We start from the raw sequence: 57,671 nt of genomic DNA, 5'->3' as shown, positions 1-57,671 counted from the left end.
CGATTGGTGGTGTCGATATATTCCTGTTCCTCGGGATAGATCCAATGGGTCGCCGGTCCGAACAGAACGTGCGGGCCGGTGCTCTTGGCCGAGAAGCCATAGCTTTCGTTGATCGTCTCGCCCGTGCGATCGAGCGTCCCTTCCATCACGATGAAGGCATGCGGATAGCGTCCGCCGAAATAGGACCCGTTGAAGCTGTGGAACGACAGCAGCACCTCGGCCTGTGCGACCTGGGGCAGCACGGCGAACAGCGAGGCAAGAAGCGCGATAACGGCGCGGCGAGCGGTGGCAACCCGGTGTTTCATGGCCGCCATCCTAGCAGCCGCGTCGCGCAAGTCAGCCCGCTATTCGCCCAGCAGGTGGAGCACGATCTCGCGGGCATGCGGCGCGGCGCGATGCTCTGTCAGGAATACGCCCTGCCAGGTGCCGAGCACGGGCATGCCCGCCAGCACCGGGATCGACAGCGTCGTGCCGGTCAGCACTTGCTTGAGATGCGCGGGCATATCGTCGGGCCCCTCGCAATCGTGATCGTAATCGGGACCTTCGGGCGCGACCCGGTCGAGCCAGCGGAGCAGGTCGCTCTTCACCGCCCCGGCGGCGTTCTCGGTAATCAGCAGCGAAGCCGAGGTATGGCGGCAGAATACCGTCAGCAGCGCGCTTTCGATCCCGCTTCGCGCAATGAAGGCGCGCACATCGTCGGTCAGTTCGGTCAGCCCCCTGCCCGAGGTCCGGATCGATAGCGTATCGCTCGCCTGTCGCATGCTGCTGGTTCCTGTTGACGCTTGGCCCCTCACGCGGCAAAGCGCGCGGCCTGCGCTGTGCCGCAGATGCGGGTGTAGCTCAATGGTAGAGCAGCAGCTTCCCAAGCTGACGACGAGGGTTCGATTCCCTTCACCCGCTCCATCTCAAGACGTTCGATTGCACGGGTTCGGTTCCGTTGCCTGCGTCGCAGCCCTCTTCGCACTGCGTGCTTCGAGGCCAGCGGCTCTACCTCGCTACGTTCAATCGCACAGCGATCAATGCATGTAGTGGCCGCCGTTCACCGTGATCGTGGAGCCCGTGATCTGGCCGCTTTCCTCTGCGCACAGGAAGCTCACCACACGGGCGATCTCGTCGGGCCGCGAGAACCGCCCAGTGGGTACGCCCGCCAGGATCTGCTCGCGGATTTTCTCGGGCACGGCTTCGACCATTTCGGTTTCGGTATAGCCCGGCGCGACCAGATTGGCCGTAACCCCGCGCGAGGCGCCTTCGCGGGCCAGCGACTTCGTCAGTCCGATCAGGCCGGCCTTTGCCGCAGCATAGTTGATCTGACCGAACTGCCCGGCCTGGCCATTGATCGAGCCGATGCTGACCACGCGGCCCCAGCCCCGCTCGCGCATGCCGGGGAAAATGGCTTTCACGCAGTTGAAGACGCCGCCGAGATTGGTGTCGATGACGGCGTCCCACATCTCCCGGTCCATTTTCGCCACGCTCGCATCGCGGGTGATGCCGGCATTGTTGACCAGAACATCGATCTCGCCGACTTCGTCCGCGATCTTGCGGATACCGCGTTCGCATTCGGCGGCATCGGCGACATTCCAGCCGAAGGTGGCGATCCCGGTCTCTTCCTGGAAGCGGGTGGCGCTGGGTTCGTCCGTATTGAAGGTGGCTGCCACTTTCATCCCAGCCTCTTTGAGCGCAATCGAGATTGCCGCTCCAATCCCTCGCGTACCACCGGTTACAAGCGCTGTTCGCGTCACGTTTTCTCTCCCAAATCCCAGCGCGTCGAACTTTTGTTCAATCGCGTATCCGAACGTAATCAGGTATTTGGCTTGGACGCAATGGCTCTTCGATGAAAAAGGGCACCAGCGACGAATAGTAAATACGCTGCCCGTAATTGTTAGGGTGATGCATGTAATCACCCGTCAGATTATGATAACTTTCGAACTGCGGATCGGCGCGCTCGAAAATGTCATACATGTCGATGAATTCGAGACCGTATCGCTCCGCGGTATCCGCAATCACTTTGTTGTAGGCGACGCTGTCGGACGGTGATTCCAGCATCCAGTTCGGGTTCTGCTGGAAAAAGCCCACTAGGATGATCTCGGCGCCATCGCCCTGCGCGCGCTTGATCATGGTGACCAACCCATTGCGAAACGCGTCCAGCCCGTCCGGCCCCGCGACGTGATCGTTCATGCCGAAGGCGAGGATCAGCAGATCGGGCGGTGCTTCGGCGCTGGCCGTATCGTATCGCTCCACAGCGCTGGAGACGGTCGAGCCACCCTTGGAGAAATTGATGAATTCGCGGCCTTCGCCGAAGTTCTTTCGCAGCAGGCCGCACCAGCTGTCGGCGTCCTCCCGGCGATAGAAGCTGGCGATCGTATGCGCGCCCTCGGTGATGCTGTCGCCCATGCAGAAGACGCGTGAGGCCGGCTTCGACAGCGGCTTCGGGGCGATGGGCTCGTCGGGCGCCTTGGCGAGATAGTCGATGTAGACGACGTGGTTGAGGGTGAGCGGTGGATTGCGCGGCTCGGAACTGAATTCGAAGCTTTCCTTGCCGCGCTCGCCGGCCGCGCTGCCGTGACCGAGAACGCCCTTCACATACCGCCCGAGCCGCTGCCGGAAGGATTGGCCGGTGGGGACGTAAAAATAGTGATAGTCGCCAAAGTCGGGAATACGCGACCCGGCCGTGCGAGCGATGCCGCCTTCCACGGCCTGCCAATCCGTGCCCTCCGCATAGGATATCGTCTTGCCGTCGGGGCCGTAGCTATAGACGCCCTCTATTCTTTCGGGCTGCCAGTAGAGCCGCGCGGGCTCCTCACCTCTCAGCAGCCGGGCCTCACCCGAAATCCGGACCGATTGCCATGCCCCGGTGCGATCATCTGGCTGCTCGGATACGGCGCCCGACTTGCGTGCCGGGTCTATGGGATAGATCGCATCGCCCGCTTGAGAACATCCTGACAAACTTATCAAAAACGCCATCAAGCAACCCGATCGCCCCGCTCGGCCCGATAATTTCATGCCCGGGCAATAGCGGGTCGATTCTCGGTCGTAAAGCTTGTATGGGCTGGCCGCCATAGGGAGGATTTGATGCGATCTGTCGGAAAAATAATGGATGAAAACAACGGCATAGGGCCGGGGTTCGACATGCTTCGTGTCGTTCTCGCCTTTGCGGTTGTCTATCGCCATTGCTTCCCTCTGGTCTATGGGATGGAAGAGGCCACGCATCTCGGGATCTGGTGGACCGCCACCATGGCGATCGTGCCGATCTTCTTCATCCTTTCAGGTTTTCTCGTGACAGGCAGCGCCGTGCGCCTGACCCTCGGCAAGTTCGTTGCCAGCCGTGTGCTACGCATCATCCCCGCGCTTGCGGTCGACACCCTGGTCACGATCCTGGTCATCGGCGCCCTGTTCACGACCCTGTCGCATTACGACTACTTCACCAGCGAACAGACCCTGTCGTATTTCTGGAATATTTTCGGCTTCATCCACTATCTGCTCCCGGGCGTTTTCGAACAGAACCCGCATGCCGGGATTGTGAACGGTTCGTTGTGGACCATTCCGCCCGAACTGGGCTGCTACGTCATGATGAGCTTCATCATCATCCTGGGGTGGGTATCCGATTGGGTGAAGACGCTCGCGATCGCCGTCTTCAGTTCTGCGGCGATCGTCGCCGCGCCCTATCTTCCCGAACAAACGCCCGGTTTCATCATGAAAGCGCTGACCAATCCCGGTGCGATCCTGGTGCCCGAGTTCCTCTTCGGCTCTGTGCTCTACACCAAGCGTCACGCCGTTCCCTATTCGTGGACGCTGTTCGCGATCGCAATCGGGTGCGTCATTCTTTCGGGTGTGTTGCTGCCCGACGAAGTCTATTCGGTGATGCCCGTTTCCACCGTGGTCCTGATCCCGGCCTACGCCTATATCGCGGTGTTCATCGGTGTGACCAAGCTTCCCAAGCCGCCACTCTTTTCGCGCGGCGATTACAGCTACGGCGTGTATCTTTACGGTTTCCCGATCCAGCAGGCCATCGTCGCCTCGACCGGCGTTACCAGCCCCTACGCCCTGTTCGCCATGGCGGTGGTGCCGATCACGCTCCTCGCGATGTTCTCCTGGCACGTGGTCGAAAAGCCCACGCTCAAGCTGCGCAAGGGTTTCTCCTTCGCTGCCAAGATGGAGCGCCAGAGGCAGCAGGAACTCGACAAGTCATAATCTGGTCGGGTGTCGCAGCGGCCCCATCCATTCCCTTCCCCGCGATAAGGCTCTAGCGCTCATTCCATGGCCGCGCTGATGTTCGCCTTTCTTGCCGCTTTCGTCGTGACCATGGGCGCGCGCGACCAGGTGGTGGTGAGCGATCTGAGCGAGGCCGGGCATGGCGCGGCGCTGCCGCTGGGGGTGGTGACCGGATGGATCGCCTCGGCGCTGGCCGGATATGCGGCAATCGTCGTCCTGCCGCTGCTGGTGCCCGATGCGCGCGACATGCTGGGCGCGGTGGCGGCGCTGGTTTCGGGGATCGAGATCCTGATCCTGCGCCCCGGGCGCGCGCCCAAGGAACCGACCCGGTCGATCGGCGCTGCGGGCCTCGTCCTCATCGCACACCAGATCACCGATGCCGCGCGCTTCCTCGCCTTCGGAGTCGGTGCGGCCTATGCGGCGAGCGTGCCGGCGGCCCTCGGCTGCGCGGCGGGCGGATCGCTCGCGCTCGGCCTCGGCGCGCTTGGCGTGGTCGATCCGCGCGCGAGCTGGATTGCGCATGGCCGCCGGGTCGCGGGCGTCGTCCTGCTGGTGATCGGCATCGCGGTGGGATGGGCCGCACTACCACGGTGATCCCCGGCATCGGTGATCGGACAATCCGATTGCACGCAGTGAAACACTTGATGGAGCCGATGGGCTTTTGCTGCGTTGAGTGAACGGAACCCACAAAAAACAAAGAAGGACCCATCCATGGCCGATACTGGCGACAATTCCAAAAAGGGCGTCAACGAAGCGCTGAACAAGCTGCTCGCGGATCACTACGCCCTGTTTCTCAAGACCAAAAATTTCCACTGGCACATGCAGGGCCCGCGCTTTCGCGACCTGCACCTGCTGTTCGACGAGCAAGCGCAGGAAATCATCGCGCAGACCGATGGCATCGCCGAGCGCGTTCGCAAGAATGGCGGCACCACGCTGACCTCGATCGGCTCGATCGCCCAGCACACCCAGATCGACGATCAGGACAAGGTCGGGCTCGATGCCGATGCGATGGTGCGCGAATTGCGCGACGACAATCGCACGCTGGTCGACCAGATCCGCGCGGTGAAGGCCGAGGCCGAAAAGGCCGGCGACAACGCCACCGACGGTCTCAGCGACGACTGGACCGACATGGCCGAGGAACGCGCCTGGTTCCTCGATTCCATCATCGCCAAATAGAGCTTCCCCTGCCCGCGCGTCCCTCCGGTCGGAGCGGCGCGCGGGCTTCTCTACAACAGATCGAGTTGCGCGGCCCCGGTGCCGCGCTTTTTCGTCGTCGCACCTTCTAGGCCCGACAGCGTTACCCCCATCAGCCGGATCGGCAGCGCGAGCGGCAGTTCGGCCTCGAGCAGGCCGCGCGCGATGACGGCAAAATCCTCTTTCCCCTCAACCCAGCGCGGCAGCGTGCGCGCCCGGGTCTGGAGGCGGAAATCGTTGTATTTGAGCTTCAGCGTCACGGTCTTCCCGCGCGCGGAGTTGTTGACGATCCGCTCCCACACGATGTCGACGATCCGGTCGAGCGTTTCGCGCAGTTCGTCGGGTGCGTGGATATCCTCGTGAAAGGTCCGCTCCCCACCGATCGATTTGCGGATCCGGCTCGATCGCACCGGGCGCAGGTCGATCCCCCGCGCGGCACGGAACAGGTAATCGCCGAAACTGCCGAAATGGGCGTGCAGCCAGTCGCGGTCCTTGGCGGCAAGATCGGCGCCGGTCTCGATCCCCAGCCGCGCCATCTTCTCGCCGCCCTTCGGTCCCACGCCATGGAACCGCCGGATCGGCAGCGACTGGACGAAGGCCGCGCCCTGGCCCGGGCGGATCACGCAGATCCCGTCGGGCTTGTTCTGGTCGCTGGCGAGCTTGGCCAGAAACTTGTTGTAGCTGACCCCGGCGCTGGCGGTGAGCTGGGTCGTCTCGCGGATTTCGGCGCGGATCATTTCGGCGATGCGGGTGGCGCTGCCGATCCCGCGCATATCGGCGGTCACGTCGAGATAGGCCTCGTCGAGGCTCAGGGGTTCGACCAGCGGGGTGTGGCTCTTGAAGATCGCGCGGATCTGCCCCGACACCTCGCGATAGACGTCGAAGCGCGATTTGCAGAAGATCAGGTCGGGGCACAGTCGCTTGGCGGTGACCGAGGGCATGGCCGACCGCACGCCGAACTTGCGCGCCTCGTAACTCGCCGCTGCGACCACACCGCGCCCCGACGATCCGCCGACCGCGACCGGCTTACCGCGCAGATCGGGATTGTCGCGCTGTTCGACGCTGGCGAAGAAGGCATCCATATCGACATGGATGATCTTGCGCAGGCCGATCTCGGCCTCGTGGGCCTCTCCGCCCTCGCCCGCCTCCGCATCGGGACCTTCATCCTCCGCCCCGTCATCGATGGATTCGATTTCTGCCATCGCTGCCTAGATAGGGCCGGGGCTTGCAAAGCGGAACACTTGGCGGCACCGGCTGTATTGTGCACATGCGAAATCAATCCGGCGCGGCTGGCGAGGCCCCGCACCCTTCCGACACCCGACCCGCGACGGCGGTCGCCACGCGCAAACCCGTCGGCGAACGCGAACTGATCTGGATGATGGCGCTGCTGATGGCGCTCAACGCCTTCGGGATCGACGCGATCCTGCCCGCGCTCGAAAGCGTGGCGGTGGATCTGGGTGCGACCGGCAATAGCCGCCAATATGTCGTCGGAGCCTATCTGCTCGCCGCCGGGATCGGCACGCTGGTGCCCGGCGCCTTTGCCGATCGCTACGGACGCCGCCCGGTGCTGTTCACCGCGCTGGCCGCCTACATCGTGTTCTCGATCGCCTGCACCTTGGCGACGAGTTTCGAAATGCTGGTGATCCTGCGCGCGATCCAGGGTTTCAGCGCGGCGGGCATCATCGCGCTGCCGCCGGCGATCATCCGCGACCGGGTGGGCGGCGACAAGATGGCGCGGATGATGAGCCTGATCTTCGTGATCTTCCTGCTCGTCCCCGCCGTCGCGCCCAGCATCGGCCAGGGCATCCTGTTGCTGGCGGGCGACTGGCGCTTCATCTTCGGCGGCATGGCGTTTGCCGGCGTGCTGATGACCGCCTGGGTCTATATCCGCCTGCCCGAAACCCTGCACGAGGAAGATCGCCAGCCGATCATCGTGCGCCAGATTGCGCGCAACATGACGCACGCCGTCACCCTGCGCGAAACGATCGGCTACACGCTCGGCAGCGCGCTGGTATTCGGCGGATTGTTCGGCTTCATCAATTCCTCGCAGCAGCTGATCGGCGAAGCTTTCGGCGCAGGCGACAAGTTCCCGATGATCTTCGCGATCTGCGCAGGCTGCATGGCGATTGCCAACTGGTCGAACTCGCGCATCGTCGAACGTTATGGCGCGCGCCGGGTGAGCCATGTCGCGCTGTTCCTGTTCATTGCCGTTGCCGCCGCGCAGGCCTGGTTCGCCAGCCAGCCCGACGAGACGCTGTGGACCTTTGTGCCGCTGATGGCCGCGAATATGAGCCTGCTGGGCTTCATCGGCGCCAATTTCGGCTCGATCGCCCTGCAGCCCTTCCGCCATATTGCGGGCGCGGCAAGCAGCGCCCAGGGCTTCCTGCGTATGACCAGCGGGGCAGCGCTCGGCGCGGCAATCGGCCAGGCCTATGACGGGACCGCGCGCCCGCTCGCCATCGCCCTGCTCGCCACCGCCGTCATCAGCCTCGCCTTCGTGCTGTTCTCCGAACGTGGTACGCTGTTCGGACCGCCGCAGCCGGAAGCCGAATGACGCCCGCCCCCGATAACGCGCCCTACGATATCGCCGTGATCGGCGGCGGGGTGAACGGTGCCGGGATCGCCCGCGATGCGGCGGGGCGCGGGGCGAAAGTCCTGCTGCTCGAAGCGCGCGACCTCGCCAGCGGTACCAGCTCGGCCTCGACCAAGCTGGTCCATGGCGGGCTGCGCTATCTCGAATATTACGAGTTCGCACTGGTGCGCGAGGCCTTGCAGGAGCGCGAGAAGCTTTGGGCCATCGCGCCGCACATCATCTGGCCGATGCGCTTCATCCTGCCGCATGAGGACGGCCAGCGCCCGCGCTGGATGCTGCGCGCCGGGCTGTTTCTCTACGATACGATCGGCGGGCGCCGCACCCTGCCCGGCACCGCGAGCGTGCGCCTGCGCCAGCACGAAGCGGGCGCCCCGCTCGAAGACCGGCTGACCCATGCGTTCGAATATTCGGACCTGTGGGTCGACGATGCGCGGCTGGTGGCGCTCAACGCCGTCGATGCGCGCGAACGCGGGGCCGATATCCGGCTGCACACGCCCGTCACCTCCGCCCGGCGCGAGAACGGGCTGTGGCGGATCGAGACCGAAGGCGAACATGGCGACGAAACCTTCACCTCGCGCGCGATCGTCAATGCGGGCGGGCCTGCCGCCAACGACGTGGACCGGCTCGCCGGGATCACCCCCGCCCATGGCCTGCGCCGGGTGCGCGGATCGCATATCGTGGTGCCAAAACTGTTCGACCACCCCTATGCCTATCTTCTCCAGCAGCCCGATACGCGGATCGTCTTCGCGATTCCCTACGAGAACGATTTCACCCTGATCGGCACGACCGATGCCGATCACGATGGCTCGCTCGGCGATGTCCATATCGATGGCGAAGAGACCGACTACCTCATCACCGCCGCCAATCGCGCGTTCGAACGCGACCTCACACGCGACGACATTGCCTGGACCTATGCCGGGGTACGTGCGCTGGTGGATGACGGTTCGGGCCGTCCCGAAGCGGCGACGCGCGGCTACAAATTGCCGCTCTCGGACGAAAGCGAGGGCGCGCCGATCCTCTCGGTCTATGGCGGCAAGATCACCTCCTACCGCCACCTCGCCGAAGCCGCGGTCGATGCCCTCGCCCCGCGCCTCGATGCGCTGAAAGGCGGGCACTGGACGGCGAAGGCCGCGCTGCCCGGCGGCGATTTCGCGCCCACGACGCAGCCGGAATTCATCGCCGACCTGCACGCGCGCTACCCGTTTCTCGGCCTCGACCAGGCCACCCGCATCGCCCGCGCCTATGGCACCCGCGCCGAATGGTGGCTCGAAGACGCCACGGACTGGGACGATCTCGGCCAGCGCTTCGGCGCCGGGCTGACCGAGGCGGAAATCGCCTACATGCAGGAAGCCGAATGGGCCCGCACCGCCGACGACGTGCTGTGGCGCCGTTCGAAGCTCGGGCTGCATATGAGCGACACGCAGCGCGCGGCCGTGCGCGCATTCCTGGACGGCTGATACGATCCCGTCAGTTGTGCCGCCTGCCCGCGCACCATAGGATCGAGGCGATGCGGATGTTCGCAGCCTTCCTGACGATCCTGTCGGCCGCCGTGCCGCTGGCCGCGCATGCGCAGGAACGCTCCGCGCCCGATCCCGCCGCGATGACCGCGTGGGAGGCGCGAAACTTCGAAGCCGCGGCGAAATCCTTCGAGGCCTCCATCACGACGTGCGAAGCGGCCGAAGGGCCGGCCATCTCCTGCATGGATCTCTACCTGATGCGGCTCTATGCGGCGCGCGAGCTGGGGCAGGAGGCGGTGCGCAAGAGCCTGCTGGCCAAGATCGGGGCGCTGATCGAACAGGGCGGCGCATTGCCTTTCGAACGGGTCGGACACGCTCAGGAAGAAGCCCGCTACCTTCATTCCATCGGCGACTTCGCCGGGGCAGCCCGCGCGGCAGAGCGCTGGATCGCATTCGCGCGCGACATCGGAACCGAAGCACGGTGGGACCTTTACTGGGCGCTCGACAGCGCTGCCTGGATCTACCGCGAGCTCGGGCAATCGGACAAGGCCATCGCCGTTCGGGAAAGCCAGGTCGAACTAGCGCAGCGCCTGGCGGACGAAGACTCCTATACCCCCGTCCGGGCGCAGTTCAATCTCGCCCGCTTCCATTTCTGGAACCATCAATACGATCTTGCCGACCGGGCATTCGCCGCTGCGCAGGCGAGCGCCGACGGTCTCGCCCCCGAACCGCTGGCCTTCGAGCTGGGATGGAGCGCCGTCTATCGCTCCATCACGCTGCTGGTGGCATCCGACGAGGCGCAATCGGACGCACAGTTCGCCGCCATGCTCGATCGTTTCAATGCCGAACCCGAGAAGCTCGACAAGGCGGAGTTGTTCCAGTTCTATCGCGAGACCGCCACGATCTCGAACGACATCAACCCGGTGATGCTCGAGCGGCTGCTGGTGATGGTCGACACGCTGTTTGCCGACAATATCGAATTGGGTGCGGTCTATCGTCTCGTTCGCGCGCATCAGCTCGTGGTCGGGAGCAAGTGGGATGAGGTTGCCGCATTCTACCGCGATGCTATTTCCCTCTACCGCGAGAACGGCGATATCAGCGAAGAGCGCGACACCCGGCAGAAGCTCGCCAACTGGATGGTCGTCGCCAAGCGCTACGACGTCGCGCTCGATGCGCTGGATGCCATCGAGGGCGGCGATGTGAAAACGCAGCTACGACTGGCACGGACGCGCGGCGATGCGCTGGCCGGGCTCGACCGGAACGATGAGGCCGAGCAAAGCTATCGGAAGGCGGTCGCGCTCGAACGCCAGCTGGCAGCCTCCGGTCAATGCTCCCAAGGCTACGCGCAACGCACCGGTAAATGCCTCGACGACGCAGACTATGCCAGTCTGTTCGAACCGTTCCAGCCGAGAGTTGTCGATCTGCGCTTGTCGCTCGCGCGCGCGGTGGAACGACAGGGTCGGCTCGGCGATGCCGAGGCTCTCCGCCGCGAGATCGAAACAGACCCGCCGATCGGGTTCACCGATGCGGAATCGGCGCAAAACCGCCTCGCGCTCGCGATCAACCTCGACATGCAGCATCGGTACGATCAGGCAGCGGCGATTTTCGCGGCGGGCATCGCGGGCGCAGAGACGCTCGATTACAAATCGTCCCAAGCGCTGGTCGGGCGCTATGCGGAGGTCGCCAAGCGGTTCGACGTGAACCGGACCTTTGCCGAGCGATCGGCGGTCCAGGCGCGATACCAGGCACTTTACGACGCCGTGAACGGACGGACCCTCGTTCTGTCGGTAGATAAGGATGGCGAGCGGATCGAACCGGATTTCAAGGCGGAGGCCGAAGCGGCGGCGGCGCAAGGCAATTTCGGTCAGGCCGAGACGCTGATGCGCCGCCATCTCCAGCAATGGACCTTGAGCCGTGCAATGACGCTGAAGAACGACTCGGCGGCAGACCTCGCGGATTACGATCAGATAATGTTCAATACACGCCGGAAGATCGGGCAATACATCCTCTCGCAAGGGCGCAGCCGCGATGCGGAAAAGTGGCTCCGGCAGTTGTTGATCGATCTCGATGGCCAAGACCCCGGCGGGGGCGCCTTGGCGATGGTCGGGACCTTGGCCTCGCGCCTCCTCGCAAGCGCACTCGAATCGCAGGAGCGCGCCGCCGAAGCCGAACCGATGCGCAGAGAACTCGTCTCGGTTGCGCAGCGCGAATTCCCCGACGACTTGTCACGCCTGCTGGGCGAACAGCTGCGGCTCGCAAACAACCTGGCCCGGCAACAGGATTTCCGCCGCTCGGCGGAGGTGGCACGCTCCATCCTGCTCCGGTTGGCAGGCAATGAAGACGCGCTCGGGAGCGGGGCAGCGCGGCTGTATGTCCGCATTTCGGAGATCGTCAATCCGGGGCAAGAGATGCCCGAGAACGAAGCGTTGCTGCGTCGCGGGATTGTGCTGTACCGGGAGCAAGGCAATGGTGACAGCATCGCTGCACTGGAGGCCCGGCTCCGCTTGGCCGGACTGCTCGAAAATTCCGACAGGCGGGCCGAGGCGGAGAGCCTGCGTGCAGACTTGCTGGGGGCGATCGAGCCGATGATTGCCCAAGGCCGGAGTTCGGCCATCGCAATCTATGCGGAGCTGGCCGGCTTCGAGCGCGGTCCCGATCGAGAAGCGATGTTGCGCCGCGTGCTGCGATTGCGGCGGGCCACCACTCCGGCCGGCGACCTCCGGATTGCCAAGGCGCAGACCGACCTGGCAGGCATTCTCCGCCGTGAAGACCGCACACAGGAGGCGCTGGAATTGCTCTCGGATGCACGGCGAAGTTATGTCGCCGCTGCCGCTCCGGAGGATCTGCGGCGCATGATTTCAACGGCCACGCTTGCCGTGATCCTGCACCAGGAACAGCGCTACGCCGCGGCGCGCACCGCGACGCGCGAGATCGTCGCCGGAGCGCTGGATCGGCAGCAAAGGCGCAACTTCGATGAAGACGCGCGGTCCGAGCTGAACTTCTTCGCCCCGTCTTTCCGCCAGCTGGTCGAGATCGACTGGGAGCTGGCGCAGCAAGCTGCGGACTAGTCGGCCGAAGGCTCCACCACGCACAATACTGCGTCGACCTGAACCTGACCGCCTGTCGCAGCGGCAAGATCGGTCACGGTCCCGTCGAACGGCGCGGTGAGCGCGTGCTCCATCTTCATCGCCTCGAGCACCATGAGGCGCTGGCCCGCAGTGACCGCATCGCCCTCGGCCACATCGACCGCGATGACCTTGCCCGGCATGGGCGCGAGGATCGCGCCGTCACCTGCCGTTGCCGCACCCGAATCGCGTGTCTCGGTGTCGAAGCCGAATGCACTGCCATTGTCGAATACGACGATGCGCGTACCTTCGGCAAAACCCGTCAGCGATGGCTCAAACGGCGTATCGTCCAGCTCGACCGTCTTCACCTCACCGCGATGGGACAGGGCAACGGCGTGACGCGGTGAACGATTAAGGCGGAAGCCTGCCAGATCCTGCGGCTGGTCGTCATTGGCGACCATCGCAATGCGAGCCGCGCCGCGCAGCACCGCATCATCGGGCTTGTCGGACGGAATCAGGGCATCGCCCTTGGCGGCGATAAAGCCGGTGTCCAGACGTTCGGCCACGAAATCGTTGTCGGACAGGGCATTGGCAACAAAGGCGGCATTGGTGCGGACCGGCCAGACCTCGGTCGTTTCGGCCATCTCGACCAGCAGGTCGAGCGCATCGTCACGATCCTCGCCCCACGCCACCAGCTTGGCGATCATCGGATCATAGAACGGCGAAATCTCGTCGCCTTCCTCGACTCCGGTTTCGATCCGGCCTTCCACTCCAAGATCGAGCCAGTCGAGCGCTCCGGTGCTCGGCAGAAATCCGCTTGAGGGGTCTTCGGCATAGAGCCGCGCTTCGATCGCCCAGCCGTCGATGCTCAGCTCGTCTTGCTTCAGCGGGATCGCCTCCCCGCCCGCAACGCGCAGCTGCCACTCTACCAGGTCGACGCCGGTGATTTCCTCGGTCACCGGATGCTCGACCTGCAAACGGGTGTTCATCTCCATGAAGAAGATGCGATCCGCCCGCAGCCCTTCCGAAGCATCGGCGATGAATTCGATCGTGCCCGCGCCCTCGTAATCGACCGCCTTGCCGGCGCGCACGGCGGCGGTGCATATCTCTTCGCGGGTGGCCTCGTCCATGCCGGGCGCGGGCGCTTCCTCGATCACTTTCTGGTGGCGGCGCTGGAGCGAGCAGTCGCGTTCGAACAGGTGGACGACATTGCCGTGGCTGTCGCCGAACACCTGCACCTCGATATGGCGCGGCGAGGTGATCCACTTCTCGAGGATCACGTCGTCATTGCCGAAGCTGGCCTTCGCCTCGCGGCGGCACGATTCGAGCGCGGAGAGGAAGTCGCCCTCGGCATCGACCTTGCGCATGCCCTTGCCGCCGCCGCCTGCGACTGCCTTGATCAGCACGGGATAGCCGATCGCATCGGCCTCCTGCTTCAGGCGGTCTGCGCTCTGGTCGTCGCCATCATAGCCCGGCGTCACGGGCACGCCCGCCTCGCGCATCAGCTTCTTGGCGGCATCCTTCAGGCCCATCGCGCGGATCGAGGACGGAGGCGCGCCGACCCAGATCAGCCCGGCGTCCTGCACCGCCTCGGCAAACTCGGCGTTCTCGGACAGGAATCCATAGCCCGGGTGGATCGCCTCTGCGCCGGTTTCTTTCGCGGCGGCGATGATCTTCTCGCCCACGAGATAGCTTTCGGCGGCGGGCGACGGCCCGATATGCACCGCCTCGTCGGCAGAGCGCACATGCAGCGCCTTGGCGTCGGCATCGGAATAGACCGCGACGGTGGCGATACCCATCTCACGCGCGGTGCGGATGATGCGGCAGGCGATTTCGCCGCGATTGGCGATCAGGAGCTTCTGGATCATGCCCGCTGCGCTAGCGCCAAGCACCGCACGCATCAAGCGAGCGCGCCTCACCAGCCCTTGAGCGGGCGCAGGTCTTCGCGGGTGTAGGGGGGCATGTGTTCGGGCTGGTCTGGCCGGTTGACCAGCGCTTCCCAGAACGCCGCGATTACGTGGCCCAGCTTGGCGAATTTGCCGATCGTCACCCGCTTGTTCCACGCGAGCTGCCCGCGATCGAGCACCTTGTGGCCGATGGCGGTGTAGATCCGCGTGGCCGACAGGACCGCCCAGCGGCTGCGGAAGGAAAGCTTGGCCGCGCCCAGCCGCGCCGCATCGGCGTAAAGGTCCATCAGCGAGACCAGCCGCACCGCCACCGCGGCGAGCTTGAACCTGTTGTGCGGCTTGGCGTGTTCCCCGGGCTTGATATCGGCCTCGGCGAGCCATTCCTGCGGCAGATAGCAGCGCCCGGCGGCGTCGTCGTCCACGATGTCGCGCGCGATATTGGCAAGCTGGAAGGCAAGGCCCAGATCGCACGCCCGGTCATACACCCAGCTGTCGTTCGGGGCCTGCATGACCTTGGCCATCATCACGCCCACGGCGCCTGCAACGTGATAGCAATAGCGCATCATTTCGGGCTCGCTGCGCGGCTGCCAGCCCTGCGCATCGAGCGAAAAGCCCGCGATGACATCGTTCGCCATGTCCATTGTCAGCCCGACTTCGGCGGCGACCATGCCGAAACTGTCGAATGCCAGATCGAGCGTCGGCTGCCCGTCGAGCGAGCGGCGGGTGAGCGCGCGGATGCCCTGGACCGTGTCCTCGGCTTCCTTGACGTTATGGACTTCCGCCATCTCGCCGCCCAGCTCCTGCCCGTCGGCCAGATCGTCGCACCGGCGGCACCAGTGATAGAGCAGCCAGGCGCGCTGGCGGGTGTCGCGATCGAACAGCAGCGAGGCGAAGGCGAAGCTCTTCGATCCCTCGGCGATCGCGTAATAGGATTCGGACACCAGATAGTCGCGATTGCGCCCGCCCCCCTTGGAGGTGGGCGTTTTCTTGATGATCCGGGAGGGGGCTAGGAGTCGAGGCCGTTTCAGAGGTCGTCTGCCTTCATCGCGAAAATGGGCGTATGGGGTTCATAATCCGCCATCGCCTGCAAGAGTTCCGCGATCGTCTCGCGCGCGACGATGATGCCCTGGTGCGCGGGGCGGATGAAACCCACCTCGATCATCTTGGCATTGAATTCGAGCAGGCCGTCATAAAAGCCGAACGCGTTGAGCAGGCCGACGGGGCTGTTATGATAGCCCAGTTGCGCCCAGCTGACCGCCTCCCACAGTTCGTCCATCGTACCGACCCCGCCGGGGATCGTGACGAACCCGGCCGACAGATCGGTGAAGGCTTTCTTGCGCTCATGCATGCCGGGCACGACTTCGAGGCTGGTACAGCCGGTATGCGCGACTTCGGAGCCGACCAGCGCTTCGGGGATCACCCCGATCACTTCGCCGCCAGCCTCCAGCGCGCTGTCCGCCACCGCGCCCATCAGCCCGAGCCGGCCGCCGCCATAGACGACGCCGATGCCGCGCTCGGCCAGCGTGCGACCGACCTCGCGGGCCAGCTCGATATAGCGCGCATCGGCCGGCGTGGCCGATCCGCAATAAACGGCGAGGCGCTTCATACCGCCAAATCCTCCAGCATCAGTCCTGCGGTGGCCTTGGCGCTGCCGACGACGCCGGGGATGCCCGCGCCCGGATGCGTGCCCGCGCCCACCAGGTAGAAATTTTTCAGCACGTCGTCGCGGTTGTGGCCGCGGAACCAGGCGCTTTGCGTCAGGATCGGTTCGAGGCTGAAGGCGCTGCCCATATGCGCGTTGAGATCCTGCGCGAAGTCTTTCGGCGCGTAGGAGAACTTGGTCACGATCCGCTCCGACAGGCCGGGGATCAGGCGACGTTCCAGCTCGGCCAGGATCCGCGCTTCGAGCTCCGGTCCCATCTCGTCCCAGTCGATCGGCAGCTTGCCCTGATGCGCGACCGGCACCAGCGCGTAGAAGGTGCTCATGCCCTCGGGCGCCATCGACGGATCGCTGACGCTGGGATGGTGGAGATAGATCGAGAAATCGCGCGGCAGCACGCCGTGCTTGTAGATGTCTTCGAGCAGCCCGCGATAGCGCGGACCGAACAGGATCATGTGGTGCGGGATGCCCGGCCATGCGCCCTCGATCCCGAAATGGACCACGAACAGGCTGGGGCTGAACCGCTTCTTCGCCAGCTTCGCCGCGTATTGCTGGCCGCGCACATTGTCGCCCAGCAGGTCGCGATAGGAGTGCATGATGTCGGCATTGGACGCGACCGCATCGAACTGGCCGCTCCATCCGCTCGCGGTTTCGACCCCGCGGACGTGATCACCCATCGTCGTCACCCGCTCGACCGGATCGCCCAGCCGCACGGTGCCGCCGATCCGCTCGAAATGCCGGACCATGCCGGCGACGAGGCGATTGGTGCCGCCCATCGCCCACCACACGCCGCCGTCTTTTTCGAGCTTGTGGATCAGCGCGTAGATCGAGCTGGTTTCCATCGGATTGCCGCCCACCAGCAGCGTGTGGAAGGACAGCGCCTCGCGCAATTTCTCGCTCTCGATATACTTCGAGACCATCGCGTAGACGCTGTTCCACGCCTGGTTCTTGACCAATGCGGGCGCGGCCTTGAGCATCGACTTGAAATCGAGGAACGGCACATGGCCGAGCTTGACGTAGCCTTCCTCGAACACGCGGGCCGAGTAATCGAGGAATTCCTCGTACCCGCCGACATCGCCCGGGGCGACGCGGTTGATCTCGGCACGTAGATGCGCTTCGTCGTTCGAATAGTCGAAATTGGTCCCGTCGGGCCAGTTGAGCCGGTAGAAGGGGGAGACTTCTTTCAATTCGACGTCTTCGGCCATGTCGTGGCCGGTCAGGCCCCACAATTCGCGCAGGCAATCGGGATCGGTGATCACGGTCGGGCCGGCATCGAAGGTGAAGGTCCCGCGATCGGTTTCCTTCTCCCAGAAATACGCCCGCCCGCCGGGTTTGTCGCGACCTTCGACCACGGTGGTGGCGATGCCCGCCGATTGCAGCCGGATCGCCAGCGCCAGCCCGCCGAAGCCCGCGCCGACGACGCAGGCGGTCTTGCCGGTGGGGGCGGGGATGCGCGGCGAGGTCTCTATGGAAGCGGGGGCATTCATTGCGGATTTCCTTGCATCGGACGGCCACTGGAAAGCAAGGCCGGGATCGCTCGCGACACGGGGACCGGCGGTTTGTCGATCAGGATCCGTGCCTTGTCTGCCAGGCTCGAACGCCCGGCATAGAACCGCTCGATGAGGTCGGGCGAGAGGGTGTAGAAGCGTTCGAACACGCGCACGCGCTGTTCGGGTTCGGCGGCCTGGAACAGCATCCGGCCGAGCAGGCGGTAAAATGCGGTCGCGCGCCAATGCTGCTTCGCCTTGCGTTCGACCAGCGCGGCGAGCTGCTCGCCCGGCAGATCGGCATGGTCGGCAATCGCCAGCGCGGTTTCGGCGGCGAAAGGCAGCGTGTAGCTCGTCAGCGGATGGGTGAAGCCGCCCCGCGCGCCCGCCAGCACCACGCCGGGTTCGGACTGTTGTTCGCGATAGGCATCGAGATCGCCGCCGGTGATGACGGGCAGGACGCCGGTTTCGTGCGCGATGCAGTCGTATTGCCAACCCTGCGCCTCGCAATAGGCATCGATCCGGGCGGAAAGCGCCGACCGGTCCAGCTCGGGCTCGTCCTGGTAGTACGTGTCCTCAACGAACAGGTCGCACGCGCCGATCGGCAGGACATAGACGAAGCGATAGCCGCCCAGCTGGTCGACCGTCGCATCCATGATGATCGGCAAGTCGACGCCATGCGGCGTGTGCGTGCGCAAATGCCTTCCCATGAAGACCTGCCATCCACCCGCCATATGGGCAGACGGGGCCGCGCTGCGGCAATCGACCACGATCCGCGCTGGGATGCGCTCATCCCCTGCCAGCATCACATGATCGTGTCCGAACGAGGCAACCTCACTGCCGCAGCGGATGATTCCTTCGGGCAGTTCGCGCCGCAGGCCGATGTCGAAATCGTGCGACGACAGCGACCGGTACGGCGTGTCCAGCGCGCGGGCATGTGCGGGGAAGCGCACGCGGTAGCCGTCCCACAGGCAGGTCCTGAATGGCGCGAGCAGCGCCCTGCCGCCGGCGTCGAGGTCGGTTTCGAACCAGCTCCAGCGGTGATTGCCGCCCAGGGTTTCGCCCTGTTCGAACAGGCGGATGCGCAATTCGGGGCGCTTGTGCGCGAGCGCAAGCGCAGTCAGGCCTCCGGCAAGGCCACCGCCGATGATGGCGACGTCGACGATCGAGGGGGGTGCGCGACGGGTCATGCCCGGACTGCCTATGCAAGCGATTGACGCAGCGCAAAGAAAAAGGCGCGCCCCGTACCGGAACGCGCCTTCCTCGATATCATCGGCGAGAGCCTCAGTCCTCGGCCGTCTCGGTCTCGATCGCCGGACGCGGCGCGGGCAGCGGGGCATCGCGGTCGCCGGTCTTCAGATAGGTGTCGAACCAGCGCATCATCCGCAAATTGTAATCGTAACGCGAGGCAGCACGGGAATTGCCGTGGCCTTCGCCCGGATAGAGCACCAGCCGCACCGGGGTCTCGGGCTTCCTCACCTTGATCGAGCGATAGAGCTCGTAGCTCTGGCTCGGCGAGACGCGCGGATCGCTGTCGCCATGCATGATCAGCAGCGGCGTTTCGGCACGGTCGGTGTAGTAGATCGGCGAGACTTCGAGCATCTTCTGCCAGTCTTCCCACGGCCAGGCCAGCGCATGGACGTTGCGCATCTCGTACGGGATGTCGGTGGTGCCGAATTTCGAGATCTGGTTCGAAATGCCGACGAACATCACGCCGGCGGCGAATTCGTCCGAATAATAGGTCGTGCCCCAGGCCGTGGCGTAGCCGCCATAGGAACCGCCGGTGATGCCGGTGCGATCCGGATCGGCGATGCCATCCGCAACCAGCGCGCGCTTGGCATCGACCAAGTCGCGGAATTCGGGATCGGTGTAGCGGCCTTGATGCGATTTGGAGAAGGCCGTGCCGTAGCCGGTCGAGCCGCGATAATTCGGAAGGAACACGGCATAGCCCTGCCCCGCCGCGACCTGTCCGGGGCCCGAATAGGCGGTCAGCCAGCCGTTCGATTCATGCGATTCGGGGCCGCCATGCACGTCGAGGATCAGCGGCGCGCCGCCGTTCGGTACCCCGCCCACCGGCAGGATCAGCACGCCTTCGATCTCGGTCCCGTCGGTCGCGGTGTAACGATAGGGGCGCTGTTCGCCGAAATTGATCTCAGAGAGCCACGTATTGCTGTCGGTCCAGCGCTCGAACATCGCGCCTTTCCAGACATAGAGCTCGGTCGGGTGCGTCGGGGTGGAAGCGCGCACCGCGATCCGGTTGCCGCCCGCCTCGATCGAGGTCATCACCAGATCGCCGCCGTCGATCTGCTGCGCGACCGAGCCGTCGGCCGAATAGATCCGCAGATCGCTGGCGATGCCGGTGTGGATCACCGCCGCGAGCCGCCCGTCGTCGAGCCATTCGGCATCGACTGCCGCTTCGTCCGCGCCTTCGTTCAGCGCCGTCATCGCGCCCGAAACAGGATCGACGAGGTAGAGCGTGGTGGGCGCCGGATCGTTCATGTCGACGCCCGCGATCAGCGAAAGCTTCGAACCGTCGGGCGCGATCTCGACATCGTCGATCTTGCCCTGCGTTTCGATCACGCGCGTGACGTTGCCGCTGGCGAGATCGAGGATGTGGACGCGCTTCTTGGTATAGCTGTCGTCCACCTGCGGGGTCGGCGCGCTGTCGACCGCGGCCCAGCGACCATCGGGCGACACCTTGAAGGCCGAGACATACCCCGGAACCGTCACTTCGCGCGGTTCGGCATCGACTTCCTCGCCAAGGCGCGCGGTGAACAGGCGGTTGAGCCGGTTCTCTTCCTCGTACACCACCGCGTCGAAGCCCTTCTTGTCTTCGGCTTCGCGCTGCTTGTCTTCCTCGGGGTTGGCGAGGAGGATGATCGACTGGCCATCGGGCGCAAAGGCGAAGCTGCGGACATGCGCGCCATCGACTTCGGCGATCTTGCGATACGCACCGCCGTCGATCGGTAGCGCCCAGACCGCGCGCTTCTCACCATCCTTGGCCCAGCGGAACGCGATCATCCGTCCGTCGGGGGAGAAAGTGACCGAACCCGGGCTGATATCGTCGGGCAGGTATTCGCGGGCCTGGTCCTTTTCCCACGCGACCATCAGTTCCTGGCGCGATCTGCCATCCTTCTCGCCCGCCGTGACATCGGGCAGGCTGACGACGGTGTAGGCGATCCGCGAGCCGTCGGGCGACACCGCAACCTGGCCGACGCTTTCGATCTTGGCCACGTCTTCGGGGGTCATTTCGCGCGCCTGCGCCAGCGTGAGCGGGGTCACGAACGCGGTCGCGAGCAAAGCGGCCCTGGTCAATTTCAGCATGGAATTCCTCTCCTGTTGATCGGTCTGGCCCGCGCCTTAGCCATTGCGGCGCGCACCGGGCAAGGGCATCAGGGCGCAGGACTGAGAGACAGACCGTGCAGCAGTGGCGGCATCCCGCCTAGGCACGCTGGTCGAAGCCAATCGTCGCCCGATCGGAACGGCGCTATTGTCTCGCGCAGCCACGACCTAGCCTGAGGGCCGTCAATACAGGGGAATTCCAGATGACCATGCTTCGCACTGCTTTCACAGCGGCTTTCACCGGCGCTTCCGCCCTCGCGCTCGCCGCCTGTGCGACCACCGCCGAAGAGCCGGTCTCGACCGCCGCCGCACCATTGCCCGAGGTCGCCACGACCGAAGCGGGCACCGCCGCCACCAGCGCGCATGACGATCTGTTCGCGCTGTTTGCCGAAGCCGACGAGCGCAGCCTCAAGCTCAATCCGATCGGCGCGCTGTTTCGCGGCGACATGCGCTATGCCGACAGGATCGGCGATTATCTCGACGACGAATATTTCGCCGCTAGCGAGGCCGATGCGCGCCGCAATCTGAAAGAACTGCGCGCCATCGACCGCGCCGCGCTCAACGCGACCGACAAGCTCGCCTACGACGTGTTCGAATACAACCAGACCGAATCGATTAAGGGCCTGACGCCCGAGATCATCGCCGTTTCGGTGGTGCGCCCGGTGAACCATTTTGCCGGCTTCCACACCTTCTACCCGACCTTCGCCAGCGGGCAGAGCGCCGCGCCGTTCAAGACGGTCGAGGATTACGAAAACAACCTCAAGCGCCACGACAATTACATCGACCTGACCGACAAGGCGATCGCACGCTTTCGCGAGGGGTTGGAAAGCGGCGTGCTCGAAACCAGGCTGACGATCGGCAATGTGATCGAACAGCTCGACACCCAGCTTGCCATGCCGCTCGACCAGTCGCCGCTGATGGGCCCGGTCGCGATGTTCCCCGACAGCTTCTCCGAGACTGAAAAGGCGCGCCTAACCAGGGAGTACACGGCCAAGACGGAAGAGATCTACGCCGCACATTCGCGCCTGCGCGATTTCCTGCGAGACGAGTATCTCCCGGTGGCGCGCGAGAGTGTCGGCCTGTCGCAGATGAAGGGCGGTGCCGCGCTCTACCGGCAGATGATCGAAAGCACGACGACGCTGCCGCTGACCCCCGATTACCTCCACAATCTCGGCCTGTCCGAAGTCGCGCGGGTCAAAAAGGGCCTCGAAGAGATCAAGGCCGAAGTCGGCTTCGACGGTACGCTCAACGAATTTTTCGATTATGTCCGCACCGATCCCAAGTTCAAGCCGAAGAGCCGCGAGGCGCTGACGCAGAGCTATTACGATGTCGGCAAGGCGGTCGACGCGCAGATCCCGCGCTTCTTCTCGCTGACGCCCGAGACCCCGCTCGAGATCAAGCCTTACGAGCCGTTCCGCGAGAAGTTCGAGGCCGGCGGATCGTACCAGGGAGGCGCACCCGACGGATCGCGCCCCGGTACGTTCTATTTCAACGCTTACGATCTCCCCAGCCGCCTGACGACCGGCAATGTCACGCTTTACCTCCACGAAGGCGCGCCGGGGCATCACTTCCAGATCAGCCTTGCGCAGGAAAACGAGGACCTGCCCGCCTTCATGCGCTTCGGCGGCAACACCGCCTATGCCGAAGGCTGGGCGCTCTATGCCGAAACCCTGGGCTATCCGATGGGTCTCTTCGACGATCCCTGGGCGCGCTACGGCACGCTGCAGGACGAGCAATTGCGCGCAATGCGGCTGGTGGTCGACACCGGTTTGCACGCCAAGGGCTGGAGCCGCGAACAGGCGATCGATTTCATGCTCGAGAATTCGGGCATGACCCGCACCGAAGTGGTCGCCGAAGTCGAACGCTATATCGCCATCCCGAGCCAGGCCCTGGCCTACAAGGTGGGCGCGCTGAAGATCCAGGAACTGCGCGCCAAGGCCGAACGGGCGTTGGGCGACCGCTTCGACATCCGCGATTTCCATGCGCAAGTGCTCGATACCGGCGCGCTGCCGCTGCCGGTGCTCGAACGCAAGATCGACGCCTGGATCGCCGGCGGCGGGGGCTGACCGCGGCCATGGCCCGACGCAGGGAGATCCTCGCTACGATCGCCGCCCTGTTCGCGGTTCAGCTTCCGGTCGCTGCGCAAGACCTTGCCTGGCAATCCCCCGCCCCGCTCGTCGCACAGATTGGCGCCGAACGCGATGGCGAGTTTGGCGATGGAGCACGCGCCCTGTTCGAAGACTGCGCGGCGCAAGGGTATCAGGGCAGCAGCGAGCACTGCCGCGCGCTGCTGGTCGAGATCTTTGCAGTCGCGCATCGCCGTGACTTTGCCGCATCGGCCGAATGGGCCGCGCGGCGGCTGCACGACCAGTATTACATCATCGAGCGCGATCCTGATGACCCCGCAATCTATCTCGAATTCGCGGCCCGCGAGATGGCGACCTTCGACCTCGCGCTGACCCGCCCGCTGTTCGAGGCGATAAGCCAGCGCCGATTTCGCGAGGATGCCGATCCGCTGGCGGAGCTTGTCCGACTGGATGAACTCGCGGCGGCGGAATTCAGGCTTGGTCGACCGCCTTCGGAACGCCTTTTGCTGGAAGGTGCGCTGGAACTTTCGCGCCGGCACGATGGAGAGAGCTCGGACCGCTACCGCGACCTCGCGTCACGGGCCTTGCGCGCCGATGCCCTGATGACCGCGCCCGAAGCCGTCGGGCGCTGCGAAGCGATCGATGCGCGGCTCGACCCGGGCGATGTCTACGCCATCCACGAGGCCGTGAGCTGCTTGATCCTGGACGCCCAGCTTGGACGGATGCGGGAAGCGACCGAGGATCTGCGCTCGGTGGCGCTGGAAACCAGCGCGGCGGGAGCGAGCGCTGCGGCGAGCGCCGATCTCCAGTTTCATCTGGGACGTGTTCTGATGCTGCAGGAACGCTGGCCCGATGCCGAAGCGCCACTGCGCGCGGCCCTGGATCTGCTTCGGCCGGAGGGAATGGGGGCGGACTATTTCCAGGATCGCGGAGCCTCGCAACCGGCCAAGCGTGCGGCCGATTTCCTCAAGCTGGCGCTCGAGCTGCAAGGCAAGCAAGGCATCCGCACGAGCAACAGCTATGGGGGCATCGATCGTCGCCTGGGCCTGTTTTTCGGGATCGAGGAGCTGCGCTGGTCTGCGCAGGACTGGGCCGCCAAAGCCGAACGTCTGCAGGAGAAGATCGATAGCGGCGCGCTGCAATGGGAAGGCGGCGTTTGGCGTTCGCTCCGGTCGCGCTACAATCGGGCCAAGGCCGACATCGGCCAGCTGCGTGGCAGCGAAGATCCGCTATTCGGTTATTACGCGGTCAAGGATGCGGAAGCTGGCGAACTCTACCTGACCGAAGGCTATCGTCGCGAACATGATCCCGCATATATCGAGCGTTACATCACGCCGGAATTCGAAAAAGGGGCGCGACTGATCGCAGCAGGCATGGCTCCGACGCAATTGGAATATGCCGACGGCCTCCATGCGGCAGCGATCCACTGGGCACGCCAGGATCGCGATCCCGGACGCGCCTACGGATTGTGCACGCTGGCGATGGGCGGGGTGCGCGAATCGGTTGCCGCAGAGCGTGAATTCGATGCGGTCACCCAGCGGCGTCTGAAACAGGCCGCGCCGATCTTTGCCGATTGCATCGGCGTGATGTGGAATGCGCGCGCCTCCGAAGATACCGCCGCGCAGGACGCGCGTTAATCTGCGGTTGAAGGCGTTCGTGCCAATGGGCTAGGCCTATCTTTCCAATTCAATGGGGGTTTCTCGATGTCCTATCGCTTCGCTTTCGCGGCGCTCGCCCTGGGCGCGGTCGCATGGTCGCCAGCCGCCGCACAGGATGGCGGGGAGCCGATCAGCCGCGCCAGCTTCATCACCACGATGGATGCCAATTTCGCCGCGCTCGACGGCAATGGCGACGGGCAGGTGACCGCGCAGGAAGCGATGGAGGCCCAGCGCCGCGCGACCTACGACGAAGCCCTGCGGCAGAACCAGCAGATCTTCGGCCAGCTCGATCGCGATGGCAACGGCATGCTGACCGCGCAGGAATTCGCCGGGCTGGTCAATCCCCAGTCGATTCCCGCCGATCCCGCACCTTTGCTCCAGCAATTCGACGTCAATGGCGACGGCACGATCACGCTGGTCGAATACCGCACGCGGACCCAGGCCAATTTCGACGCGATCGATACCGATCGCGACGGGGTGGTCACCCCGATGGAAATGCAGGCCGCCGGGATCGTCCCGAAATAAGGGATTCTTGACGGTTGATGCGCTACCGCTTCGCCCGAACCGCAGCCGCCCTTCCGGCGGGGCGGGGTGAGAGGGATGGGTAGTGGCACTTTCGGTAACGGTGATCGGGCTCGGCTATGTCGGGCTGCCGCTAGCGGTCGCGCTGGCGAAGCATTTCGATACGACCGGGTTCGATGTCGATACGCGCCGCATCGCCGAACTGCGCGACGGGCACGATCGCACCGACGAGATCGAGAGCGAACGGCTGTCCGCCAGCACGCTCTCGCTGACCGACCAGGCGGATGAATGCCCGCCGTCCGATTTCTACATCGTCACCGTGCCGACGCCGATCGATGCGGAGCGCAAGCCCGACCTTTCGCTGGTCGAGGCCGCCAGCCGCACGGTGGGCGACATGCTCTCAGGCGCGATCGCGGCGGGCAAGGCGCCGATCGTGGTCTATGAAAGCACCGTTTATCCCGGCGTCACCGAGGAATTGTGCGGCCCGATCCTCGAACAGCGATCGGGCGCGGTGTGCGGCAGGGACTTCTTCCTCGGCTACAGCCCCGAACGGATCAATCCGGGCGACCGCGAACATACGATCGAGCGGATCACCAAGGTCGTCTCGGGCCAGACGCCCGAAGTGCTCGACAAGGTGGCCGACCTCTATGGCGCGGTGACCAGCGGCGGCACGTTCCGCGCGGCCAGCATCAAGGCCGCCGAAGCCGCCAAGGTGATCGAGAACGCCCAGCGCGACATCAACATCGCCTTCATGAACGAGATCGCGCAGATCTTCGGCAAGATGGACCTGTCGGTGTGGGATGTCCTTGCCGCCGCGCGCACCAAGTGGAACTTCCTCCCCTTCACGCCCGGCCTGGTCGGCGGGCACTGCATCGGGGTGGATCCCTATTACCTCGCCCACCGGGCCGAGGAGCTCGGTCATGATCCGCGGGTGATCCTGTCGGGGCGCGGGATCAACGATTCTATGGCCGAGTTCGTCGCCGAGCGGCTGCACAAGGCGCGTGGCGGAAAAGCCGGCAGCGCGCTGGTGCTGGGCCTGACCTTCAAGGAGGACGTGCCCGACCTGCGCAATTCGAAAGTCGCCGACCTCGTCGCCGCGCTCGACCGGCTGGGCCACGACGTAACCGTGCACGATCCGCTCGCCAGCGCATCCGAAGCCGAGCACGAATACGGCCTCACGCTCGATGCGGATGCGCTCGATCGCCGCTACGACTGCGTTCTCCTCGCGGTGCCGCATCGCGTCTATCGCGACATGGGCAGCGAAGCGCTGCGCACGCTGCTGGCAGAGGGCGGCACGCTGGCCGATCTCAAGGGAGTGCTTGGCGAGCAGGCCGACTGGACCTTATAGGCGCTGCCCATGCGCAAGGTCCTCATCACCGGCTCGGCCGGCTTCATCGGCTTCCATCTCGCCCGCCATTTGCTCGACGAAGGGTTCGCCGTCGTCGGTTATGACGGGATGACGGATTATTACGACGTCCGCCTCAAGCAGCGGCGCCACCAGATGCTCAAGCAGTCCGAGCATTTCAGCGCGCATGAAGGCATGCTCGAGGATTTCGACAAACTCCACGCGCTGATGCTGGCCGAAAAGCCCGACGTGATCGTCCACCTCGCCGCGCAGGCGGGGGTCCGGTACAGCCTCGAAAACCCGCGCGCCTATCTCGATTCCAACCTCGTCGGCACGTTCAACGTGATGGAATGCGCGCGCGAGCTGGGCGTCGATCACCTGCTGATGGCCTCGACCAGCTCGGTCTATGGCGCGAACGAGGAGATGCCGTTCTCCGAATTGCAGAAGACCGACACCCCCCTCACCTTCTACGCCGCGACCAAGAAGGCGACCGAGGCGATGGGCCATTCCTACGCCCATTTGTGGAACCTGCCGACCACCATGTTCCGGTTCTTCACCGTCTACGGGCCGTGGGGCCGCCCCGACATGGCGTTGTTCAAGTTCACCAAGGGGATCCTGAACGGCGAGCCGATCGACATCTACAATCACGGCAAGATGTTCCGCGATTTCACCTATGTCACCGATCTGGTCCACGGCATCCGGCTGCTGATCGACAACCCGCCGGTGCGTCCCGAAAGCAGGGACGATATTCCCGAATGGGATTCGCTCTCGCCCGCCGCGCCCTACCGGGTCGTCAATATCGGCAATAACGACAAGGTCCGGCTGGAGGATTTCGTCGACGCGATCGAGGCCGAATGCGGCGTCGAGGCCAAGCGCAATTACATGGACATGCAGACCGGCGACGTGCCCGCGACCTGGGCCGACGCGACACTGCTCGAAAACCTCACCGACTATCGACCGAACACCGATGTTCGGGAGGGAATCAAGCGCTTCATTGTCTGGTATCGCGAGTATTACGAGGTCTGAGCGCGCAATGACGGGGGGATAGGACGCCGCCCCCACTTGCCGCCCGCGCCGCTTTGCGCAATCCATCGCCCATGGCGATTCTTTCCGACAAGTGGATCCGCGAGCAGGCGCAGGAACACGGCATGATTGAGCCGTTCGTCGAGGCCCAGCGCCGCGACGGCTGCATTTCCTACGGCCTCAGCTCCTACGGCTACGACGCCCGCGTCGCACCCGAATTCAAGATTTTCACCAATGTCGACAGCGCGGTGGTGGACCCGAAGAATTTCGCCGCCAACAGCTTCGTCGATCGCGAAACCGATGTCTGCGTGATCCCGCCCAATTCCTTCGCGCTGGCCCGCACGGTCGAATATTTCCGCGTGCCCGAAGACGTGCTGGTGATCTGCCTCGGCAAGTCGACCTATGCGCGCTGCGGGATCATCGTGAACGTCACCCCGCTCGAGCCGGGCTGGGAAGGCCATGTGACATTGGAATTTTCCAACACCACGCCTCTGCCTGCCAAAATTTACGCCAATGAAGGCGCGTGCCAGTTCCTGTTCCTGCAAGGCAACGAGCCGTGCGAAACGAGCTACAAGGACCGCGCTGGCAAATATATGGGCCAGCGCGGCGTCACGCTGCCGAAACTCTGATCGCCCGAGGTTTTGATTTCAGCGTGATCCAAATGTCCGCTCACGCGTATAGGAAGTGGACATGCCACGCGAAAAACTGACCTTCCCCTCCGCCGCCGGACACACGCTGACCGGCACGCTCGAACTGCCCGCCGGCCGCATCCGCGGCGCCGCGGTGTTCGCGCATTGCTTCACCTGCAGCCAGAATTCCAAGGGCGCGACCTATATTGCGCGCGCCCTCGCCCGGCGCGGGATCGCCACGCTCAAATTCGATTTCACCGGTCTCGGCGGGAGCGAAGGCGAATTCGGCGATAGCGGGTTTCTGGGCGACGTCGCCGATGTCGAAAGCGCGGCGCGCGAAATGGCCAAACGGTTCGAGACGAAAGTCCTGCTGGTCGGCCACAGCCTGGGCGGCGCCGCAGTGCTGGCCGCCGGCGCGACGCTCGAATGCGTCTATGCCATCGCCACGGTCAACGCCCCCTCCGACGTGCCCCACGCGCTCGACCGGATCGACGGCGATCTCGATGCGATCGAAAGCGACGGCAAAGGCACGGTCACGATCGGCGGGCGCCCCTTCACCATCAGCAGAGACTTCATCGACCACACGCGCGAAGCCGATCTCGGCCCCAAGATCGATCAGGTGCGCGTGCCCCTGATCGTGCTCCATTCGCCCACCGACACGATTGTCGGCATCGAGCATGCGAAGGCCATCTTCGAACGCGCGCACCATCCCAAGAGCTTCGTCGGGCTCGAGGGAGCGAACCATCTGATGACCGACCAGCGCGATGCCGATTTCGCCAGCGAGATGATCGCCGGATGGGCGGCGCGCTTCATGCCCGATGCACCGATCGACCGCCCGGAGAAAGGGGTCGTCGCACGCACCGGCCATGGCAAATGGGGCACCGAAATCCTGACCCCGCTGCACGATTTCGTCGCCGACGAACCGCGCCGCGATGGTGGGGACGAGATGGGGCCGACACCCTACGACCTGCTGCTTGCCGGGCTCGGCAGTTGCACCGCGATGACGATCAAGTTCTACGCCGAGCGCGAAGGCCTGCCCTTCGAAGGCGTCGAAGTCGATCTGTGGCACGAGCGCGACCACGCCAGGGATTGCGACCATTGCGAGGGCGAGTCGCGCGTCCAGGCGATCCACCGCACGCTGCGCTTCGCCGGTGACCTGCCGGTCGAAGTCCTCGACAAGCTGACCGAGGTGGCCGACAAGTGTCCCGTCCATCGCACCCTCGAAGGCCACCTGCATATCCATACGGAGAGAGCCGAATGACCGCCCCCGAGACAGACGAAGCCCGCGAATTCGATATCATCGTCTACGGCGCGACCGGCTATACCGGACGGCTCGTGGCCGAACATTTCGTGCGCGAATATGGCGACAAGACCGACGCCCCCAAATGGGCGATGGCGGGTCGCAACCAGGCGAAACTGGAGGATGTCCGCACACTGATCGGCGCGCCCGGCGATACCCCGCTGGTGATCGCCGATGCCGACGATCCGGCGAGCCTCGATGCGATGGTCGCGCGCACGAAGGTCGTGCTGACCACAGTCGGGCCCTACCAGCTCTACGGCGAACCGTTGCTGGCAGCCTGCGCGAAGGCCGGGACCGACTATGCCGATCTGTGCGGCGAGCCGGTCTGGATGCACAAGATGATCGCGAAATACGATGCGCAGGCGAAGGAAAGCGGCGCGCGCATCAGCTTCTCGTCGGGCTTCGATTCGATCCCGTTCGACCTCGGTGTGATGATGCTGCAGGCCGAAGCGGTGAAGCGCTTCGGCAAGCCTGCGCCCAGGGTGAAGGGCCGCGTCCGCAAGATGGAAGGCACCTTCTCGGGCGGCACCGCAGCGAGCCTCAAGGCGACCATGGCTTCGGCCGCAAAGCACCCCAAGGAATTCGCACAGATGAAGGACCCGTTCCTGCTGTGCGGCGATTTCAGCGGGCCCGAACAGCCGGGCGGCATGCTGCCGGTCTATGACGACGATCTCGAAAGCTGGTCCGCACCGTTCATCATGGCGGGGATCAACACCAAGAACGTCCACCGCACCAATTGCCTCTCCGGCCATAAGTATGGAGAGGATTTCCGCTATGACGAAATGGTCCTCACCAGTCCGGGCGAAATGGGCAAGCAGGCGGCCAAGGCGATCGGCGCCGCGCTCAAGGCGCCGTTCGGCGATGGCGGGCCCAAACCCGGCGAAGGCCCCACGCCCGAGCAGCGCGAGAACGGCCATTACGACCTGCTGTTCATCGGCCATTACCCGGACGGCAATTCCATCCGCTATGCCGTGAAGGGGCGCTACGATCCGGGCTATGGGTCGACCAGCCGGATGCTGGGCGAAACCGGCATGGCGCTGCTCGAAAGCGAGCATGCAGGCGGCGTCGGCACGCCCGGCAGCATCCTGGGTGAAGCGCTGGTCGAGCGTCTGCGCGAACGCGCCGAACTGACCTTCGAACCCGAAAGCTGATCCGCACCTCACCCATCAAAGGGGAAATTCGACATGGCTACCATTGCTGCAATCCTCGGTCGTATCCTGATCGCCATCCTGTTCGTCGTCGCGGGCGCCAACCAAATCATGGATCCCGAGCGGGCCGGGGCCGATTTCCTCAGCGCGGGTCTCGATCCCTCGCTGGTGATCCCCGCGGCCGTGATCCAGATCGTGGCGGGCCTCGCCCTCGCCTTGGGCTTTGCGACGCGAATTGCCTCGCTCGTGCTGTTCGTCTTCACCGCGTTGACGATCCTGTTCTTCCACCGCGATTTCAACGATCCGGCACAGGTCGACCTGCTGTGGCTCAACCTCGCCGTCGCGGGCGGGCTGCTGCTGACCTTTGCCTATGGCCATCTCGTTGGGAGCTGGAAGACCGTGCGCGCGCGTCGCGAAGGCGAAGTCGAAGCCAATGAGGCGCGCGCCGAGACCCATCAGGCCGAGCTCGACAAGGCCCGTGCGGAGGGCCGCGCCGAAGGTCTTGCCGAGGCTGCGCGGGGCCGCGACGACACCGACGTCGTCGTAGAGCGACCGGTGGTCGATACCGACGGCGACGGCAAAGCCGGCACCTGATCACAGGACCACCATCGCGCGCATGCCGACACGCTGCGCGCCGGTGGCTGCCGCGTCCGCCGGAGGCGGTTGATCGTGTCTGTCGAGAAAATGTTTCGATGGAGCGGGCGAGGCGATTCGAACGCCCGACCCCAACCTTGGCAAGGTTGTGCTCTACCCCTGAGCTACGCCCGCATATCCATCGAAAGAAGGGGTCGTGCCCCTTGCGAGAGGCGCGCAACTAGCAGCGGTGTTTTCCGCCCGCAAGCCAAAAAATGCGCCTTTTGCTCCTGCCCTTCACAAAGCGCGAAGAATGGCCAAATAGGACGCACACCGTAGATAGGGGAAACGCATTGGCCAGCATGGGTCTCAATATCGACGAGCAGAAGGCCGTCGAACGCTTCAAGAAAGACATCGTCGAGCCGTCGATGACGAATCTCGTCATCCTCGATTTCCATGCCGACTGGTGCGGGCCGTGCAAGGCGATCGCCCCGATGCTGGAGAAGGTTGCGGCCGAGTACGCCGACAAGGGCGTGATCCTGAAGAAGGTCGACGTCGACCAGGAAAAGTTCATCGCGAGCCAGTTCCAGGTCCAGTCGATCCCGACCATCTATGCGATGTTCCAGGGCCAGCCGGTCGCCGACCTGACCAAGGCGCGCAGCGAATCGCAGATGAAGCAGATGCTCGACCAGATTCTTGCGCAATTGCCGATCCAGTCCGGCGATGAAGCGGGTGGGCAGCCCGAGCAGGATATCGCCCCGCTGATCGCTATGGGCGAGGAAGTGCTCGCGGGCGGCGATGGCGAGCGCGCGGCGGGTATTTTCGCCCAGATCGTCGAGATGAAGCCCGATAGCGCCGAGGCCCATGCCGGGCTGATTCGCGCACTGGCGCTGGCCGGTCTCAAAGACGAAGCGCAGGCCGCGCTCGACGCCGTTCCCGCCGAAATCCAAGACGATCCCGCGGTCGCCCAGGCGAAAAGCGCGGTCGAGCTGGCAGGCGAGCACGTCGATGACGGTGAGCTCGATGCAGCGCGCGCCGCAGCCGAGAGCGGCGGGGCGCAGGAGAAATTCGATTTCGCCGAGAAGGCCTTCGCCGCCGGCCGGCGCGACGAGGCGGCGGACACACTGCTCGCCCTCGTGCGCGACGAGCCCGAATGGAATGAAGGCGCGGCCAAGGCCAAGCTCTTGCAGATCTTCGAAGCGGTCGGTCTCGAAGACCCGTGGGTAGCGGATAAACGTCGCCAGCTCTCTTTGATCCTGTTCGGATAGGCATGCCCGCTCAGCGCATCTCGATCTTTCCGCTGCCCGGCGCGATCCTGTTTCCGGGATTGCACCTGCCGCTGCACATCTTCGAGCCGCGCTACCGCGCGCTGGTGACCGATGCGCTGGCCCGCGATCGGCGAATCGGCATGATCCAGCCCGAAAAACCCGAGGAGGGCTCGCCGCTGTTCCGAATCGGGTGCCTCGGGAAGATCGGCGAGGTCGAGGCCAAGGACGACGGCGGCTTCGACATCGTGCTCGAAGGCGAATCGCGATTCGCCATCGTGCGCGAACTCGACGTGACGACGCAGTTCCGCCAGGTCGAAGCCGAATTGATCGAGGATCGCCTCAACCAGGCATTGAGCACGATCGCCCGCGCCGATTTCGAACGCGAGGCGCGCCGCTTTGCCGATGCGCAAGGCTACAGCGTCGATTGGGGTTCGATCGCACAGCTCGACGACGAGACGCTGATCGACGGCGTGAGCCAGATCGCGCCGTTCGACCATGCCAGCAAGCAGGCCCTGTTAGAAGCCGACGATCTCAGATCGCGCTGCGAGCTGCTGGTCCAGCTGATGCAGTTCTTCGGTGCGCGCGACAGCGACGAGGACCGCGTCACGCTGCAATAGGCACTCGCCCCACAAACGAGAAGGTCCCCCAAACGAAAAGGCCCGCCGAAACCGGCGGGCCTTCGTGTTTCGAATGGAACAAGCAGGCCTGGCCGACAGCCGGGCCCGGTTTCATTACATCGGGGTTTCGGTCGCTTCCGGAGCCGGGGTTTCTTCGCCGACCGGAGCGTCGGTGGCGATGGCGTCGGCGGCCGGGGTCTCGGCGGTCATCGGGTCGGTCGCGGTGGCGTCAACCGGAGCGGCTTCGACTTCAACGACTTCTTCTTCCGCAACCGTTTCGTCGGCCGGCTTGTCGCAAGCGGCGACGGCGAACGGAAGGAGAGCGACGAGAACAAGCTTTTTCATATTCGTGATTCCTGTGTCATGATTGACCGCCATATTATCGCCTTATTTACCGTCCCCGCCAAGCGATATTTGCATCGGCGCGCACGATTTCCCGCCGATACGGATACGGGTTGACCCGCAGCGCGCGCCATCCTAGTCATGGAACCAGACGGACCGGAGAAATCCTGCCGTCTGCATCAAGAGTGGCGCGAGTTCGTTCGCGGCCACGCCAACCTGCCCTCCCGGGCAAGGTGGCGGTCCTGTCAACAGGACGATGCGGCCAGAAGGGCAACCGAGCGGGGTTATCCAAAAGGCAGTATCGTCACCGTATTCGAGGATACGAGACGTGCTTGCGATTTCCGAATTTTCCAACGGCCCGGCCCCGCGCCAGGACCAGTGTACCACCGAGAGCTCGGCTCCCTCCCCGGACAGCAAAACTGATCCGATCCGGGTGGCGGTAGCAGGGCTCGGGACCGTAGGCGCGGCCCTGGTCCGCGCGATCGAGGATGATCCACGCTTCGAATTGACTGCTGTGCTGGTGCGCGATCCGGCGCGCGCCCGCGCGGTGAAGCCGAAGATAGCGCCGATCACCGATGCAGCCGCTTTCGCCGCGAGCGAGGCGGATATCTTCGTCGATGCGCTGAGCAGCGACGAAGTCGGCCTCGCAGTCAGCCGGGCAGTGCTGGCGCGCGGAAAGTCGCTGGCCAGCGCGAGCAAGCGGGTGATCGACGCCGAGTATGTCGCGCTCGCCCAACTGGCACGCGACCATGGAGCACAACTGCGCTTCAGCGCGGCGGTGGGCGGCGGCGCCCCCGTTCTCGAAACCGTCGCCGAAGCCAGGTCGGCCGGAAACATCGCGCGGATCGACGCGGTGCTCAACGGCACGCTCAATTACCTCCTCCACGAAATTGAACGCGGCACCGATTTCCAGTCTGCCCTCGAGACGGCGCAGGCAGCAGGGCTCGCCGAGGCGGACCCGACCAACGATCTTTCCGGCGCCGATGCCACCGCGAAAAGCCGGATCGTCGCCGCCGAAGCCTTCGGCCATGCGCCCGACGATTATCCGGTGATGGTCGAGCCGCTCACCCCGGCACGCGCCGCCGAGATCGCGGCGTCGGGCGTGCGCTATGTCCAGGCCTGCGTGATCAAACCGACCTGCGCGACAGTGAGCCTGGTGCCGGCCGACGGGTTCGCGGGCGATGTGCCCGACGGCGAAGGCAACGTGGCGACCATCGCGCTGGAAGGCGGGCAGCGCTTCTCGTGTCACGGCCCGGGTGCCGGCGGTGAGCCGACCGCAGAGGCGATCATGGGCGATCTTCGCGCCATCGCAGCGGAGCTGGCCCGATGAGCGCCCTCGCCGAACCCCGAATTACCGAAGCCCGAATTACGGGCACACCGAAAAAAGAACCGCGGACGGTCGATCCGGAAACCGACTGTTGCCTGCGACAGGTCGAGGTCGCGCCTCCCGAAGAATTGGCAAACAAGCTGGCGCCCTTCCGTGCTTGCGCCATCGGTCCCTCCGCCGCGCCCGTTGTGGTGGTGCTCGGCGGAATATCGGCCACGCCCGAGGTGGTGGCCCCGGCAGGCGACGAGACCTGGTGGAAAGGCGTGGTAGGACGTGGCTGCGCGGTCGATCCGGATCGTGTTCGTGTGGTCGGCATCGAATTCGCCGCCGATCCGAGCGGGGGTTTCGCGCCCTCCACCGGCGATCAGGCCGCGTGCCTTTGTGCCGCGCTCGATGCGCTGGGTATCGCACGCGCCGATCTGGTGCTGGGCGCATCCTATGGCGGGATGGTCGCGCTTGCGCTGGCAGCGGAGCGCCCCGAAAGGGTGGGCCGCGTGGCGGCGATCTCTGCACCTGCTTCCCCCCACCCGTTTGCCAGCGCGCAGCGTGAGTTGCAGCGCCGCGTGGTCGCGCTTGGTCTCGAAAGCGGACGCGGCGCGGAAGCGCTCTCGATCGCGCGCGGGCTCGGCATGACCTGTTATCGCACGGCGGAGGAATTCGGCGCGCGTTTCGCCAGCGGGATAGAGGGCTCCGCGCCCACCGACGCGTCGCCGGCCGGTGCTTACCTTCGCGCGCGCGGCGACGGGTTCGACGCGGTGATGTCGCCCGGCCGCTTCCTCAGCCTCAGCGCCTCGATCGACCGCCACCGCGTAGACCCGCGCGCCATTCGCGTGCCGGTAACGGTCATCGGCGCGGCGGAGGATCGTCTGGTCCCGCTCGAACAGCTCGAAGATCTGGCCGCAGCGCTGCCCGATGCGCGTTTCCATGCGATCTCCAGCCTGTATGGCCACGACGCCTTTCTGAAGGAGCCGCGCGCGATTGCCAGCCTTGTCGCCCCGCTGGTGCCAGGATTGTGAGCAGCCGCGCACCGGGTACGGTGGTCGCGGCCGCCAGCCGCGAAGGGCGCGATATCGTGGCACCGCTACGAAGATCCGACAGCTATCGCTGGGACAGCCCCGACGAAAAGCCCTCGCCCGATTATTCGCGCAGCGCCAATCCCAATCGCGACGAACTGGTCACGCGACTGGCCGAACTCGAAGGCGCGAACGGCGGCGTGGTGACGAGCAGCGGGCAATCCGCGGCGCTCCTCGCGCTGCTCCTGATCCCCTCCTCTGCCCGGGTGATTGCGCCGCACGACTGCTATGGCGGGACCTATCGCCTGCTCGAGGCGCTGGCAGAGCAAGGCCGGCTGTCGGTCGAATTCGTCGACCTGACCGACGACGATGCCCTCGACGCCGCGCTCGCGACCGAGACGGCGATGGTGTGGATCGAGACGCCGAGCAATCCTCTCCTCCGGCTGACCGATATCGCCAGCGTCGCCGCCAAGGCAAAAAAAGCCGGCGCGCTGACCGTCGCCGACAATACGCTCCCTACGCCGTGCCGGCAGCAACCGCTCGCCTTAGGCTGCGACCTCGTGATGCATTCGACCACCAAGGCGATTAACGGCCATGGCGATTGCGTGGGCGGGGCACTGCTCGCGCGCGATGCCGCGCTGATCGAGCGGATCGAGTTCTGGGCCAATGCGGCCGGACTGTTCGGCTCGCCCGATGCCGCCGCGCGCACATTGCGCGGTCTGCGCACCCTGCCCCTGCGCGTCGCCGCGATGGAAGCGAACGCGCGGACGGTCGCGGATTATCTTGCGGATCACGACGCGGTCGCCGCGGTCCACTATCCGGGCTTCACCGATCACCCCGACCATGCGCTGGCGGAGCAACAGCAAACGGGGCCCGGTTTCATGATCGCGTTCGACCTGGTCGGCGGAAGTCCGGCGGTTGAGGCCTTTCTCGATCGGCTGGAACTGGTGAACCTCGCCAGCTCGCTCGGGGCCCATTCCTCGCTGATCTGCGTACCCGCAACGATGACCCATCGCGGTATGCCCGACGAAGCGCAGGCCCGGGCGGGAATTACGCCGGGCCTGCTGCGATTATCGGTCGGTTTGGAAGCGGCCAGCGATATCATCGCTGATCTTGGCCGCGCGCTGGACAGTTAGGCCGGGACCGAGGTCGCCGCGTGCTGCGTAGTGACATTCGCTTGTTTCTCGCGGATGCGCCGTGCCACCCTCACCGAGATCGCGGGAACGACGGCGATCAGGATGCCGACCACGACGGCATCGACCGCAAGCATGCTCCACAAGACTCCTTGCGATCGCCCTATCGCCTCCGAGTTCAGTGCGCCGTGCAAAAGATTGATCGGAATGCGCACGAGCAGGAACAGCGGCAGCGCATAAAGGTAGAGCCAGCCGGTGCGCCTTGCCGAGGATAGCGGGTTGCCAATCGCCCCGTCGGTCGCGGTTGCAACGACCCACGCCATCAGCAACGGTTCGACGAGGACCTGCGACAGGCCCACCACGGCCCTGATCGTGTCGACATGGGCCGCGGGAGCAAATGCCCGTGTGTAGAAGATCGCAGCAAACAGGATCAAGGAGTAGACGAGATACGGCGCATAGCGGCCCAGCGCCGTGCCCACAGGCGCGAGCGCGAGGCCATCGTTGCGCAAAGCAAGGTAGCGGATCACGAAGAACCCGCCCAGATAGACCGAAAGCATCTTGATCCAGCCGAACACCATGCGCAACGCATCGCCACCGACAGCGCGCGCCTGCTCGACGCTCTCGAACATCCCGATCCGGACTTCGACGATATGCTGGGCGAATTCCCACAGGACGATCGCGGCAAACAGCCAGGGGAGCCCTTTCATGGCGCGCAAGCCGTCGCCGAAGCTGCCGATTGCATCGCGTCCGAATTGCATGATCCATTTCATGAGCGTGTTCCTTCATCGTGATAGGTGAGTAGCTCACCAGGCTGGCAATCGAGTTCGCGACAGATTGCCTCGAGCGTGGAGAAGCGGATCGCCTTGGCCTTGCCCGTCTTCAGGATGGATAGGTTGGCGAGGGTCAGTCCGATCCGTTCGGAAAGCTCGGTCAGCGTCATGCCGCGCTCCTGCAGCAGCGCGTCGAGCCTGACAGAAATGCCTGAAGTGTTTTCGGCTGGCATCAGACCGTACCCTCCAGGTCTTCGCGCATGGCGGCACCTTCGCGAAAGACCTTGGCCAGCACCAGAAGCAGCGGAACGGCGAGCCACCCGGCCACCGAAGGAGACCAGCCGAAATACTCCCCGCTCACCGCGCTGGCCCAGATCGAGACTTGTCCGAACGCCAGATCGAGCAAGTTGATGGCCAGCAACGCCCACGCGACCGTCGCCAACCGCTTCGCATTGCGTTCGCTGAAGGCAGCACCGGCCTGCGTGTCGCGGACAAGGGCGATCAGGCGGGTGAGGATCAGGTGGATTGCGAAGGCGACCGGGAGCACCGCCGCGCAGGCCACCGCCAAATAGATGAAGATTGCCTCGCCCCCGGTGTTCGAGAACACGGCGATGAAACGCTCGCGAAACTGGTTGGGATCGATCAGCAGTATCGATCCGAGGGCGGCGAATAGCGCAGCGAGAATCCAGTTGAGCCAATTGCACACGCGCAAGAGCCAGATGGTTGTCGTCAGCATCATCGAATCGCCTCCTTATCGAAATTCGATATGATGGAGCGATCCCTTATCGTCAATCGATAATATCGAAAAACGATATGCATCGACCGATTATCCTTTTCCCGCCGATTCCGTATCTTGACCCCGCGCGGCGCAATTCCTACATGCCTTTCCGACCGCTTGCTTCGAGCAAGGCCGATTCATGCGCGGGTTTTGGCCAGGGACGGAAGCAGGCTTTCCATATCGCGACGTTTGTAAGCTGCAGCTGGCCGCCGGAATCGGTGCGTCCTACGCTGCGGCCTTTTCGCGTCCCGGTATCGCTCACGCGCATGAGTAGACGAATTCGCGCCCGCCCACCTGCCGGGCCGGCGCAAACACAAGAGGCGTTCCTTTATGGCGACCAAGGCGAAGTCCGACACCAAGAAGCCCGCGCGCAACATGCGCATGGGCACCGCGAAGCGGCGCATCCGCAAGATCTTCGGCGACATCCACGAAGCGGTGGAAATGCCGAACCTAATCGAGGTCCAGCGCGAGAGCTACGAACAGTTCCTGCGTTCGGACAAGGAGACGGGCTACGTCTCCGGCCTCGAAAAGACGCTGCGCTCGGTCTTCCCGATCCGCGACTTCGCCGGCACCGCCGAACTCGACTTCGTCCATTACGAACTCGAACCGCCGAAATACGACACCACCGAATGCCGCCAGCGCGGCATCACCTACGCGGCCCCGATGAAGGTCACGCTGCGCCTGATCGTGTTCGAGGTGGACCAGGAAACCGAAACCCGTTCGGTCCTCGATATCAAGGAACAGGACGTTTACATGGGCGACATGCCGCTCATGACCGATAACGGCACCTTCATCGTCAACGGCACCGAGCGCGTGATCGTTTCGCAGATGCACCGTTCGCCGGGTGTGCTGTTCGATCACGACCGCGGCAAGACCCACTCGTCGGGCAAGTACCTGTTCGCCGCACGCGTCATTCCCTATCGCGGGTCGTGGCTCGATTTCGAATTCGACGCCAAGGACATCGTCAACGTGCGTATCGACCGCAAGCGCAAGCAGCCGGTCACTTCGCTGCTGTTCGCGCTGGGCCTCGATGAAGAGGAGATCCTTCACCACTTCTACAACCTCGTGAAGTGGGAGCGCGTTTCGGGCAAGGCCGGCGACGGCTGGAAGATCGCCTACCAACCCGAGCAGTGGCGCGGCCAGAAGCCCGCCTTCGCGCTGATCGATGCGAGCACCGGCGAGGAAGTTTTCCCCGCCAACCAGAAGATCAGCCCGCGCGCCGCCAACAAGGCCGCCAAGGACGGCCTCACCGAATTGCTGCTGCCGACCGAGGAAATCTTCGGCCGCTTCGCTTCGCGCGACCTGATCGACGAGAAGACCGGCCGCATCTACATCGAGGCCGGCGACGAAGTGTCGCCGGAAAACCTCGAAGCGATGGACAATGCCGGGATCGACAGCCTCGAGCTGCTCGACATCGACTACGTCAACACCGGTCCGTGGATCCGCAACACGCTGAAGGCCGACAAGGCCGAGAACCGCGAGGAAGGCCTCGAGGCGATTTACAAGGTGATGCGCCCCGGCGAACCGCCGACCCTCGAAACCGCCGAAGCGCTGTTCGAAGGCCTGTTCTTCGACGGTGAGCGTTACGATCTGTCGGCCGTCGGCCGCGTCAAGCTCAACATGCGTCTCGAACTCGATGCCGAAGACACCGTGACCACGCTGCGAAAAGAAGATATCCTAGCAGTGGTCAAGGAACTGGTCGGCCTGAAGGACGGCAAGGGCGACGTCGACGACATCGACAACCTCGGCAACCGCCGTGTCCGCTCGGTCGGCGAACTGCTCGAAAACCAGTACCGCGTCGGCCTGCTGCGCATGGAACGCGCAGTCAAGGAACGGATGAGCTCGGTTGACGTGTCGACCGTGATGCCGAACGACCTCATCAACGCCAAGCCCGCCGTGGCTGCCGTTCGTGAATTCTTCGGTTCCAGCCAGCTCTCGCAGTTCATGGACCAGACCAACCCGCTGTCGGAAGTCACCCACAAGCGCCGTGTGTCGGCGCTTGGGCCTGGCGGTCTTACCCGTGAGCGCGCAGGCTTCGAAGTCCGCGACGTTCACCCGACCCACTATGGCCGCATCTGCCCGATCGAAACGCCGGAAGGCCCGAACATCGGTCTGATCAACTCGCTGTCGACCTTCGCCCGCGTCAACAAGTACGGCTTCATCGAAACGCCGTATCGTAAGGTCGAGGACAAGAAGGTCACCAACGACGTGATCTACCTGTCGGCGATGGAAGAGCAGAAGCACACCGTCGCGCAGGCTTCGGCCGATCTCGATGGTAACGCCACTTTCACCGAAGAGCTGATCTCGGCGCGCCAGAACGGCGACAACCTGATGGCACCGTCCGAAACCATCACGTTGATGGACGTTTCGCCCAAGCAGCTCGTCTCGGTCGGCGCATCGCTCATTCCGTTCCTGGAAAACGATGACGCCAACCGCGCACTGATGGGCGCCAACATGCAACGCCAGGCGGTTCCGCTCGTGAAGGCGGAAGCCCCGTGGGTCGGCACCGGCATGGAAGAAACCGTGGCGCGCGATTCGGGCGCGGCGATCACCGCCAAGCGCGGCGGCATCGTCGACCAGGTCGATGCCACGCGTATCGTGATCCGCGCGCAGGGCGATGTCGAACCCGGCCAGTCGGGCGTCGACATCTACACGCTGCAGAAGTTCCAGCGTTCGAACCAGTCGACCTGCATCAACCAGCGTCCGCTGGTGAAGGTGGGCGAGACGATCGAAACCGGCGACATCATCGCCGACGGTCCCTCGACCGATCTCGGCGAACTCGCACTGGGCAAGAACAGCCTCGTCGCGTTCATGCCGTGGAACGGTTACAACTACGAGGATAGTATCCTCATCTCCGAGCGTATCGTGAAGGACGACGTCTTCACCTCGATCCACATCGAGGAATTCGAAGTCATGGCGCGCGACACCAAGCTCGGGCCGGAAGACATCACCCGCGACATCCCGAATGTGGGCGAGGAATCGCTCCGCAATCTCGACGAAGCGGGCATCGTCTATATCGGCGCCGAAGTGCATCCGGGCGACATCCTTGTCGGCAAGATCACGCCGAAGGGCGAAAGCCCGATGACGCCGGAAGAAAAGCTCCTCCGCGCGATCTTCGGTGAAAAGGCCAGCGACGTTCGCGACACCTCCCTGAAGCTGCCCCCGGGCACCTCGGGCACCGTCGTCGAAGTCCGCGTGTTCAACCGCCACGGCGTCGAGATCGACGACCGTACGCGCGCGATCCTCAACGAGGAAATCGAGCGTCTTGCGAAGGACCGCGAAGACGAACGCGCGATCCTCAACCGTGCGAACTACAACCGCCTCGAGGAAATGCTGCTCGGCCAGACCGCTTCGGCCACGCCGAAGGGCGTCAAGAAGGGCACCGAGATCACGCAGGACGTGCTCGACAGCACCGAAAAGCACCTGTGGTGGAAGTTCGCCGTCGCCGACGACGGTCGCCAGACCCAGCTCGAAGCGGTGAAGACCCAGTACGACGAAAGCGTCAAGGCGATCGACGCCAAGTTCGAGGACCGCAAGGAAAAGCTCGAACGCGGTGACGAACTCGCCCCGGGCGTGCTCAAGATGGTCAAGGTCTTCGTCGCGGTGAAGCGTAAGCTGCAGCCGGGCGACAAGATGGCCGGCCGCCACGGGAACAAGGGTGTGATTTCGCGCATCCTGCCGTCCGAGGACATGCCGTTCCTCGAAGACGGTACCCCGGTCGACATCGTGCTCAACCCGCTGGGCGTGCCGTCGCGCATGAACGTCGGTCAGATCTTCGAAACGCATCTCGGCTTCGCCGCGCGTGCGCTCGGACACCAGATCGGTGAACAGCTCGAGGAATGGCGGGCATCGAACCCCGATGCCAAGGCTGGCAAGCCCCCGGCCGCGCTCGTCGACAAGCTCAAGGACGTCTATGGCGAGCAATACCACGACGACATCGAAGCCCGCACGGGCGAAGAAGTCTTCGAACTCGCCACGAACCTGAAGGCGGGCGTCCCGATGGGCACCCCGGTGTTCGACGGCGCGCGTGAAGGCGACGTCACGACCGAACTCGAAAAGGCCGGTCTCGACGGGTCGGGCCAGTCGGTGCTGTTCGACGGCCGCACGGGCGAAGCGTTCGACCGCAAGGTGACCGTGGGCATCATCTATATGCTCAAGCTGCACCACCTGGTCGACGACAAGATCCACGCCCGTTCGATCGGTCCGTACTCGCTCGTCACCCAGCAGCCGCTGGGCGGTAAGGCGCAGTTCGGTGGCCAGCGCTTCGGTGAAATGGAGGTCTGGGCGCTCCAGGCCTACGGCGCCGCCTACACGCTACAGGAAATGCTGACGGTGAAATCGGACGACGTGATCGGCCGCACCAAGGTCTATGAAAGCATCGTCAAGGGCGACGACGCATTCGAGGCCGGCATTCCCGAGAGCTTCAACGTGCTCGTCAAGGAAATCCGCAGCCTCGGCCTCAACGTCGACCTCTCCTCGCTCAGCGATGGCGAGGACGACGAAGACGGCGACGGTCTGCAAATCGCGGCGGAGTAGGGGGTTTCGACCCCCACCCGCTTCCGCCCCGAGAGAATTACCCGAATGGGATTTAAGTCATGAACGAACTGACCAAATTCACCAACCAGCTCGCCAAGCCGGAAACCTTCGACCAGATCCAGATCGGCCTGGCCTCGCCGGAGCGTATCCGCAGCTGGTCCTTCGGTGAGATCAAGAAGCCGGAAACGATCAACTACCGCACGTTCAAGCCCGAGCGTGACGGCCTGTTCTGCGCCCGCATCTTCGGTCCGGTGAAGGACTACGAATGCCTGTGCGGCAAGTACAAGCGCATGAAGTACAAGGGCGTCGTCTGCGAGAAGTGCGGCGTCGAAGTGACCGTGACCAAGGTGCGGCGCGAGCGCATGGGCCATATCGAACTGGCCGCGCCGGTCGCGCATATCTGGTTCCTCAAGTCGCTGCCCTCGCGCATCGGCCTGCTGCTCGACATGCAGCTCAAGCAGCTCGAGCGCGTGCTGTATTTCGAAAGCTATATCGTCACCGAACCGGGCCTGACGCCGCTGGAGAAGTTCCAGCTGCTGACCGAAGACGAGCTCTACGAATACCAGGACGAGTATGGCGAAGACGCCTTCACCGCCGGGATCGGCGCGGAAGCGGTCAAGATCATGCTGATGGATCTCGATCTGGAGCAGGAGAAGGAAGACCTTCTCAAGGAGCTGGAAGAGACCAAGTCCAAGCTCAAGCCCGCCAAGATCATCAAGCGCCTCAAGGTCGTCGAGAGCTTCATCGATTCGGGGAACCGCCCCGAATGGATGATCCTCGAAGTCGTGCCGGTCATTCCGCCGGAACTGCGTCCGCTCGTCCCGCTGGACGGTGGCCGTTTCGCGACCTCGGATCTCAACGATCTCTATCGCCGCGTGATCAACCGTAACAACCGCCTCAAGCGCCTGATCGAGCTGCGTGCGCCGGACATCATCGTCCGCAACGAAAAGCGCATGCTGCAGGAATCGGTCGATGCGCTGTTCGACAATGGCCGTCGCGGCCGCGTGATCACGGGCGCCAACAAGCGTCCGCTGAAGTCGCTGTCCGACATGCTCAAGGGCAAGCAAGGCCGCTTCCGCCAGAACCTTCTGGGTAAGCGCGTCGACTATTCGGGCCGTTCGGTCATCGTGACCGGGCCGGAATTGAAGCTGCACCAGTGCGGCCTGCCCAAGAAGATGGCGCTCGAACTGTTCAAGCCGTTCATCTACGCCCGCCTCGATGCCAAGGGTCTCTCGATGACCTTGAAGCAGGCCAAGAAGTGGGTCGAGAAGGAGCGCAAGGAAGTCTGGGACATCCTCGACGAAGTCATTCGCGAGCACCCGGTCCTCCTGAACCGCGCGCCGACGCTTCACCGCCTCGGCATCCAGGCGTTCGAGCCCGTGCTGATCGAAGGCAAGGCGATCCAGCTGCACCCGCTCGTCTGCTCGGCCTTCAACGCCGACTTCGACGGTGACCAGATGGCCGTCCACGTGCCGCTTTCGCTGGAAGCCCAGCTCGAAGCGCGCGTGCTGATGATGTCGACCAACAACATCCTCTCGCCCGCCAACGGCAAGCCCATCATCGTGCCTTCGCAGGACATGGTGCTGGGGATCTATTACCTCTCGATGGACCGCGAAGGCGAACCGGGCGAAGGCATGATGCTTTCGGACATCGCCGAAGTTCATCAGGCGCTCGAAGTGGGTGCGGTGACGCTCCACTCGAAGATCACCACGCGCGTTCCGCAGACCGATGAAAAGGGCAAGGAATACATGAAGCGCGTCGAGACGACGCCAGGTCGCATGCTGATCGGCGAATGCCTGCCGAAGCGTCACACCGTGCCATTCGACTTCATCAACCGCCTTCTGACCAAGAAGGAAATCGGCGACGTTATCGACCAGGTCTATCGTCACACCGGCCAGAAGGACACGGTGCTGTTCGCCGACGCCATCATGACGCTGGGCTTCCGCCACGCGTTCAAGGCCGGCATCTCGTTCGGCAAGGATGACATGATCATCCCCGAAGAGAAGATCGAACTGGTCGAAGCCACCAAGTCGCTGGTTGCCGATTACGAGCAGCAATATCAGGACGGTCTGATCACCCAGCAGGAAAAGTACAACAAGGTGATCGACGCCTGGAGCCGTTGCGGCGACCAAGTGGCCGACGCCATGATGGAAAAGATCCGTGCGCGTCCTAAGGACAAGGACGGTCGCGAAGCCGAGATCAACTCGATCTACATGATGAGCCACTCCGGTGCGCGTGGTAGCCCCGCGCAGATGAAGCAGCTCGCCGGCATGCGCGGCCTGATGGCCAAGCCGTCGGGCGAGATCATCGAGAACCCGATCATCTCGAACTTCAAGGAAGGCCTCAACGTCCTCGAATACTTCAACTCGACCCACGGCGCCCGTAAGGGCCTCGCGGACACCGCGTTGAAGACGGCGAACTCGGGTTACCTGACCCGTCGTCTCGTCGACGTGTCGCAGGACTGCGTGATCGTGGTCGAGGACTGCAAGACCTCGAACGCGCTCGAGATGCGTGCCATCGTTCAGGGCGGCAGCGTGATCGCCTCGCTCGGAGAGCGCATCCTCGGTCGCACCACCGCCGAAGACATCGTCAACGCCGCCACCGGCGAAGTGATCGTCAAGGCCGGCACGCTGCTCGACGAACCGATGGTTGCCGAGATCGAGGCTGCCGAAGTTCAGGTCGCCAAGATCCGTTCGCCGCTGGTCTGCGAAGCCGACCAGGGCGTCTGCGGCAAGTGCTACGGGCGTGACCTAGCACGCGGTACGCCGGTCAATATCGGCGAAGCCGTGGGCGTCATCGCGGCCCAGTCGATCGGTGAACCGGGCACGCAGCTCACCATGCGTACCTTCCACATCGGCGGCGCGGCGCAGGTCAACGAAACCTCGCACCTCGAAAGCATCAGCGACGGAAAGATCGTCTATCGCGACATGCCGACGATCACCGACAAGAAGGGCCGCCGCCTTTCGCTCGCCCGCAATGGCGAGATGATCGTGGTCGATGCCGAAGGACGCGAGCGCGCAATCCACAAGGTGCCTTACGGTACCGTGCTCATGTTCGAGGACGGCGCCAAGGTGAAGGAAGGCGATCGTCTGGCGGAATGGGATCCGTTCACCCTGCCGATCATCACCGAAACCAAGGGTATCGTGCGCTACCAGGACCTCGTCGAGAGCAAGACCCTGGAAGAACGCGTCGACGACGCCACCGGGATCGCCCAGCGTGTCGTCATCGAATATCGCCAGACGGGCCGCAAGAAGGAAGACCTTCGCCCCCGCCTGACGCTGTTCAACGACGCGGGCGACGATAGCGAGGCCGCGCGCTACATGCTGGCGCCGGGCACCACGCTTTCGGTGCAGGATGGCCAAGAGGTCGAAGCGGGCGACATCCTTGCCCGTGCGAGCCGCGAAGCCGCCAAGACGCGCGACATCACCGGCGGTCTGCCGCGTGTTGCCGAGCTGTTCGAAGCGCGCATCCCGAAGGACAATTCGGTCATCGCCAAGATTTCGGGCAAGATCGAATTCGTTCGCGAATACAAGGCCAAGCGCAAGATCGCGATCGTCCCGGAAGAGGGTGATGCGGTGGAATACCTGATCCCCAAGACCAAGGTGATCGACGTGCAGGAAGGCGACTTCGTGAAGAAGGGCGATACGCTCATCTCCGGTTCGCCGAACCCGCACGACATCCTCGAAGTCATGGGTGTCGAAGCGCTGGCCGAATACCTCGTGAACGAGATCCAGGAAGTCTATCGACTCCAGGGTGTGAAGATCAACGACAAGCACATCGAAACGATCGTTCGCCAGATGCTGCAGAAGGTCGAGATCACCGATGGCGGCGACACCACGCTGCTGCCGGGCGAACAGGTCGATCGCGACGAAATGGACGAAGCCAATTCCAAGCTTCCCCCGCGCAAGAAGAAGGCGCAGGGCAAGCCGGTGCTGCTCGGCATCACCAAGGCCTCGCTCCAGACCCGTTCGTTCATCTCCGCCGCCTCGTTCCAGGAAACCACGCGCGTGCTCACGCAGGCCGCGGTCGAGGGCAAGAAGGACACGCTGATCGGTCTCAAGGAGAACGTTATCGTGGGCCGCCTCATCCCCGCCGGTACCGGTGCGGGCATGAATCGACTGCGCGTCACCGCCTCGAGCCGCGACGCTGCGATCCGCGCCCAGTGGAAGAAGGCACAGGACGCTATCATCGCCGCGCAGACGGCCGAGGAAGAGCGCGAAGCCGAACTCGAGCAGGGTCCCGAAGCCGCCACCGGCGACACCCCGCTGGGTGCGGCCGAAGGCGAAACCCACGGCACCGATGCCGATGCGGGTGAATACCTGACCGAGGAAGCCAAGGAAGGCGACGCCGAATAAGCGGCACCGCCATCCACGGCCCTCGTGCCAAAGAAAACGGCCCGGCAGAGCGATCTGCCGGGCCTTTTTCGTGCCGGTTGGAACTATGCAAGTCGCGCGGCCTTGCCTAAGCGTCGAGGCATGGTCGACACGCTCACGATCCGCCTCGTCCAGATGACCCAGTGGGTCGGGGACATTGCCAAGAACGTCGAACTGATGCGCGAAGCGCGCGCGCGGGCCGATGGGTGCGATCTCGTGCTCTACCCCGAGATGCAGCTGATCGGCTATCCGCCCGAAGACCTGATCCTGAAGCCCGCCCTGATCGAACGCGCCGCGCACGCGCTGGAGGATCTGGCCAGGGACACCGCCGATGGCGGCCCGGCGATGCTGGTGGGCAGCGTGTTTCGCGACGACGGCCTGCTCTACAACGGCACCGCGCTGCTGTGCGACGGGCGAATTGCGGCGATCCGTTACAAGCACGAGTTGCCCAATTACGGCACGTTCGACGAGCGCCGCCATTTCACCCCCGGCCCATTGCCCGAACCGGTCGAGTTCAAGGGCGTGAAGATCGGCCTGCCGATTTGCGAGGATATCTGGCACCCCAAGGTCTGCGCCTATCTCAAGACGCAGGGCGCGGAGATGCTGCTGTCGCCCAATGGCAGCCCCTACGAAATCGAGAAGGACCAGCTCCGGCTCGAAAACGTCTGCGTGCGCCGGGCCGAGGAAACCGGTCTCCCCCTCGCCTATGTCAATCGCGTGGGCGGGCAGGACGAACTGGTGTTCGACGGGGCGAGCTTCGTCGTGAACGGCGACGGGAGCCTGGCGATCCAGATGATCGACTGGGGCGAACAGGAAGTCACGTCGGTCTGGAAGCGGGGCGAAAGCGGTTGGTTTTGCGAGGAAGGCGTCGAGGAGGATCTCGCCGAACATCCCGAGGATGCCTGGTGCGCGATGATGGTTGCCACCCGCGACTACGTGAACCGCAACCACATGCCCGGCGTCGTGATCGGCTTGTCGGGCGGGATCGACAGCGCCGTGGTCGCCGCGCTCGCGGTCGATGCATTGGGCCCTGAGCGGGTGTGGTGCGTGATGATGCCCTCGCGCTACACGGTTTCGCTCAGCCTCGGTCTGGCCGAAGAATGCGCCTCGGCGCTGGGCGTGCGGCATTCGGTAATCCCGATCGCACCCGCGGTGAAGGGCTTCGACGAAATGCTCGAAAGCGATTTCGCCGACACCGAAGTCGACCTGACCGAAGAGAACATCCAGTCGCGCATTCGCGGCGTCACGCTGATGGCCCTCTCGAACAAGTTCGGGCCGATGGTGCTGACCACCGGCAACAAGAGCGAAATGAGCGTCGGCTACGCCACGATCTATGGCGACATGGCGGGCGGCTACAACCCGCTGAAGGACGCCTACAAGACCACGGTGTTTCGCATGGCACGCTGGCGCAACACAGCGGTACCGCGGCTCGCCAGGGGACCGGGCGGCGAGGTGATCCCGCAAGGTATCATCGACCGCCCGCCGAGCGCCGAGCTTCGCCCCGATCAGAAGGACGAGGATTCGCTCCCGCCTTACGACGTGCTCGATGCGATCCTGCTCGGCCTCGTCGAACACGAACAGGGGGTCGACGAGCTGGTGTCGAAGGGCTTCGACCGCGCAACCGTGATCCATGTCGAGAACCTGCTCCACCGCGCCGAATACAAGCGCCGCCAGAGCGCGCCGGGCGTCAAGCTCGGCACCAAGAATTTCGGCCGCGACCGCCGCTATCCGATCACCCACGGCTTCAGGACCGCGCAATGAAGATTCTCGCCACGATCCTCGCCCCGGCATTCGCGCTGGCCGCATGCCAGCCGGTGCAGGACAATCCCGAAGAGGGGGATGCCACGCCCGCCATCGACAGCACTGCGAGCGCGCCCGACAATGCTGCTGCGGCCGACAAGATCGATGTGCCGCAATCGCTGGTGGGCGAATATCGCGTGGCTGGCATTGACGGAAAGGAACTCGACATTCCGGTCGGCTTCGCGCTGTCAATCACGGACACCGAGATCCATGACGGGCAAGGCTGTGGCGCACGTCATTGGCGCTATGCCTATGAAAAGGGCGTACTCGAAACCAAACGTTTCTTGATGCATGAAGACAATGCGGCGAATTGCCCAATCTTTCGCCGAACCCGGGAATGGATCGCGCTGGGTGAAGCCATCGATGCTGCCACCGGCGCAGAGCGCACGCGGGCCAACGGCATCGAACTGAGCGGAAACGGACGCAGCGTCACCCTGTTCTCGCAATAAGTGCCGTGCACCGCTAAAGCGCACCCATGACCATCGTCACGCGTTTCGCCCCCTCGCCCACTGGTCTGCTGCATGTCGGCAATCTGCGCACCGCCCTGCACAATTGGCTCCTTGCCAAGAAGCATGGCGGGCGGTTCCTGCTGAGGATCGACGATACGGACAGCGAGCGCTCCGAAGAAACGTTCGTCGAAGCGATCCGCGAGGATCTCGCCTGGCTGGGAATCGAACCCGATGGCGAGGAGCGGCAATCGGACCGTTTCAAGCTATATGACCAGGCATTCGACAAGCTGCACGAAGCGGGCCGGGTCTATCCCTGCTACGAAACCGCGCAGGAGTTGGAGCTCAAGCGCAAGATCCAGCTGGGGCGCGGTCTGCCGCCGATCTACGATCGCGCAGCGCTCGAGCTGACAGACGAGGATCGCGCCTCCAAGGCAGCGGTCGGAGAAGAGCCGCACTGGCGATTCAAGCTCGATCACGATGCTCCGATCGCGTGGGATGACGGTATCCGCGGACCGGTCAAATTCGATCCGGCTCAACTCTCCGACCCGGTCATCCGCCGTGGCGACGGTTCATGGCTCTACATGCTGCCGAGCGCGGTCGACGATATCGAGATGGGCATCACCGACGTGCTGCGCGGGGAAGACCACGTCTCCAACACGGCCGCGCAGGTTCAGATGTTCGAGGCGCTCGGCGCCGAACCGCCGCGCTTCGCGCATGAGGCGCTGCTGGTGGGCAAGGAAGGCAAACTGTCGAAACGGCTCGGCTCGCTGTCGGCCAGAGCGCTGCGCGAACAAGGCCTCGAACCCGAGGCGCTGCTCTCGCTGCTGGCCCGGCTCGGCACCTCGCTGCCGGTCGAGGCGATCGTCGAGCGCGAAGTGCTGATCGAGGGTTTCGACCTCTCCACTTTCGGACGCGCCCCGGCGAAGTTCGACGAAGCCGAGCTGGACCGCCTCAATGCGCAGATCGTCCACCGCCTGCCCTTCGCCCAGGTCGCTGGTCGCGTACCGGACGGGATGGATGAAGCCGGATGGGAAGCGATCCGCCCGAACCTGACGCGCGTGGACGAAGCAGGTGAATGGTGGGCCGTGGTGACCGGTACGGTCGTGCCGCCCGCGTTCAACGAACAGACGCGCTTCTACATGTCGCAGGCGGCCAACGCGCTCAAGGCGATCGAGTGGGACGAGAACCCGTGGCACGTGCTCACCAGCACGCTGAAGGAAACCACCGGGCGTAAGGGCAAGGAGCTCTTTCTACCGTTGCGCCAGGCACTGACCGGTCGCGAGCACGGGCCGGATATGGGCGCGCTGCTGCCGCTGATTGGCCGCGAGACCGCGTTGGAGAGGCTCGAGGCGGCGGCGGCATAACGCCCACCGGCTTCAGGCCGCTTCGAGTTCCTTTGGGCGGCTTGCTTCGAGCAGCGCCTGTTCAATCGCGCGCAGGCGATCCTTGTCTTTCACCTTCGCGCCATCCTCGTCGGTGACGTAGAACACGTCCGCCGCACGCTCGCCATAGGTCGCGACGTGAGCGGAATGGACCACCAACCCGGCGCGGAAAAGCGCGCGGCCCAAACGATAGAGCAGTGCGGGCCGATCCTGCGCGACGACCTCGATCACCGTCAGCCGTTTCGAGGCCTTGTTGTCGAACAGCACACGTGGGCGCACATCGAACGCTTCGGCGCGCCACTGCGTCTGCGGCTTGCGAGCCAATTGCGGCTCGAGCGGATCGCCTTCGGGCGAGAGCGCGTCTTCGATATTCTCGCGCAGCCGTTCGAGCTGGTCGCGCTCGCCCATCGGCTGACCGTTGGGATCCTGAAGCAGGAAATTATCCAGTGCCACCCCCTTGTCGGTGGTGTGAATGCGCGCGTCGATGATGTTGCCGCCGGCCGCGTTGATCCCGCCTGCGATGCGATAGAACAGGCCCGGATGGTCGGGCGCAATCACAGTTGCCAGAGTCGCCCCGCGCTCGGGATCGGGACGGCATGAGATCGCAATGTCGCCAAGCTCGGACGCGGCCAGCGAAGCGAGGTTCTCCGCGATCACATCGGCGGGTTCGGCGATCCAGTAACTGTCGGGCAGGGTCTCGCCGGGATACTCGACCAGCGGGTGCCTGGCGCCGAGCAATTCGCCCACCGCGCTTTTCCGACGCGAGACCGAGCTGCGCCGCCCGTGTTTCTGGTGGCCGAGCCGCAACCGCTGTTCGGTCAGTTCGTAAAGCGAGCCGATCAGCTGGCGTTTCCAGTCGTTCCATGTCCCCGGGCCGACCGCGCGGATATCGACCACGGTCAGCACGGTGAGCAATCGCAAGCGCTCGAGCGTCAGAACGTCGCCGGCGAAATCCTCGATCGTGCGGGGGTCGGCGAGGTCGCGCTTGAACGCCGTGCGGCTCATCAGCAGGTGTTCGCGCACCAGCCATGCGACGAGTTCGGCTTCTTCCTCGTCCATTCCGAAACGCGGACACAATTCTTCGGCGATCTCCGCTCCGAGCTGGGAATGGTCGCCGCCACGGCCCTTGGCGATATCGTGCAGCAACACTGCGACATAGAGCACGCGGCGATTGGCAAGCTGTTCGATCAGTTCGCGCGCGCGCGGATGGTCGCGCTGCAGCTCGCCGGCCTCGATCCGGGCCAGCAGGCCGATCGCCCGGATGGTGTGCTCGTCGACGGTGTAGTGGTGATACATGTCGAACTGCATCTGCGCGTTGACGCGGCCGAAATCGGGCACGAAACGGCCGAACACCCCGGTGTCGTTCATCCACCGCAGCACGATGTCGGGCCGGTCGCGGTGCGTGAGGATGTCGAGGAACATCGCATTGGCCCGCGGATCGTCGCGCAGCTCGCGCACCAGTCCCGCGTCGCGCGCAGCACGGCGCATCGCGGCGGGATGGACTTCGAGCCCATTGTCGATCGCCAGCTGGAAAATCTCGATCAGACGCTGCGGGTCCTTCCTGAACCAGTCGTCGGTCGGCGCGTCGATCTTTCCGCCATAGACGGTGTAGCCGCGCAGCTCGCGCTTGCGCTGGCGGAAGGTCGCCAGCAGGCCGCGACGGGGCGCCCCGCGAAATTGCTCGTCGAGCTGGGCGAGGAACACCCCGGTCAGCGCGCCGACGCGTTTGGCCTGCATGAAGTAGTACTGCATGAACCGCTCGACCGCGCTCTTGCCTGGGCGATCGGCGAAGTTCATCCGTGCGGCGACCTCGCGCTGCACGTCGAAGGTCAGCCTGTCCTCGTTGCGATCGGTGATGGTGTGGAGATGGCAGCGCACCGCCCAGAAGAAATTCTCCGCCCGGCGGAACTGGCGATATTCGGAGGGGCGGAACAGCCCCGCCTCGATCAGGTCCACCCCATGACGCACGCGGTGAATATATTTGCCGATCCAGTACAGCGTCTGGAGATCGCGCAGCCCGCCCTTGCCTTCCTTGACGTTGGGCTCGACGACGTAGCGACTGTCGCCCATCCGTTCATGCCGCGCGCTGCGCTCGGCCAGCTTCTCGGCGACATACGTCTTCTCGCTGCCATGGACGACTTCGGCCCAGAAGCGCCGCCTCACGTCTTCGTAGATCGCGCGGTCGCCCCATACGAAACGTGCTTCGAGCAGCGCGGTGCGGATCGTGAGATCGTCCTTGGCCAGCTGCACGGTTTCCTTCGGCGTGCGGATCGACTGTCCGACCGTCAGACCGAGGTCCCACAGGAAATAGAGGATCGCCTCGATCGCTTTTGCGCACCACGGCGCATCGGCGCGCGGGGCGATGAAAGCGATATCGACGTCCGAATGCGGCGCCATTTCAGCGCGCCCGTAGCCGCCCACCGCCATGATCGCGAAGCGTTCCTCGGAATCGACCGCATCCCGGATCTCTTCGTCTTGGGGCAGCACATCGTGAACGACATGATCGTGCACGACCCGCAGCAGCTGGTCGATCAGATAGGCATTGTCGCTCGCAATATCGTGCCCCGCCCCGGGGGCCGCCAGAAGGCGATCCGCGAGTTCGGAGCGCCCGTCTTCCAGCGCCTGCTTGAGCAGCACGACGACTTCAGGGCGCGCCTTTGACGCGCCCTTCTCGGCCACCAGATCCGCAATCCGCGTCGCCAGCGCACGGCGATCGACGATCGCCCGGGGGGAGTCCGGGCGCGGATCGCTCATTCTGGGAGGACTACCTTCGCGTATTGGTTGCGCAGCGCGCGGCGGTCGATCTTGGCAGTGCCGAGGCGCGGCAGGCTTTCGCTTGCCTCGAAGAAGCGCACCGGAACCTTGAACTTCGCAATCCTCCCTTCGACGTATTCGCGCAATTCGTCCTCGCTCAGGCTGGCTCCGTCCTTGGCCAGATAGACCGCATAGGGCAGCTCGCCATAACGATCGTCGGGAAGGCCGAAGACCGAGCATTCGGCAATATCGTCGTGGCCGTAGATCGCCTGTTCGACTTCGAGACAGGCGATGTTCTCGCCGCCGCGGATAATAATGTCCTTCTTGCGGTCGACGATGAACAGGTAATCGTCTTCGTCGAGATAGCCGAGATCGCCGGTGCGGAAAAAACCGTTGGGCAAAATCGCTTCCTTGGTCGATTTCTCGTCATTCCAGTAACCGAGGAAATTGCAGATCGACCGGATGCAGATCTCGCCCATCTCGCCCTGCGGCATCTCGTTGCCATCGTCATCGAGGATCGCGAGGTCGACCAGCGGCTCCGAAGGGCGCCCCGTCGAACCGGGCTTGGCAAGATAGTTCTCGTTGAAATTGCCGCAGCCCACCGCGTTGGTCTCGGTCAGGCCGTAGCCGAGCAGCGGGAAACCTTCGGGAAGCTTGTCCTTGATCTTGGTCACGTGATCGACCGGGCGCGGCGCACCGCCGGCGGCATAGGCCTGACAGCTCGACAGGTCGTACTTGTCGCGATCGGGATGCGTGGCGATCTCGTAGCTCATCAGCGGAACGCCGACGAAGTAGGAGACCTTCTCCTGCTCGATGAGCCGCATCGCCTCGACCGCATCCCATTTCGGCGTCAGCACCAGCTTGCGGCCGAGCGCGAAGCTCTGGAGGAACAGCGGCACTTCGCCGGTGACATGGAACAACGGCACCACCACCAGCGCACTGGGCTGCGCGCCCGGCGCTTCTCCGATGCTCTCGAAGTGCTGCAGCACCATCAGCGATTGCGCGGCATAGCTCATCACACCATGGACGACGCCGCGATGATCGGACCAGGCGCCCTTGGCCTTGCCGGTAGAACCCGACGTGTAGAGCACGGTGGCGAGATCGTCGGGGCCGAGCGCGGGCAACTGCGCGTCTTCGGCGCCGTCGGCTGCCACCAGCGCACCGAGGCCCTCGTTCCAGGGAACACCGTGATCGAATACGAGGATTTCCGCCCCGTGTTCGATCCCATCGAGCCGCGCGGCGCGCTGGCGATCGGCCAGCACAAGCGAGCATTCGACGAGGTCGATTCCGTCGGCGAGTTCCTCTCCGGTCCACCAGCCGTTCAACAGCGTCGCGCAGCCACCGGCATTGAGGACGCCCATATAGGCGACAATCCAGTTGGCGGAATTGCGCGCCGCAATGCCGATCCGGTCGCCTGTCTTCACGCCGTGCGCGACCAGCGCCTTGCCGACTGCGATCGAGGCGGCGAACGCTTCTCCGAAGGTCATCCGGATATCGCCGTCGACGATGAATTCCTTGTCCTTATGCTCGTTGCAGTAATGCGCCATCAGGTGGAACATCGTCGGCGGCGCATTCTTCAGCGTAACGAGATCGACGCCGTAGCGTTGGTACGTATCCGTTTCCAACGGCGCGCCCGGAGCCGTGAGGGCAGCCATGATTCCAGCAAGTTTATCGTCGAGTGCGGTCGCCATAATCCAAAGTCTCTCCTGGTCCGCTCGTGTTTTCCGGCGTGGCTGTGGCTTTCGCTCTGTCGGTCGTTGTGCCATGGGCAGGGCCGAAGGGCGCTGAGCCGCCGGTTATCAAGCATGATTCCCGTCAGGGGGTTTAGGGAGTTCGCATGGACCTGTCACCAGTGCTCGCAGCCGTAGCGGGCGAGCCGCTCCGATGGACCGATCTGGGCCTTCAGGAAGGCATTCATATCGGCAGCTTTACCCTGCGCTATTATTCGCTCGCCTACCTGCTCGGCATCATCTTTGCCTATTGGCATACGATGAAGGCGATCAAGACGCCGGGCGCACCGATGGCCCCGCGCCATGTCGACGACCTGTTCTTCTACTGCACGCTCGGCGTGATCCTGGGCGGGCGCCTGGGCTATGCGATCTTCTACCAGCCGAGCCTGTTCACCACCTTCACCCCCGATAGCTGGGTCAGTTGGAACCTGCTGCGATTGTGGGATGGCGGCATGAGCTTCCACGGCGGCGTGCTGGGCGTGCTGGTGGCGATCACCTGGGTGACGAGGCGCGGCGGGCTGTCCTTCCTGCGGGTGTGCGATTTTATCGCCGTGCCGGTGCCGATGGGCATGCTGCTCGGTCGGCTCGCGAACTTCGTCAACGGCGAGCTGTGGGGGCGCGTCGCTTCCTCCGACGTGCCGTGGGCGATGGTGTTTCCCGGCGCCGGCCCAGAACCGCGCCACCCGAGCCAGCTCTACCAGGCGGCGGGCGAAGGTCTGATCCTGCTGATCGTGATGCTGAGCCTGTTCTGGCTCACCAAGGCGCGCTGGCGTCCGGGCCTGTTGGTCGGCGTTTTCGCCACCGGCATCGCGATCTCTCGCTTCGTGATGGAATTCTTCCGTCAGCCCGATGCGCAGCTGACTGAATTCGCCGAAAACACCGGACTTTCGATGGGCCAATGGCTGACGATTCCGCTGTTCTTCGTCGGCCTGTATTTCGTGGTCCGCGCACTGCGCAAACCGCCGCTGGGCAAAAGCGCCGTCACCACTCCGGCGTGAGCGACTATGGCGATAGCCTGCGCCGCCTGATCCGCAACACCGGGCCAATCCCGGTCGCGCAGTTCATGGCGGAGAGCAACGCGCACTATTATGCCACCCGCGATCCGCTGGGACGCGGCGGCGATTTCGTCACCGCCCCCGAAGTGAGCCAGATGTTCGGCGAAATGCTCGGCCTGTGGCTGGCCGATCGCTGGAAGAAAGCGGGCGCGCCCGACAACGCCATCTATGTCGAATTCGGGCCGGGCCGCGGGACGCTGGCCTCGGACGCGTTGCGTGCGATGGCGGCGGCCGGGCTCGACCCCGATGTCCATTTCGTCGAAGGATCGCCCGTCCTGCGCGCAGCCCAGGCCGAGGCGGTGCCGCAAGCCCGGTTCCACGACGATCTCACCACCCTGCCCGACGATCGCCCCTTGCTCGTGATCGCCAACGAGTATTTCGACGCGCTGCCGGTGCGACAGCTGGTAAAAACCGAAGCTGGCTGGCGCGAACGCATGGTCGGGCTCGAAGGCGAACGACTGGTCCCGGTGGCAAGCGACCGTCCGATGGATGCGGCATTGCCGAGCGAAAGGCGCGATGCCGAGCCCGGGACGATCATCGAAACCGCCCCCGCCCAGGTCGCGCAGATGCGGGAGCTCGGCACGCGGCTCGCGACGCAAGGCGGCGCGGCAATGGTGGTGGATTATGGCTATGCCCGCCCGCACACCGGATCGACGCTGCAAGCCCTGCGCGCGCATGAGAAGGTCGATCCGTTCGCCCATCCCGGCGAGGCGGACCTCACCGCGCATGTCGATTTCCTCGCGCTGGCCGATACCGCAATCGCCGCGCAGGCGCAGGTGCTCGGCATCGCGACACAGTCCGATCTGTTGCGCGCGCTGGGAATCGAACGCCGCGCCGAAGCGCTGATTGCCGCCGCGCCGGCCCGCACCGAAGAGATCGCCAGTGCGCTCGACCGGCTGGTATCGCCCGAACAGATGGGCACGCTGTTCAAGGCGCTGCTGCTGGCAGGAGAAGGCTGGTCGGACTAGAACCCCACCTGCTCGGCAAGAGCGCGGGCCGCTTGCGCTGGCGTCGCCTTCACCTCACCATCGACCGCGTAATTGGCTTCGCGCATCGCCGCGACAGGGATCGTGCCCAGCAGGGGCCGCAGCGCCTCGAACAGCCGCTTGTCCGTTGCCGCTCCGGGCGAGAGCATCACGATCGCG

General features: G+C 64.4%; 45 protein-coding genes, 2 tRNA genes and 1 riboswitch (2 of these 48 running past the window's edge). Of the genes, 28 read left to right on the top strand and 19 right to left on the bottom strand.

The window, feature by feature from the left end:
* On the bottom strand, positions 1–305 hold the 5' portion of the coding sequence (locus GRI68_RS13515) for a hypothetical protein (protein WP_160617763.1). 250 nt of this gene lie to the left of the window's left edge; only the first 305 of its 555 coding nucleotides appear in the window; it begins with the start codon at positions 303–305; its stop codon lies beyond the left edge, outside the window.
* Positions 306–344: 39 nt separating this feature from the next.
* Positions 345–761 carry a secondary thiamine-phosphate synthase enzyme YjbQ gene (locus GRI68_RS13510; protein ID WP_160617762.1) on the bottom strand — a complete coding sequence of 139 codons (417 nt, stop codon included), beginning with the start codon at positions 759–761 and terminating at the stop codon, positions 345–347.
* A 68-nt stretch (positions 762–829) separates the two neighbouring features.
* On the opposite strand from GRI68_RS13510, the gene GRI68_RS13505 reads away from it, so the two are divergent.
* Positions 830–903, top strand: a tRNA-Gly gene (locus GRI68_RS13505).
* Positions 904–1,016: 113 nt separating this feature from the next.
* Here the strand turns inward: GRI68_RS13505 and phbB are convergent.
* Complete coding sequence (phbB, locus tag GRI68_RS13500) at positions 1,017–1,739, bottom strand: acetoacetyl-CoA reductase (RefSeq protein ID WP_160617761.1); 723 nt, start codon at positions 1,737–1,739, stop codon at positions 1,017–1,019.
* A 37-nt stretch (positions 1,740–1,776) separates the two neighbouring features.
* Positions 1,777–3,168 carry an SGNH/GDSL hydrolase family protein gene (locus GRI68_RS13495; RefSeq protein ID WP_160617760.1) on the bottom strand — a complete coding sequence of 464 codons (1,392 nt, stop codon included), beginning with the start codon at positions 3,166–3,168 and terminating at the stop codon, positions 1,777–1,779.
* Between GRI68_RS13495 and GRI68_RS13490 the strand changes: the two genes are divergently transcribed.
* From GRI68_RS13490 to GRI68_RS13480, 3 genes are all read left to right on the top strand, one after another.
* Positions 3,127–4,188: an acyltransferase family protein gene (locus GRI68_RS13490; protein WP_160617759.1), complete on the top strand. Its 1,062-nt coding sequence runs from the start codon at positions 3,127–3,129 to the stop codon at positions 4,186–4,188. The genes GRI68_RS13495 and GRI68_RS13490 overlap by 42 nt on opposite strands.
* Before the next feature lie 66 nt (positions 4,189–4,254).
* Positions 4,255–4,803 carry a hypothetical protein gene (locus GRI68_RS13485; RefSeq protein ID WP_160617758.1) on the top strand — a complete coding sequence of 183 codons (549 nt, stop codon included), beginning with the start codon at positions 4,255–4,257 and terminating at the stop codon, positions 4,801–4,803.
* 117 nt (positions 4,804–4,920) lie between these two features.
* The gene (locus GRI68_RS13480) at positions 4,921–5,385 is read left to right on the top strand and encodes a Dps family protein (RefSeq protein ID WP_160617757.1); all 465 of its coding nucleotides are present in this window, start codon (positions 4,921–4,923) and stop codon (positions 5,383–5,385) included.
* Positions 5,386–5,435: 50 nt separating this feature from the next.
* Here the strand turns inward: GRI68_RS13480 and dinB are convergent, their stop codons facing one another.
* Entirely contained in the window at positions 5,436–6,605 is a 1,170-nt protein-coding gene (gene dinB / locus GRI68_RS13475) for a DNA polymerase IV (protein ID WP_160617756.1), read from the bottom strand.
* A 65-nt stretch (positions 6,606–6,670) separates the two neighbouring features.
* On the opposite strand from dinB, the gene GRI68_RS13470 reads away from it, so the two are divergent.
* Genes GRI68_RS13470 through GRI68_RS13460 form a run of 3 tightly spaced genes read left to right on the top strand, consistent with a single transcriptional unit; the run spans position 6,671 to position 12,521 of the window.
* Positions 6,671–7,957: a multidrug effflux MFS transporter gene (locus GRI68_RS13470; protein WP_160618004.1), complete on the top strand. Its 1,287-nt coding sequence runs from the start codon at positions 6,671–6,673 to the stop codon at positions 7,955–7,957.
* Entirely contained in the window at positions 7,954–9,453 is a 1,500-nt protein-coding gene (locus GRI68_RS13465) for a glycerol-3-phosphate dehydrogenase (protein WP_160617755.1), read from the top strand. The genes GRI68_RS13470 and GRI68_RS13465 overlap by 4 nt, the downstream gene beginning before the upstream one ends.
* 50 nt (positions 9,454–9,503) lie before the next feature.
* On the top strand, positions 9,504–12,521 hold the full coding sequence (locus GRI68_RS13460) for a hypothetical protein (RefSeq protein WP_160617754.1): 3,018 nt from the start codon (positions 9,504–9,506) through the stop codon (positions 12,519–12,521).
* Here the strand turns inward: GRI68_RS13460 and GRI68_RS13455 are convergent.
* From GRI68_RS13455 to GRI68_RS13430, 6 genes are all read right to left on the bottom strand, one after another.
* Positions 12,518–14,386, bottom strand: a complete 1,869-nt coding sequence (locus GRI68_RS13455) for an acetyl/propionyl/methylcrotonyl-CoA carboxylase subunit alpha (protein ID WP_160617753.1) — start codon at positions 14,384–14,386, stop codon at positions 12,518–12,520. The genes GRI68_RS13460 and GRI68_RS13455 overlap by 4 nt on opposite strands.
* A gap of 47 nt (positions 14,387–14,433) precedes the next feature.
* Positions 14,434–15,366, bottom strand: coding sequence for a phytoene/squalene synthase family protein (locus tag GRI68_RS13450; protein ID WP_325063813.1), 933 nt, complete (start codon positions 15,364–15,366; stop codon positions 14,434–14,436).
* 83 nt (positions 15,367–15,449) lie between these two features.
* Positions 15,450–16,031 carry an LOG family protein gene (locus GRI68_RS13445; RefSeq protein ID WP_160617752.1) on the bottom strand — a complete coding sequence of 194 codons (582 nt, stop codon included), beginning with the start codon at positions 16,029–16,031 and terminating at the stop codon, positions 15,450–15,452.
* A complete protein-coding gene (locus GRI68_RS13440; RefSeq protein WP_160617751.1) occupies positions 16,028–17,572 on the bottom strand; it encodes a phytoene desaturase in 1,545 nt (514 codons plus the stop codon). Before GRI68_RS13440 ends, GRI68_RS13445 begins: the two co-directional genes overlap by 4 nt.
* Positions 17,569–18,762: a lycopene beta-cyclase CrtY gene (gene crtY / locus GRI68_RS13435; protein WP_160617750.1), complete on the bottom strand. Its 1,194-nt coding sequence runs from the start codon at positions 18,760–18,762 to the stop codon at positions 17,569–17,571. Before crtY ends, GRI68_RS13440 begins: the two co-directional genes overlap by 4 nt.
* 94 nt (positions 18,763–18,856) lie before the next feature.
* The gene (locus GRI68_RS13430) at positions 18,857–20,896 is read right to left on the bottom strand and encodes a S9 family peptidase (RefSeq protein ID WP_160617749.1); all 2,040 of its coding nucleotides are present in this window, start codon (positions 20,894–20,896) and stop codon (positions 18,857–18,859) included.
* Between the two features lie 221 nt (positions 20,897–21,117).
* On the opposite strand from GRI68_RS13430, the gene GRI68_RS13425 reads away from it, so the two are divergent.
* The 9 genes from GRI68_RS13425 to GRI68_RS13385 all read left to right on the top strand — a co-directional run bounded on the left by GRI68_RS13425 (position 21,118) and on the right by GRI68_RS13385 (position 31,220).
* Positions 21,118–22,980, top strand: coding sequence for a DUF885 domain-containing protein (locus tag GRI68_RS13425; protein ID WP_234028814.1), 1,863 nt, complete (start codon positions 21,118–21,120; stop codon positions 22,978–22,980).
* An 8-nt stretch (positions 22,981–22,988) separates the two neighbouring features.
* On the top strand, positions 22,989–24,638 hold the full coding sequence (locus GRI68_RS13420) for a tetratricopeptide repeat protein (protein ID WP_160617748.1): 1,650 nt from the start codon (positions 22,989–22,991) through the stop codon (positions 24,636–24,638).
* 66 nt (positions 24,639–24,704) lie between these two features.
* Positions 24,705–25,184, top strand: a complete 480-nt coding sequence (locus GRI68_RS13415; protein ID WP_160617747.1) for an EF-hand domain-containing protein — start codon at positions 24,705–24,707, stop codon at positions 25,182–25,184.
* A gap of 82 nt (positions 25,185–25,266) precedes the next feature.
* Positions 25,267–26,529 carry a nucleotide sugar dehydrogenase gene (locus tag GRI68_RS13410; RefSeq protein ID WP_160617746.1) on the top strand — a complete coding sequence of 421 codons (1,263 nt, stop codon included), beginning with the start codon at positions 25,267–25,269 and terminating at the stop codon, positions 26,527–26,529.
* Between the two features lie 9 nt (positions 26,530–26,538).
* Entirely contained in the window at positions 26,539–27,552 is a 1,014-nt protein-coding gene (locus GRI68_RS13405) for an NAD-dependent epimerase/dehydratase family protein (protein WP_199799767.1), read from the top strand.
* A 71-nt stretch (positions 27,553–27,623) separates the two neighbouring features.
* Positions 27,624–28,178 carry a dCTP deaminase gene (gene dcd / locus GRI68_RS13400; RefSeq protein WP_160617745.1) on the top strand — a complete coding sequence of 185 codons (555 nt, stop codon included), beginning with the start codon at positions 27,624–27,626 and terminating at the stop codon, positions 28,176–28,178.
* Positions 28,179–28,239: 61 nt separating this feature from the next.
* Positions 28,240–29,439, top strand: a complete 1,200-nt coding sequence (locus GRI68_RS13395; RefSeq protein ID WP_160617744.1) for a bifunctional alpha/beta hydrolase/OsmC family protein — start codon at positions 28,240–28,242, stop codon at positions 29,437–29,439.
* Positions 29,436–30,629, top strand: coding sequence for a saccharopine dehydrogenase family protein (locus GRI68_RS13390; RefSeq protein ID WP_160617743.1), 1,194 nt, complete (start codon positions 29,436–29,438; stop codon positions 30,627–30,629). The genes GRI68_RS13395 and GRI68_RS13390 overlap by 4 nt, the downstream gene beginning before the upstream one ends.
* 33 nt (positions 30,630–30,662) lie before the next feature.
* Entirely contained in the window at positions 30,663–31,220 is a 558-nt protein-coding gene (locus tag GRI68_RS13385; RefSeq protein ID WP_160617742.1) for a DoxX family protein, read from the top strand.
* A 99-nt stretch (positions 31,221–31,319) separates the two neighbouring features.
* On the opposite strand, the gene GRI68_RS13380 is transcribed toward GRI68_RS13385, so the two are convergent.
* Positions 31,320–31,394: transfer RNA gene (locus tag GRI68_RS13380), tRNA-Gly, on the bottom strand.
* Positions 31,395–31,561: 167 nt separating this feature from the next.
* Between GRI68_RS13380 and GRI68_RS13375 the strand changes: the two genes are divergently transcribed.
* Both GRI68_RS13375 and GRI68_RS13370 read left to right on the top strand, forming a co-directional pair.
* Entirely contained in the window at positions 31,562–32,467 is a 906-nt protein-coding gene (locus GRI68_RS13375; protein ID WP_160617741.1) for a tetratricopeptide repeat protein, read from the top strand.
* Positions 32,468–32,469: 2 nt separating this feature from the next.
* Positions 32,470–33,084, top strand: a complete 615-nt coding sequence (locus tag GRI68_RS13370) for an LON peptidase substrate-binding domain-containing protein (protein WP_160617740.1) — start codon at positions 32,470–32,472, stop codon at positions 33,082–33,084.
* 114 nt (positions 33,085–33,198) lie between these two features.
* On the opposite strand, the gene GRI68_RS13365 is transcribed toward GRI68_RS13370, so the two are convergent.
* Positions 33,199–33,429 carry a hypothetical protein gene (locus GRI68_RS13365; RefSeq protein ID WP_160617739.1) on the bottom strand — a complete coding sequence of 77 codons (231 nt, stop codon included), beginning with the start codon at positions 33,427–33,429 and terminating at the stop codon, positions 33,199–33,201.
* A gap of 168 nt (positions 33,430–33,597) precedes the next feature.
* Positions 33,598–33,714: riboswitch (SAM-I-IV-variant riboswitch) on the top strand.
* A 40-nt stretch (positions 33,715–33,754) separates the two neighbouring features.
* Between GRI68_RS13365 and GRI68_RS13360 the strand changes: the two genes are divergently transcribed.
* From GRI68_RS13360 to GRI68_RS13350, 3 genes are read left to right on the top strand one after another with little or no spacing between them, the layout of a single operon-like run.
* A complete protein-coding gene (locus GRI68_RS13360) occupies positions 33,755–34,756 on the top strand; it encodes a hypothetical protein (RefSeq protein ID WP_160617738.1) in 1,002 nt (333 codons plus the stop codon).
* Entirely contained in the window at positions 34,753–35,769 is a 1,017-nt protein-coding gene (locus GRI68_RS13355) for an alpha/beta fold hydrolase (RefSeq protein ID WP_160617737.1), read from the top strand. The genes GRI68_RS13360 and GRI68_RS13355 overlap by 4 nt, the downstream gene beginning before the upstream one ends.
* Complete coding sequence (locus GRI68_RS13350) at positions 35,766–36,902, top strand: trans-sulfuration enzyme family protein (RefSeq protein ID WP_160617736.1); 1,137 nt, start codon at positions 35,766–35,768, stop codon at positions 36,900–36,902. The genes GRI68_RS13355 and GRI68_RS13350 overlap by 4 nt, the downstream gene beginning before the upstream one ends.
* Here GRI68_RS13350 and GRI68_RS13345 read toward each other — a convergent pair.
* Genes GRI68_RS13345 through GRI68_RS13335 form a run of 3 tightly spaced genes read right to left on the bottom strand, consistent with a single transcriptional unit; the run spans position 36,899 to position 38,408 of the window.
* The gene (locus tag GRI68_RS13345) at positions 36,899–37,669 is read right to left on the bottom strand and encodes a hypothetical protein (protein WP_160617735.1); all 771 of its coding nucleotides are present in this window, start codon (positions 37,667–37,669) and stop codon (positions 36,899–36,901) included. The two genes, GRI68_RS13350 and GRI68_RS13345, sit on opposite strands and share 4 nt — an antisense overlap.
* Complete coding sequence (locus GRI68_RS13340; protein WP_160617734.1) at positions 37,666–37,902, bottom strand: helix-turn-helix domain-containing protein; 237 nt, start codon at positions 37,900–37,902, stop codon at positions 37,666–37,668. Before GRI68_RS13340 ends, GRI68_RS13345 begins: the two co-directional genes overlap by 4 nt.
* The gene (locus tag GRI68_RS13335; RefSeq protein WP_160617733.1) at positions 37,902–38,408 is read right to left on the bottom strand and encodes a DUF2975 domain-containing protein; all 507 of its coding nucleotides are present in this window, start codon (positions 38,406–38,408) and stop codon (positions 37,902–37,904) included. Before GRI68_RS13335 ends, GRI68_RS13340 begins: the two co-directional genes overlap by 1 nt.
* 369 nt (positions 38,409–38,777) lie before the next feature.
* On the opposite strand from GRI68_RS13335, the gene rpoB reads away from it, so the two are divergent.
* The 5 genes from rpoB (at position 38,778) to gltX (ending at position 50,969) form a co-directional block, all read left to right on the top strand.
* Positions 38,778–42,983, top strand: a complete 4,206-nt coding sequence (gene rpoB, locus GRI68_RS13330) for a DNA-directed RNA polymerase subunit beta (protein ID WP_160617732.1) — start codon at positions 38,778–38,780, stop codon at positions 42,981–42,983.
* 59 nt (positions 42,984–43,042) lie between these two features.
* Entirely contained in the window at positions 43,043–47,338 is a 4,296-nt protein-coding gene (gene rpoC / locus GRI68_RS13325; protein WP_160617731.1) for a DNA-directed RNA polymerase subunit beta', read from the top strand.
* A 120-nt stretch (positions 47,339–47,458) separates the two neighbouring features.
* On the top strand, positions 47,459–49,117 hold the full coding sequence (locus tag GRI68_RS13320) for an NAD+ synthase (RefSeq protein WP_160617730.1): 1,659 nt from the start codon (positions 47,459–47,461) through the stop codon (positions 49,115–49,117).
* On the top strand, positions 49,114–49,605 hold the full coding sequence (locus GRI68_RS13315) for a hypothetical protein (RefSeq protein WP_160617729.1): 492 nt from the start codon (positions 49,114–49,116) through the stop codon (positions 49,603–49,605). The genes GRI68_RS13320 and GRI68_RS13315 overlap by 4 nt, the downstream gene beginning before the upstream one ends.
* A gap of 26 nt (positions 49,606–49,631) precedes the next feature.
* A complete protein-coding gene (gltX, locus tag GRI68_RS13310; protein ID WP_160617728.1) occupies positions 49,632–50,969 on the top strand; it encodes a glutamate--tRNA ligase in 1,338 nt (445 codons plus the stop codon).
* A 12-nt stretch (positions 50,970–50,981) separates the two neighbouring features.
* Here gltX and GRI68_RS13305 read toward each other — a convergent pair whose 3' ends face one another.
* Positions 50,982–53,741 carry a [protein-PII] uridylyltransferase gene (locus GRI68_RS13305; protein ID WP_160617727.1) on the bottom strand — a complete coding sequence of 920 codons (2,760 nt, stop codon included), beginning with the start codon at positions 53,739–53,741 and terminating at the stop codon, positions 50,982–50,984.
* Positions 53,738–55,432 carry a class I adenylate-forming enzyme family protein gene (locus GRI68_RS13300; RefSeq protein ID WP_160617726.1) on the bottom strand — a complete coding sequence of 565 codons (1,695 nt, stop codon included), beginning with the start codon at positions 55,430–55,432 and terminating at the stop codon, positions 53,738–53,740. The genes GRI68_RS13305 and GRI68_RS13300 overlap by 4 nt, the downstream gene beginning before the upstream one ends.
* Before the next feature lie 146 nt (positions 55,433–55,578).
* Between GRI68_RS13300 and lgt the strand changes: the two genes are divergently transcribed.
* Together lgt and GRI68_RS13290 are read left to right on the top strand one after the other, a co-directional pair.
* Positions 55,579–56,469 carry a prolipoprotein diacylglyceryl transferase gene (gene lgt / locus GRI68_RS13295; RefSeq protein ID WP_160617725.1) on the top strand — a complete coding sequence of 297 codons (891 nt, stop codon included), beginning with the start codon at positions 55,579–55,581 and terminating at the stop codon, positions 56,467–56,469.
* Entirely contained in the window at positions 56,466–57,494 is a 1,029-nt protein-coding gene (locus GRI68_RS13290) for a class I SAM-dependent methyltransferase (RefSeq protein ID WP_325063812.1), read from the top strand. Before lgt ends, GRI68_RS13290 begins: the two co-directional genes overlap by 4 nt.
* Here the strand turns inward: GRI68_RS13290 and GRI68_RS13285 are convergent.
* On the bottom strand, positions 57,491–57,671 hold the 3' end of the coding sequence (locus GRI68_RS13285) for a glycine betaine ABC transporter substrate-binding protein (RefSeq protein ID WP_160617723.1). Its footprint extends 1,352 nt past the window's final position; the window shows 181 of its 1,533 coding nt (coding positions 1,353–1,533); its start codon lies beyond the right edge, outside the window; it ends in the stop codon at positions 57,491–57,493. The genes GRI68_RS13290 and GRI68_RS13285 overlap by 4 nt on opposite strands.

The sequence above is a fragment of the Alteriqipengyuania halimionae genome, from assembly GCF_009827575.1.
GTDB classification, from domain to species: Bacteria; Pseudomonadota; Alphaproteobacteria; order Sphingomonadales; family Sphingomonadaceae; genus Alteriqipengyuania_A; species Alteriqipengyuania_A halimionae.
Note: the sequence above shows the minus strand (reverse complement) of the source record. Positions and strands in the feature narration are given on the sequence as shown.

What these genes read in the sequence shown, in the direction of transcription:
- GRI68_RS13510 (WP_160617762.1), bottom strand. Translation starts at nt 761, where the DNA reads ATGCGACAGGCGAGCGATACGCTATCGATCCGGACCTCGGGCAGGGGG.
- GRI68_RS13490 (WP_160617759.1), top strand. Translation starts at nt 3,127, where the DNA reads ATGCTTCGTGTCGTTCTCGCCTTTGCGGTTGTCTATCGCCATTGCTTC.
- GRI68_RS13495 (WP_160617760.1), bottom strand. Translation starts at nt 3,168, where the DNA reads ATGGCGATAGACAACCGCAAAGGCGAGAACGACACGAAGCATGTCGAA.
- GRI68_RS13485 (WP_160617758.1), top strand. Translation starts at nt 4,255, where the DNA reads ATGGCCGCGCTGATGTTCGCCTTTCTTGCCGCTTTCGTCGTGACCATG.
- GRI68_RS13480 (WP_160617757.1), top strand. Translation starts at nt 4,921, where the DNA reads ATGGCCGATACTGGCGACAATTCCAAAAAGGGCGTCAACGAAGCGCTG.
- dinB (WP_160617756.1), bottom strand. Translation starts at nt 6,605, where the DNA reads ATGGCAGAAATCGAATCCATCGATGACGGGGCGGAGGATGAAGGTCCC.
- GRI68_RS13470 (WP_160618004.1), top strand. Translation starts at nt 6,671, where the DNA reads ATGCGAAATCAATCCGGCGCGGCTGGCGAGGCCCCGCACCCTTCCGAC.
- GRI68_RS13465 (WP_160617755.1), top strand. Translation starts at nt 7,954, where the DNA reads ATGACGCCCGCCCCCGATAACGCGCCCTACGATATCGCCGTGATCGGC.
- GRI68_RS13460 (WP_160617754.1), top strand. Translation starts at nt 9,504, where the DNA reads ATGCGGATGTTCGCAGCCTTCCTGACGATCCTGTCGGCCGCCGTGCCG.
- GRI68_RS13455 (WP_160617753.1), bottom strand. Translation starts at nt 14,386, where the DNA reads ATGATCCAGAAGCTCCTGATCGCCAATCGCGGCGAAATCGCCTGCCGC.
- GRI68_RS13445 (WP_160617752.1), bottom strand. Translation starts at nt 16,031, where the DNA reads ATGAAGCGCCTCGCCGTTTATTGCGGATCGGCCACGCCGGCCGATGCG.
- GRI68_RS13440 (WP_160617751.1), bottom strand. Translation starts at nt 17,572, where the DNA reads ATGAATGCCCCCGCTTCCATAGAGACCTCGCCGCGCATCCCCGCCCCC.
- crtY (WP_160617750.1), bottom strand. Translation starts at nt 18,762, where the DNA reads ATGACCCGTCGCGCACCCCCCTCGATCGTCGACGTCGCCATCATCGGC.
- GRI68_RS13430 (WP_160617749.1), bottom strand. Translation starts at nt 20,896, where the DNA reads ATGCTGAAATTGACCAGGGCCGCTTTGCTCGCGACCGCGTTCGTGACC.
- GRI68_RS13425 (WP_234028814.1), top strand. Translation starts at nt 21,118, where the DNA reads ATGACCATGCTTCGCACTGCTTTCACAGCGGCTTTCACCGGCGCTTCC.
- GRI68_RS13420 (WP_160617748.1), top strand. Translation starts at nt 22,989, where the DNA reads ATGGCCCGACGCAGGGAGATCCTCGCTACGATCGCCGCCCTGTTCGCG.
- GRI68_RS13415 (WP_160617747.1), top strand. Translation starts at nt 24,705, where the DNA reads ATGTCCTATCGCTTCGCTTTCGCGGCGCTCGCCCTGGGCGCGGTCGCA.
- GRI68_RS13405 (WP_199799767.1), top strand. Translation starts at nt 26,539, where the DNA reads ATGCGCAAGGTCCTCATCACCGGCTCGGCCGGCTTCATCGGCTTCCAT.
- dcd (WP_160617745.1), top strand. Translation starts at nt 27,624, where the DNA reads ATGGCGATTCTTTCCGACAAGTGGATCCGCGAGCAGGCGCAGGAACAC.
- GRI68_RS13395 (WP_160617744.1), top strand. Translation starts at nt 28,240, where the DNA reads ATGCCACGCGAAAAACTGACCTTCCCCTCCGCCGCCGGACACACGCTG.
- GRI68_RS13390 (WP_160617743.1), top strand. Translation starts at nt 29,436, where the DNA reads ATGACCGCCCCCGAGACAGACGAAGCCCGCGAATTCGATATCATCGTC.
- GRI68_RS13385 (WP_160617742.1), top strand. Translation starts at nt 30,663, where the DNA reads ATGGCTACCATTGCTGCAATCCTCGGTCGTATCCTGATCGCCATCCTG.
- GRI68_RS13375 (WP_160617741.1), top strand. Translation starts at nt 31,562, where the DNA reads ATGGGTCTCAATATCGACGAGCAGAAGGCCGTCGAACGCTTCAAGAAA.
- GRI68_RS13370 (WP_160617740.1), top strand. Translation starts at nt 32,470, where the DNA reads ATGCCCGCTCAGCGCATCTCGATCTTTCCGCTGCCCGGCGCGATCCTG.
- GRI68_RS13365 (WP_160617739.1), bottom strand. Translation starts at nt 33,429, where the DNA reads ATGAAAAAGCTTGTTCTCGTCGCTCTCCTTCCGTTCGCCGTCGCCGCT.
- GRI68_RS13355 (WP_160617737.1), top strand. Translation starts at nt 34,753, where the DNA reads ATGAGCGCCCTCGCCGAACCCCGAATTACCGAAGCCCGAATTACGGGC.
- GRI68_RS13345 (WP_160617735.1), bottom strand. Translation starts at nt 37,669, where the DNA reads ATGAAATGGATCATGCAATTCGGACGCGATGCAATCGGCAGCTTCGGC.
- GRI68_RS13340 (WP_160617734.1), bottom strand. Translation starts at nt 37,902, where the DNA reads ATGCCAGCCGAAAACACTTCAGGCATTTCTGTCAGGCTCGACGCGCTG.
- GRI68_RS13335 (WP_160617733.1), bottom strand. Translation starts at nt 38,408, where the DNA reads ATGATGCTGACGACAACCATCTGGCTCTTGCGCGTGTGCAATTGGCTC.
- rpoB (WP_160617732.1), top strand. Translation starts at nt 38,778, where the DNA reads ATGGCGACCAAGGCGAAGTCCGACACCAAGAAGCCCGCGCGCAACATG.
- rpoC (WP_160617731.1), top strand. Translation starts at nt 43,043, where the DNA reads ATGAACGAACTGACCAAATTCACCAACCAGCTCGCCAAGCCGGAAACC.
- GRI68_RS13320 (WP_160617730.1), top strand. Translation starts at nt 47,459, where the DNA reads ATGGTCGACACGCTCACGATCCGCCTCGTCCAGATGACCCAGTGGGTC.
- GRI68_RS13315 (WP_160617729.1), top strand. Translation starts at nt 49,114, where the DNA reads ATGAAGATTCTCGCCACGATCCTCGCCCCGGCATTCGCGCTGGCCGCA.
- gltX (WP_160617728.1), top strand. Translation starts at nt 49,632, where the DNA reads ATGACCATCGTCACGCGTTTCGCCCCCTCGCCCACTGGTCTGCTGCAT.
- GRI68_RS13305 (WP_160617727.1), bottom strand. Translation starts at nt 53,741, where the DNA reads ATGAGCGATCCGCGCCCGGACTCCCCCCGGGCGATCGTCGATCGCCGT.
- GRI68_RS13300 (WP_160617726.1), bottom strand. Translation starts at nt 55,432, where the DNA reads ATGGCGACCGCACTCGACGATAAACTTGCTGGAATCATGGCTGCCCTC.
- lgt (WP_160617725.1), top strand. Translation starts at nt 55,579, where the DNA reads ATGGACCTGTCACCAGTGCTCGCAGCCGTAGCGGGCGAGCCGCTCCGA.